At 68.0% G+C, this 48,106-nt stretch carries 47 protein-coding genes; 32 read left to right on the top strand and 15 right to left on the bottom strand.

Annotation, left to right across the window (positions count from 1 at the left end; all coding sequences use genetic code 11):
* The 4 genes from AX692_RS19960 to AX692_RS02870 all read left to right on the top strand — a co-directional run.
* The coding region (locus AX692_RS19960; protein ID WP_230961027.1) for a hypothetical protein at positions 1 to 719 on the top strand (719 nt) is incomplete at its 5' end.
* Positions 720 to 733: 14 nt separating this feature from the next.
* A complete protein-coding gene (locus AX692_RS02880; RefSeq protein ID WP_073974914.1) occupies positions 734 to 1,384 on the top strand; it encodes a CoA transferase subunit B in 651 nt (216 codons plus the stop codon).
* Entirely contained in the window at positions 1,384 to 2,268 is an 885-nt protein-coding gene (locus AX692_RS02875) for an alpha/beta hydrolase (RefSeq protein ID WP_073974913.1), read from the top strand. Before AX692_RS02880 ends, AX692_RS02875 begins: the two co-directional genes overlap by 1 nt.
* Positions 2,269 to 2,271: 3 nt before the next feature.
* Positions 2,272 to 3,435 carry a CaiB/BaiF CoA transferase family protein gene (locus tag AX692_RS02870; RefSeq protein ID WP_073974912.1) on the top strand — a complete coding sequence of 388 codons (1,164 nt, stop codon included), beginning with the start codon at positions 2,272 to 2,274 and terminating at the stop codon, positions 3,433 to 3,435.
* Between the two features lie 10 nt (positions 3,436 to 3,445).
* Here the strand turns inward: AX692_RS02870 and AX692_RS02865 are convergent, their stop codons facing one another.
* From AX692_RS02865 to hisS, 7 genes are all read right to left on the bottom strand, one after another.
* On the bottom strand, positions 3,446 to 4,642 hold the full coding sequence (locus AX692_RS02865) for a DUF418 domain-containing protein (protein ID WP_081095092.1): 1,197 nt from the start codon (positions 4,640 to 4,642) through the stop codon (positions 3,446 to 3,448).
* A 22-nt stretch (positions 4,643 to 4,664) separates the two neighbouring features.
* On the bottom strand, positions 4,665 to 5,876 hold the full coding sequence (gene metK, locus AX692_RS02860) for a methionine adenosyltransferase (RefSeq protein WP_073974911.1): 1,212 nt from the start codon (positions 5,874 to 5,876) through the stop codon (positions 4,665 to 4,667).
* Positions 5,877 to 5,973: 97 nt separating this feature from the next.
* Positions 5,974 to 7,602, bottom strand: a complete 1,629-nt coding sequence (gene lnt, locus AX692_RS02855) for an apolipoprotein N-acyltransferase (RefSeq protein WP_073974910.1) — start codon at positions 7,600 to 7,602, stop codon at positions 5,974 to 5,976.
* A gap of 5 nt (positions 7,603 to 7,607) precedes the next feature.
* Positions 7,608 to 8,396 carry a DUF4167 domain-containing protein gene (locus tag AX692_RS02850; protein ID WP_073974909.1) on the bottom strand — a complete coding sequence of 263 codons (789 nt, stop codon included), beginning with the start codon at positions 8,394 to 8,396 and terminating at the stop codon, positions 7,608 to 7,610.
* 275 nt (positions 8,397 to 8,671) lie between these two features.
* Positions 8,672 to 9,508 carry a peptide chain release factor N(5)-glutamine methyltransferase gene (gene prmC, locus AX692_RS02845; RefSeq protein WP_073974908.1) on the bottom strand — a complete coding sequence of 279 codons (837 nt, stop codon included), beginning with the start codon at positions 9,506 to 9,508 and terminating at the stop codon, positions 8,672 to 8,674.
* Positions 9,505 to 10,572 (bottom strand): peptide chain release factor 1, encoded by a 1,068-nt coding sequence (prfA, locus tag AX692_RS02840; RefSeq protein ID WP_073974907.1) that lies wholly within the window; start codon positions 10,570 to 10,572, stop codon positions 9,505 to 9,507. The genes prmC and prfA overlap by 4 nt, the downstream gene beginning before the upstream one ends.
* Positions 10,573 to 10,687: 115 nt before the next feature.
* Positions 10,688 to 11,935 carry a histidine--tRNA ligase gene (gene hisS, locus AX692_RS02835; RefSeq protein WP_073974906.1) on the bottom strand — a complete coding sequence of 416 codons (1,248 nt, stop codon included), beginning with the start codon at positions 11,933 to 11,935 and terminating at the stop codon, positions 10,688 to 10,690.
* Between the two features lie 102 nt (positions 11,936 to 12,037).
* On the opposite strand from hisS, the gene ppa reads away from it, so the two are divergent.
* A complete protein-coding gene (ppa, locus tag AX692_RS02830) occupies positions 12,038 to 12,568 on the top strand; it encodes an inorganic diphosphatase (RefSeq protein WP_073974905.1) in 531 nt (176 codons plus the stop codon).
* Positions 12,569 to 12,837: 269 nt separating this feature from the next.
* Here ppa and AX692_RS02825 read toward each other — a convergent pair whose 3' ends face one another.
* Entirely contained in the window at positions 12,838 to 13,209 is a 372-nt protein-coding gene (locus tag AX692_RS02825; protein WP_073974904.1) for a hypothetical protein, read from the bottom strand.
* Positions 13,210 to 13,462: 253 nt separating this feature from the next.
* Here AX692_RS02825 and lptB point away from each other — a divergent pair, with 253 nt between their 5' ends.
* The 6 genes from lptB (at position 13,463) to AX692_RS02795 (ending at position 19,256) form a co-directional block, all read left to right on the top strand.
* Positions 13,463 to 14,242 (top strand): LPS export ABC transporter ATP-binding protein, encoded by a 780-nt coding sequence (lptB, locus tag AX692_RS02820; RefSeq protein ID WP_073974903.1) that lies wholly within the window; start codon positions 13,463 to 13,465, stop codon positions 14,240 to 14,242.
* A gap of 11 nt (positions 14,243 to 14,253) precedes the next feature.
* A complete protein-coding gene (gene rpoN, locus AX692_RS02815) occupies positions 14,254 to 15,750 on the top strand; it encodes an RNA polymerase factor sigma-54 (protein WP_073974902.1) in 1,497 nt (498 codons plus the stop codon).
* A 203-nt stretch (positions 15,751 to 15,953) separates the two neighbouring features.
* On the top strand, positions 15,954 to 16,649 hold the full coding sequence (ctrA, locus tag AX692_RS02810) for a response regulator transcription factor CtrA (RefSeq protein ID WP_017665026.1): 696 nt from the start codon (positions 15,954 to 15,956) through the stop codon (positions 16,647 to 16,649).
* Between the two features lie 176 nt (positions 16,650 to 16,825).
* Positions 16,826 to 17,527, top strand: a complete 702-nt coding sequence (trmB, locus tag AX692_RS02805) for a tRNA (guanine(46)-N(7))-methyltransferase TrmB (protein ID WP_073974901.1) — start codon at positions 16,826 to 16,828, stop codon at positions 17,525 to 17,527.
* A gap of 85 nt (positions 17,528 to 17,612) precedes the next feature.
* Positions 17,613 to 18,626, top strand: coding sequence for a glycoside hydrolase family 43 protein (locus AX692_RS02800; protein ID WP_073974900.1), 1,014 nt, complete (start codon positions 17,613 to 17,615; stop codon positions 18,624 to 18,626).
* A gap of 129 nt (positions 18,627 to 18,755) precedes the next feature.
* Positions 18,756 to 19,256: a ferritin-like domain-containing protein gene (locus AX692_RS02795; protein ID WP_073974899.1), complete on the top strand. Its 501-nt coding sequence runs from the start codon at positions 18,756 to 18,758 to the stop codon at positions 19,254 to 19,256.
* Positions 19,257 to 19,271: 15 nt separating this feature from the next.
* Here AX692_RS02795 and AX692_RS02790 read toward each other — a convergent pair whose 3' ends face one another.
* Together AX692_RS02790 and AX692_RS02785 are read right to left on the bottom strand one after the other, a co-directional pair.
* Positions 19,272 to 20,396: an aminotransferase class V-fold PLP-dependent enzyme gene (locus AX692_RS02790; RefSeq protein ID WP_073974898.1), complete on the bottom strand. Its 1,125-nt coding sequence runs from the start codon at positions 20,394 to 20,396 to the stop codon at positions 19,272 to 19,274.
* 4 nt (positions 20,397 to 20,400) lie between these two features.
* Positions 20,401 to 22,674 carry an NADP-dependent malic enzyme gene (locus AX692_RS02785; RefSeq protein ID WP_073974897.1) on the bottom strand — a complete coding sequence of 758 codons (2,274 nt, stop codon included), beginning with the start codon at positions 22,672 to 22,674 and terminating at the stop codon, positions 20,401 to 20,403.
* A 150-nt stretch (positions 22,675 to 22,824) separates the two neighbouring features.
* Here AX692_RS02785 and mutS point away from each other — a divergent pair, with 150 nt between their 5' ends.
* Positions 22,825 to 25,461, top strand: a complete 2,637-nt coding sequence (gene mutS / locus AX692_RS02780; protein WP_081095091.1) for a DNA mismatch repair protein MutS — start codon at positions 22,825 to 22,827, stop codon at positions 25,459 to 25,461.
* A 61-nt stretch (positions 25,462 to 25,522) separates the two neighbouring features.
* Positions 25,523 to 25,897: a hypothetical protein gene (locus AX692_RS02775; protein ID WP_155644821.1), complete on the top strand. Its 375-nt coding sequence runs from the start codon at positions 25,523 to 25,525 to the stop codon at positions 25,895 to 25,897.
* A 22-nt stretch (positions 25,898 to 25,919) separates the two neighbouring features.
* Here the strand turns inward: AX692_RS02775 and AX692_RS19955 are convergent, their stop codons facing one another.
* The 5 genes from AX692_RS19955 to gluQRS form a co-directional block, all read right to left on the bottom strand.
* Complete coding sequence (locus AX692_RS19955) at positions 25,920 to 26,387, bottom strand: hypothetical protein (RefSeq protein WP_196489967.1); 468 nt, start codon at positions 26,385 to 26,387, stop codon at positions 25,920 to 25,922.
* A gap of 86 nt (positions 26,388 to 26,473) precedes the next feature.
* A complete protein-coding gene (locus tag AX692_RS02765) occupies positions 26,474 to 27,343 on the bottom strand; it encodes a 3-hydroxyacyl-CoA dehydrogenase NAD-binding domain-containing protein (RefSeq protein ID WP_073974439.1) in 870 nt (289 codons plus the stop codon).
* A gap of 75 nt (positions 27,344 to 27,418) precedes the next feature.
* Positions 27,419 to 27,994, bottom strand: a complete 576-nt coding sequence (locus AX692_RS02760; RefSeq protein WP_073974438.1) for a cob(I)yrinic acid a,c-diamide adenosyltransferase — start codon at positions 27,992 to 27,994, stop codon at positions 27,419 to 27,421.
* Between the two features lie 12 nt (positions 27,995 to 28,006).
* Positions 28,007 to 28,237 carry an HIG1 domain-containing protein gene (locus AX692_RS02755; RefSeq protein ID WP_073974437.1) on the bottom strand — a complete coding sequence of 77 codons (231 nt, stop codon included), beginning with the start codon at positions 28,235 to 28,237 and terminating at the stop codon, positions 28,007 to 28,009.
* A gap of 24 nt (positions 28,238 to 28,261) precedes the next feature.
* Positions 28,262 to 29,092: a tRNA glutamyl-Q(34) synthetase GluQRS gene (gene gluQRS, locus AX692_RS02750; protein ID WP_073977179.1), complete on the bottom strand. Its 831-nt coding sequence runs from the start codon at positions 29,090 to 29,092 to the stop codon at positions 28,262 to 28,264.
* A gap of 143 nt (positions 29,093 to 29,235) precedes the next feature.
* Here gluQRS and AX692_RS02745 point away from each other — a divergent pair, with 143 nt between their 5' ends.
* The 19 genes from AX692_RS02745 (at position 29,236) to AX692_RS02655 (ending at position 48,052) form a co-directional block, all read left to right on the top strand.
* Positions 29,236 to 29,844, top strand: a complete 609-nt coding sequence (locus AX692_RS02745; protein ID WP_073974329.1) for an HNH endonuclease — start codon at positions 29,236 to 29,238, stop codon at positions 29,842 to 29,844.
* Between the two features lie 362 nt (positions 29,845 to 30,206).
* Positions 30,207 to 31,541: a glycoside hydrolase family 16 protein gene (locus AX692_RS02740; RefSeq protein WP_073974328.1), complete on the top strand. Its 1,335-nt coding sequence runs from the start codon at positions 30,207 to 30,209 to the stop codon at positions 31,539 to 31,541.
* A 163-nt stretch (positions 31,542 to 31,704) separates the two neighbouring features.
* On the top strand, positions 31,705 to 32,640 hold the full coding sequence (locus AX692_RS02735; protein ID WP_073974327.1) for a ribose-phosphate pyrophosphokinase: 936 nt from the start codon (positions 31,705 to 31,707) through the stop codon (positions 32,638 to 32,640).
* Positions 32,640 to 32,993, top strand: coding sequence for a ribose-phosphate pyrophosphokinase (locus tag AX692_RS02730; RefSeq protein ID WP_073974326.1), 354 nt, complete (start codon positions 32,640 to 32,642; stop codon positions 32,991 to 32,993). Before AX692_RS02735 ends, AX692_RS02730 begins: the two co-directional genes overlap by 1 nt.
* A complete protein-coding gene (gene hisN, locus AX692_RS02725; protein WP_073974325.1) occupies positions 32,983 to 33,753 on the top strand; it encodes a histidinol-phosphatase in 771 nt (256 codons plus the stop codon). Before AX692_RS02730 ends, hisN begins: the two co-directional genes overlap by 11 nt.
* Positions 33,754 to 33,815: 62 nt before the next feature.
* Positions 33,816 to 34,268 carry a hypothetical protein gene (locus AX692_RS02720; RefSeq protein ID WP_155647031.1) on the top strand — a complete coding sequence of 151 codons (453 nt, stop codon included), beginning with the start codon at positions 33,816 to 33,818 and terminating at the stop codon, positions 34,266 to 34,268.
* A 128-nt stretch (positions 34,269 to 34,396) separates the two neighbouring features.
* Positions 34,397 to 35,782, top strand: coding sequence for a 50S ribosomal protein L11 methyltransferase (locus AX692_RS02715; protein ID WP_073974323.1), 1,386 nt, complete (start codon positions 34,397 to 34,399; stop codon positions 35,780 to 35,782).
* 157 nt (positions 35,783 to 35,939) lie between these two features.
* Positions 35,940 to 36,143 (top strand): 50S ribosomal protein L35, encoded by a 204-nt coding sequence (gene rpmI, locus AX692_RS02710; protein WP_026092007.1) that lies wholly within the window; start codon positions 35,940 to 35,942, stop codon positions 36,141 to 36,143.
* Positions 36,144 to 36,193: 50 nt separating this feature from the next.
* Positions 36,194 to 36,553 carry a 50S ribosomal protein L20 gene (gene rplT, locus AX692_RS02705; protein ID WP_066531814.1) on the top strand — a complete coding sequence of 120 codons (360 nt, stop codon included), beginning with the start codon at positions 36,194 to 36,196 and terminating at the stop codon, positions 36,551 to 36,553.
* 133 nt (positions 36,554 to 36,686) lie between these two features.
* The gene (locus AX692_RS02700) at positions 36,687 to 37,661 is read left to right on the top strand and encodes a helix-turn-helix domain-containing protein (RefSeq protein WP_073980854.1); all 975 of its coding nucleotides are present in this window, start codon (positions 36,687 to 36,689) and stop codon (positions 37,659 to 37,661) included.
* Between the two features lie 243 nt (positions 37,662 to 37,904).
* Positions 37,905 to 38,726: a helix-turn-helix domain-containing protein gene (locus AX692_RS02695; RefSeq protein WP_073974330.1), complete on the top strand. Its 822-nt coding sequence runs from the start codon at positions 37,905 to 37,907 to the stop codon at positions 38,724 to 38,726.
* Between the two features lie 92 nt (positions 38,727 to 38,818).
* Positions 38,819 to 39,937, top strand: coding sequence for a phenylalanine--tRNA ligase subunit alpha (gene pheS / locus AX692_RS02690; RefSeq protein WP_073974321.1), 1,119 nt, complete (start codon positions 38,819 to 38,821; stop codon positions 39,935 to 39,937).
* Complete coding sequence (pheT, locus tag AX692_RS02685; RefSeq protein ID WP_073974320.1) at positions 39,934 to 42,342, top strand: phenylalanine--tRNA ligase subunit beta; 2,409 nt, start codon at positions 39,934 to 39,936, stop codon at positions 42,340 to 42,342. Before pheS ends, pheT begins: the two co-directional genes overlap by 4 nt.
* Positions 42,339 to 43,091: an SDR family NAD(P)-dependent oxidoreductase gene (locus AX692_RS02680; protein WP_073974319.1), complete on the top strand. Its 753-nt coding sequence runs from the start codon at positions 42,339 to 42,341 to the stop codon at positions 43,089 to 43,091. Before pheT ends, AX692_RS02680 begins: the two co-directional genes overlap by 4 nt.
* On the top strand, positions 43,088 to 44,608 hold the full coding sequence (locus tag AX692_RS02675; RefSeq protein ID WP_073974318.1) for a peptide chain release factor 3: 1,521 nt from the start codon (positions 43,088 to 43,090) through the stop codon (positions 44,606 to 44,608). The genes AX692_RS02680 and AX692_RS02675 overlap by 4 nt, the downstream gene beginning before the upstream one ends.
* A gap of 38 nt (positions 44,609 to 44,646) precedes the next feature.
* Positions 44,647 to 45,516 (top strand): alpha/beta fold hydrolase, encoded by an 870-nt coding sequence (locus tag AX692_RS02670; RefSeq protein ID WP_073977178.1) that lies wholly within the window; start codon positions 44,647 to 44,649, stop codon positions 45,514 to 45,516.
* A gap of 26 nt (positions 45,517 to 45,542) precedes the next feature.
* Positions 45,543 to 46,100, top strand: a complete 558-nt coding sequence (locus tag AX692_RS02665) for a pyridoxamine 5'-phosphate oxidase family protein (protein ID WP_073973885.1) — start codon at positions 45,543 to 45,545, stop codon at positions 46,098 to 46,100.
* 181 nt (positions 46,101 to 46,281) lie between these two features.
* Positions 46,282 to 46,620: a P-II family nitrogen regulator gene (locus AX692_RS02660; protein WP_073973884.1), complete on the top strand. Its 339-nt coding sequence runs from the start codon at positions 46,282 to 46,284 to the stop codon at positions 46,618 to 46,620.
* Positions 46,621 to 46,633: 13 nt separating this feature from the next.
* Complete coding sequence (locus AX692_RS02655; RefSeq protein ID WP_073973883.1) at positions 46,634 to 48,052, top strand: ammonium transporter; 1,419 nt, start codon at positions 46,634 to 46,636, stop codon at positions 48,050 to 48,052.
* Positions 48,053 to 48,106 lie beyond the last annotated feature (54 nt).

Below are 48,106 nucleotides of genomic sequence, written 5' to 3'. Positions count from 1 at the left end.
CGCCTGTGCCCACGCCGACCCCGACCCCGGCCCCGTCGCTCGTGGCCGTGGCGCCCGCGCCTGCGCCGACACCTGCGGCAACCCCCGCCCCCGCGCCCGTCGCGGCTGCGCTCGGGCCACTGGCCGACTATCCCGATCCCGCTCGCCCGATCCCGGCCGGGCAGGCGAACTTCGCGCGTTTCGTGCGCTACAGCCAAGCCTCGGCACGTCAGGCCGCGCAAGGCGCCGAACTGCCCTCGGCAGTGCTCAGCGATCCGGTCGCCCTCGACGGCAAGCGCCGTCGCTGTGCGGCCGGCGAGCAGCTTGTCGCGGTGATCGATCTCGATCCGGCGGGGGGCATCTTCGCGCCGCCCGCCACGCCCGCCAAGCAGCCCGGCCTCGCGCTCGGCCTGGCGGTGCTGCGCGAGGCGGGGGTGGAGATCGCCTGGCTCTCCGACCTCGCGACCGTACAGTCGGGCGCGCTGCGCACGGCGCTCGAGCAATCGGGGCTCGACCCGCGCGGGCAGGACATCATCTCGCTGCGGCGCGAAGAGGGCGATGCCAAGGACCAGCGCCGCGCCAATCTTGCCGGGATCGCCTGCATCATCGCCATCGCGGGCGACGAGCGCACCGATTTCGACACCCGCTTCAAATATCTGCGCAGCCCCGAGGCGGGCGCAGGGATCGAGCCGCTGATCGGCGACGGCTGGTTCCTGATCGAGCCGCTGCTGGGCCAGTAAGGACACCTCTTTCCATGACGACGCTTCCCACAGGCTGGACCCGCGACCAGATGGCCGCCCGCGCCGCGCGCGAACTCAAGGACGGCTACTACGTCAACCTCGGCATCGGCATCCCCACGCTGGTGGCCAACCACATCCCCGAAGGCATGCTGGTGACGCTCCAGAGCGAGAACGGGATGCTCGGCATCGGGCCCTTCCCCTATGATGACGAGGTCGATCCCGACCTGATCAACGCCGGCAAGCAGACGATCTCCGAACTGCCGCACTCGGCCTATTTCGATTCCGCGACCAGCTTCGCGATGATCCGCGGCGGGCATATCGACCTCACCGTCCTGGGCGCGATGGAGGTGGCCGAGAACGGCGACATTGCCAACTGGATGATCCCGGGCAAGATGATCAAGGGCATGGGCGGGGCGATGGACCTTGTCGCAGGCGTCAAGAAGATCATCGTGGTGATGGACCACACCGCCAAGGACGGCTCGCCGAAGTTCATCCCCGCCTGCACCCTGCCGCTGACCGGCGCGGGGGTGGTCGACATGATCATCACCAACCTCGCGGTGTTCCAGCGCCCCGCCAAGGGCGAGCCCTTCCGCCTGATCGAGATGGCACCGGGCGTCACCGAGGCCGACATCGCGGCGAGCACCACCGCGCATTACGTCCTCTGATGCGGCGCAAGCTCGCGCTTGGCGGCCTTGCGCTGGCCGCGGCGGTCGGCGGGGTGCTGGCCTTCACCTCGCCGCCGCGCCTGCTGTCCTGGTATGACCGCGTCACCGGCGGCGCGGGCGGCGCGCGGTTGGTGGCCGAAGGCGTCGCTTTCGGCACCAACGGCCAAAGCCTCGACATCTGGAAGCCCGACGGCGAGGCCGGAACGCCGCTCCCTGTCGTCATCTTCTGGTACGGCGGCGGCTGGGCCAAGGGCGACCGCACCTCCTATGCCTTTGCCGGACGGGCACTGGCGCGCGAGGGCTTCCTCGTGGTCATCCCCGATTACCGCAAGGTGCCCGAGATCCGCTTTCCCGCCTTCCTCGACGATGCTGCCGAGGCGGCGGCGTGGACCCAGAACAACATTGCGCAGCACGGCGGCGACCCCACGCGGATCGCCTTCATGGGTCACTCGGCCGGCGCCTATCAGGCGGTGATGCTGGCGCTCGACGCCAAGCGGCTGACTGCGGCGGGGGCAGACCCGGCGGGCGTCAAGGCCGCCGTCGGCCTCTCCGGCCCCTACGACTTCTACCCCTTCGACAAGCCGCGCTCGATCGCCGCCTTCAGCCAGTGGCCGCGCCCCGAGGAGACGCAGCCGATCACCTTCGCCCGCGCCGACGCCCCCGCGATGCTGCTCGTCACCTCGGACGGCGACGAGACCGTGCGTCCGAAGAACGCGAACAACCTCGGCGCGAAGCTCCAGAGGCTGGGCGCGCGGGCCGAGGTCGTAAACTACGGCCCGCTCACCCACGAGGAGGTGGTGATGGCGCTCTCGGTCCCGTTCCGCGCCAAGGGCCCGGTGCTCGCCGACTCCGTCCGCTTCCTCAAGGCCGAGCTGGGGCGCTAGGCGATGTGGCTCGATCAGCCCCGCAACCCCGCCGCCCCGCTCGCCGGGCTCAAGGTTCTCGAGCTCGCCCGCGTGCTCGCCGGCCCTTTCTGCGGCCAGATCCTCGCCGACTTGGGCGCCGACGTGATCAAGGTCGAGAGCCCCGAGGGTGACGGCACCCGCCTGTGGGGCCCGCCCTGGGTGGAGCGCACCGACGCCGAGGGCCGTATCCACCGCGAGGCGGCCTATTACCACGCCTGCAACCGCGGCAAGCGCGGGGTCGTCGCAGACTTCGCCGACCCTGGCGATCTCGCCCGCGTGAAAGCCTTGGCCGCCGGGGCCGATGTCCTCATCGAAAACTTCAAGACCGGCAGCCTCGCCAAGTTCGGCCTCGACTACCCCTCCCTTGCCGCCGCCAACCCCGGCCTCGTCTATTGCTCGATCACCGGCTTCGGCCAGACCGGCCCGCGCGCGCACGAGGCGGGATACGACTTCGTCGCGCAAGGGATGAGCGGGCTGATGTCCCTGACCGGCGAGCCCGCGGGCCATCCGGTCAAGATGGGCATTTCGATCAGCGATCTTGCCACCGGCGTGTGGGCGGCGAACGGCGTGCAGGCGGCGCTGCTGATGCGCGCGCGGGCGGGCCCAATGCAGGGGAGGGGCCAGCAGGTCGACATGAGCCTGCTCGATTGCTCGGTGGGCCTGCTCGCCAACCAGGCGACCTACCTCTTCACCACCGGCCACAACCCGCCGCGGATGGGCAATGCCCACGCGCAGGTCGCCCCATACGGGGTCTTCGCCGTGAGCGACGGCCACGTGATCCTCGCGCCCGCCAATGACGGGCTATTCCACAAGCTGATGGCGGTGCTTGGGCTCGAGCACCTCGGCGCCGACCCGCGCTTTGCCGCCAACGGCGACCGTACCGCCAACGCCGCCGCTCTGGACGCCGAGATCGCGGCTGCCACCGCCCGGTGGAGCAAGCAGGGCCTGCTCGATGCCTGCCACGAAGCGGGCGTTCCGGCCGGGCCGATCAACCGCCTCGACGAGGTCTTTGCCGATCCGCAGGTGGTCGCCCGCGGGATGCGGATCGAGCTTGGCGGGATGGCGGGGGTGCGCAGCCCCTTCACCTTCTCCGATGCCGAACTGGCGCTCGACCGCCCTTCGCCGATGCACGGCCAGGACGGTTAGGCGGGCACGCCTAGGACAGGGTTCGCGCCGCCCTTCGCCATAGCCGCTCGAACGGCCCCTGTCCCCGCTTCGCCAGCCATGGAGGCGACCATGCCAGCATCCCGGCGACCGGCACCAGTCCGAGCGCGAAGGCCTGCCAGCGGCTGACCTCGCCGAACAGGCCGAGGCCCCACGAGGCAAAGACGCCCGCGAGGATCACGCTGGTCATCAGGTAGTTGGTGAGCGACAGTCGGCCGACACTCGCCAGCCGCGCCGTCACCGCTCCGGGCGCGCCGAGGAAGGCCATGGCGAGCGCGGCGTAGCTCAGCGCCAGTGCCATGTCGAAAGGGGCCGAGAGCAGCAGCGCCGCCGGCCCGACCAGCGCGGCGGGAAAGCCGGTCATCACCAGCACCCCCGCCAGCCCCAGCAGGCCGGGCAGGGCGACCAGCGCGGCGAGCCCGGCGACGCGCTGGAGCCGGAAGGTGCGCCACGCGCCCTTCAGCATCCCGCCGCGCCACAGCCCCATCCCGAGCGCGATCGCCGAGAGGTTCAAGGGCAGCGCCGCCACCAGCGCGGTCATCTGCGCCGGGATGCCGAGCGTGCGGCGCACCACACGCTCGGAGAATGCTTCGCGCCCCTGCTCGAGCAGCGCGGCAATCGCGGCCGGGTCGCGCCCGAACTGGCGCTCGGCCCACAGCAGCAGCTCGGAGCCCTCTCGGCCTGTCGCCCACGCCGCCGCCGCCGGGCCGAGCAGCGCCAGGCCGAGGAACAGGTGGACGCCGAGCAGCCCCAGCGAGACCGTCACCAGCGCGCGGGCGGAAAGCCCCGCGAGCAGCGGCAGGGCAAGCCCGGCGAGGGCATAGGCGCGCAGCACATCGTTGCTGGCCAGCAGCGTCGCATGGACGAGGCCGATCGCGAACAGCACGATCATGCGGGCATAATGCGCGCGCCACGGGTGCGGACCTGCGCGCTCGATCAGGATCAGGCACCCCGCGCCGAACAGCATGGCGAAGAGCGTGCGGAACTTGTCCTCGATGAAGACGAAGCTCGCCAGCCACACCCAGTAATCGGCCGGGCCGACCCCGCCGAAGCTCAAGGGGTTGTAATAGGCCGGCCCCGGCATCGCGAAGGCCAGCACGTTCATCCCGACGATGCCGATCACGGCAATGCCGCGCAGCGCGTCGAGCGCGAGGATGCGTTCAGAAGGGGGAGGGGTGGGTGCCGTCACGGACAGCACCCATACCCGAAAATCAGGCGAGCGCAGCCTTCAGATCGTCGACCAGATCGAGGCGCTCCCACGGGAAGAAGTCGCCTTCCGCGGTGCGGCCGAAGTGGCCGTAGGCGGCGGTCGGCTGGTAGATCGGCTTGTTGAGGCCGAGATGCGTGCGGATCGCGCGCGGGGTCAGGCCGCCGAGCTTGGCGATGCCGAGGATTGCCTGCTCGATCTTGTCGTCGCCGACGGTGCCGGTTTCGTGGGTGTCGACATAGAGGCTGAGCGGCTTCGACACGCCGATCGCATAGGCGATCTGGATGGTGCAGCGCGTGGCGAGGCCAGCGGCGACCACGTTCTTGGCGAGGTAGCGGGTGATGTAGGCGGCCGAGCGGTCGACCTTGGTCGGGTCCTTGCCGCTGAACGCGCCGCCGCCATGCGGGGCCGCGCCGCCATAGGTGTCGACGATGATCTTGCGGCCGGTGAGGCCGGCGTCGCCATCGGGGCCGCCGATCTCGAAGCTGCCGGTGGGATTGATGAAATATTCGGTCTCGCGCAGCAGCACCGGCGGGATCACGTCGGCGATCACCTTCTTGACGTAGGCCTCGAGCTCGGCCTGCTTGGCCGGATCGTTCTCGTCATAGCCCTTCTTGTGCTGGGTCGAGACCACCACCGCGGTCGCGGCGACCGGCAGCGAGCCTTCGTAGCGCAGGGTCACCTGGCTCTTGGCGTCGGGCTCGAGGAAGGGCGCGGCGCCCGAGTGGCGGTCGGCGGCCATGCGCTCGAGGATCTTGTGGCTGTAGTAGAGCGTCGCGGGCATCAGGCCCGGGGTCTCGTCGGTGGCGTAGCCGAACATGATGCCCTGGTCGCCCGCGCCTTCATCCTTGTTCTCGCCCGCGTCCACCCCTTGCGCGATGTGCGCCGACTGGCCGTGCAGGCGGTTGATGAATTCGAGCTTCTCCCAGTGGAAGCCGTCCTGTTCGTAACCGATGCGCTTGACCGTGTTGCGGACGGTCGCCTCGATTTCTTCCTTGGCGCCCGGGGCCCATTCGCCGTTCTCGTAGACGCCCTTGCAGCGGATCTCGCCCGCCAGCACGACCAGCTGGGTGGTGGTGAGGGTTTCGCAGGCGATGCGCGCTTCGGGGTCCTTGGACAGGAACAGATCGACGATCGCGTCCGAGATCTGGTCGGCGACCTTGTCGGGGTGACCTTCGGAGACGCTTTCGGAGGTGAACAGGTAGTTGGTGCGCATTGATGTCCCCCGGGGGCTGGAATGGCGTGGTCCGGCGGGGGCGGCACCTTATAGAGATATAAGGAAACCTTTATGTCCCGCTTTCTTGCGCAACGCCCTAGCCGCGCGCGCGGACAAGCGCAAGCACTCTCGGAATTGCGAGGCCGAGCGCGAGGAACGCCGCCGCCCATGCGAGGGTGAGGATGTGGCCGAGGCGTGCGAACAGCGTCGGCGGGTTGGCCTCGGGCACGAAGCCTTCCAGCTTGTCGGCCTTGCCCATGCCGATGTGCTCGCGCACCACGCCGTTGGCATCGATCACCGCGCTGATCCCGGTGGTGGTCGAGCGCAGAACGGGAAGCCCCTCTTCGATCGCCCGCATCCGCGCCTGCGCGAGGTGCTGCGGCGGGCCCCAACTGCCGAACCAGCCGTCGTTGGAGGGATTGAAGATGTAGTCGGGGCGATTCGCCTTGTCGACGACGTGGCCGGAGAAGACGATCTCGTAGCAGATCATCACCCCCGCCTTGCCGTGCACGCCCAGATCGAGCGTGCGCGGGCCGGGGCCGGGCAAGTAGTCGATGCTCCCTGCCACCAGCCGCGACAGTCCGAGCGGTTCGAGGATCGGGCGCATCGGCAGATATTCGCCATAAGGCACCAGATGCGCCTTGTCGTAGCCGCCGCGGATCCGGCCCGAACCGTCCAGCGCCATCACCGAATTGCGCGCGCTCACCGCGCCGCGCCGCCCGCTCGGCATGGTGCCGATGTTGAGGTTGACCACGCCCGTCAGCAGCGTCGATTGCGGCCCGATCACCGTGCCGATCCGCCGCCGCGCCAACCGCGGATCGCCGCCCGCGGTCATCTCGAAATAGTAGCGCTCCGGGTAGCCCTCCTCGAGATAGTCGGGGATCGCGCTTTCCGGCCACAGCACGATCCGCGACGCCTCGCGCCCGGGCGCGGTGAGGCGCGCGATGCGGGTGAACTGCGCGTCGAACCTGGAGCGGTCGTTGATCTCGGATTGCGGGATGTAGGGCTGGACGAGGGTATACTGGACCGCGCCGGCGGGCCGCGTCAATTCTATGGCAAGGCTCGGGAGCAGCATCATGGCCGCCAAGACCAGCGCGCCGCCCGCTGCCGGCAGCCAGCGCCGCGCGGTGACGGCGGCCAGCAGCAGCGCGGCGATCAGCACCGCGACGCCGGACAGCGCATAGGTGCCCAGCCACGGCAACACCCGCGCCAGACCCGGGGTGTCCCACGTCCCCAGCAGCATCAGCCCCAGGGGCGGCCACGGATAGCCGGTGAACACCCAGCCGCGCAGCCACTCGGCGGTGATCCACGCGCCCGCGAGCACCAGCCCGAAGGCCCACAGCGGGCGCTTCTTCGCCAACAGGTGCGCCGCCAACGCCGCCAGCATCGGGTAGACCGCGAGGTAGACGCACAGCAGCGGCACCGCGGCCCACCCGAGCACCTCGGGCATCTTGGCCTGATGGGTGAAGGCGGTGGCGATCCAGTTGTTGGCGAGCGTCAGATGCGCCCAGCCGAACAGCCAGCCGCGCGCCGCAGCCTGCTTCCAGTTGTCGGCGGAATGGATCAGCCACACGAACCCCGCCAGCGCGGCGAGGCCCAGCGGCCAAAGGTGGAGCGGCGGGTAGGCGCAGGCAGCGATCAGCCCCAGCGCAATGGCCGTCAGCGCCGGAAAGCGCTGCGCCAGTTCAGGCACCTTGGCCGCGGCGGCCGCCAGCCGCTCCCGCATGGCGCTTACTCGACGGTTTCGAGCGTGCCGCTGTCCCCGCCTGCGTCGTCACCGCGGATCGAGGGCGGGAGGATCGAGCTGTCGATGCCGCCCTGACCACCCGAGCGCTCGCCGTCATCGACGCTCTTGCGGGGCTTGCGGGTGCGGGCGGGCTTTTCCGCACGCTGTTCGGCAGCCGGACGCTCGGCCCGCTCGCCGCGTTCGGGACGCTCGGCCCGCTTCTCGCCGCGGTCCTGCCGGTTGCCGTCGCGCTCGCCGCTGCGCGGTTTGCGCTGCTGCTGCTGGCGACGCTGGCCGCGGGGCCGGTCATCACCGCGATCATCGCCGCGATCGTCGTTACGGTCCTCGCCCTGGCGATCATCGGCAAGGAAGCTCTCGCCCTCCTGCCCCGGCTCGCCCTCGTTCACATCGGTGTTGCCGATATTCTCGGGCTGTTCGTAGGGCGAGCGGGTCGGCGTGTCGCTGCGACGGCCGAAGTCGAAATCGTCCTCGAAATCGTCGCCCGCATCGCGCTCGTCCTGACGCCGGCCTGCGCCATTGCCGCCGCGCTGCTCGTCCTGGCGCGCCTTGTTGTCGGCGATCACGCGGAAATAGTGGTCCGCGAACTGGAGGTAGTACTCCATCTGCACGCGGTCGCCATTGTGCTGGGCGTCCTGCGCGAGCTTCTTGTACTTGTCGAGCATCTGCGGGGCATTGCCGCGCGCCCGGCTGTCGATGCGGTTCAGTTGAGCGCCGCCTCCGCCCTGGTTGCGGTTGCCGCGCCCGCGACGCCGGTTATTGCGATTGTTATTCAAGGAAAACGTTCCTTAACAGCGACCTGGCGCGAGATAACAATGTTCGCGCGGTCAACAGACCCCTTGCCCTTGCGTCACGTCTGGCCCTGACTTTGGGCCGTGCCAAAAGCGTGCCGCGTGCTCCGCGCTTGATGCTGCCGGGGGCGAGCCCTCACGGCGGTATCAGCTGAGTTCAGGAGCTTGGCCCAGCGGTTTGCGCCCTTCGCAATCCATCCGGCCTTGCCAAGACGTAGCGATGCCGAACGGGTTTGCCAAGCCCCGCCCGCGTAATTCTGTCACGTGAGCAGCAAGGCCCGGGCGCGGCCCGCAAGGTCGCGGCGTAGCGCCGTGGCGAATCCCGCAGCCTGCGCGAGGGCTCCCACGGCCTCGGCCTGATTCGCCCCGATCTCGAGCACCGCGAGCGCGGCCTCGTTCATCAGCGCGCGCAAATGCGGAATCAGCACGCGGTAATCGTCGAGCCCCTCGGGCCCGGCGAACAGCGCGCTGGCGGGCTCGAACGCGGCCACCTGCCGGTCGAGCACGGCGTCCGCCTCGACATAGGGCGGATTGCAGAGGATCAGGTCGAAGGTGCCGAGCCCCTCGGCCCATCCCGCCGCGTGCCAGTCGCCCTCGCGGAACTCCGCCTGCGGGCTCAGGCCCAGGGCTTCGGCATTGCGCGCCGCCACCGCGACGGCTTGCGGAGCGCGGTCGATCCCCACCCCTTGCGCCTGCCGCAGATAGGCCAGCACCGCGAGCAGCAGCGCCCCCGATCCGGTGCCGAGATCGAGCACCCGCGCCGCATCGGGCTTCGCCTCGAGCGCTGCGGCGACCAGCGTCTCGCTGTCGCCGCGCGGGATCAGGGTGGCGGGGGTGACATGCAAGGGCAGGCCGTAGAACTCCTGAGACCCGGTGATATAGGCGACCGGCTCGTGCCCCGCGCGCCGCTTGACCAGCGCGGCGAAACCGGGCGGCGCGGGGTCGCGCATGTGGCGCAGCAGCAGCTCGGAACGGGTGACGCCGAAGAGGTGCGCCATCAGCAGCTCGGCATCGAGCCGCGCGGTGTCGCTGACGGGCGCGAGGCGTTCGGCGGCGGCGCGGATGGCTTCGCCGACGGTATTGCCGCCCCCGGTCACTCGGCGAGCGCCGCGAGCCGCTTGCCCTCGTCCTCGGCGATCAGCGCGTCGACCAGCTCGGCGAGGCCCGGCCCGGCGAGGACTTCCTCGAGCTTGTGCAGGGTGAGGCCGATGCGGTGATCGGTGACGCGCCCTTGCGGGAAATTATAGGTGCGGATGCGCTCGGACCGGTCGCCGCTGCCGACCATCGCCTTCCTCGCCTCGGCCTCGGCGCCTTGCGTGGCCTCGCGCTGAGCATCGTAGAGCCGCGTGCGCAGCACCTGCATCGCCTTTTCCTTGTTCTTGTGCTGGCTGCGTCCGTCCTGGCAGGTGACGACCGTGCCGGTCGGCAGGTGGGTGATGCGCACCGCCGAGTCGGTGGTGTTGACGTGCTGGCCCCCGGCCCCGCTCGCGCGGTAGACGTCGATCTTGAGGTCCTTGTCCTCGATCTGGATGTCGACCTCGTCGGGCTCCGCCAGCACCGCGACCGTCGCCGCCGAGGTGTGGATGCGCCCGCCGCTTTCAGTCACGGGCACGCGCTGGACGCGGTGGACGCCGCTTTCGAACTTGAGCTTGGCGAAGACGCCCGTGCCGGTGACGTTGGCGATCACTTCCTTGTAGCCGCCGATATCGCTGGCGGCGATGCTGACGGGTTCGACGCGCCAGCCCTGCTCGGCGGCGTATTTCTCGTACATGCGGTAGAGATCGGCGGCGAAGAGCGCGGCCTCGTCGCCCCCGGTGCCGGCGCGGATTTCGAGCATCGCGGGCTTGGAGTCGGCAGAGTCGCGCGGCAGCAGCGCGATGGCGAGGCGGCGCTCGAGATCGGGGAGGGTGGATTTGAGGCTGGCGAGTTCCTCCTCGGCCATCGCCTTCATCTCGGGATCGGCGAGCATGTCGGTCAGCCCCGCCATTTCCTCGCGCGCGGCCTTCACCTCGGCGGCGATCCTGGCGACGGGTTCGAGCTCGGCATAGTCGCGGCTGGCGCGGACGAAGGCCTCGCCCTCGAGCGTTCCGCTCGCCATGCGCGCTTCGAGCTCCGCAAAGCGGTGCGCGATCTGGTCAAGGCGTTCGGGGGGGATTTGCATGTCTGGCTTCTCTTACTCGTCATGCTGAACTCGTTTCAGCATCCATTCTTCCGGTTCGGGCCGCGGTGCGAGCGGCGCGATGGACCCTGAAACAAGTTCAGGGTGACGAGGGGGGCTAATAGTACGGGCGGAGTGTGCCCAAAACTTCCGCTTCGGGGTGGCCGCCCGTAACGCTGTGCGCCATTTCGGGCTTCAATGAGAGGATCACCTTTGGTGCCCGCTTGACCGCTTTGTCGTAGCGCTTTCTCAATGATCCGGAGGCGACCAGCTCGGCAGTAAAGCCTGCCCGGCGGACGTCGCCAATGAGGCCGATCGCCTCGCCAACGCGTGCATCATCCTCAACCACGATGATGAGGTCGGCAGGCTCCTCCTCCCGCGCCCCCACCAGCATCGCCAGCCGCTCGATCCCCGCGGCCCACCCCACCGCCGGGGTCGGCGCGCCGCCGAGCGATTCCATCAGCCCGTCATAACGCCCGCCGCCGAGCACAGTGCTCTGCGAACCCAGTGCAGCCGCCGAAGCGCTGCCCTCGTCAGGGATGAACTCGAACGCCGTGTGGCGGTAGTAGTCGAGGCCCCGGACGAGGCTCTGAGCCCGCACCCACTTCACCCCCGCCGCATCGAGCCCGCTGGTCACCGCCGCGAAGAAGGCCGAAGCCTCCTCCGACAGAAAGGCGTCGATCTTCGGCGCATCCGCCAGGAACGGCTTGTCGCGCGGGTCCTTCGAATCGAGGATCCGCAGCGGGTTCTTCTCCAGCCGCTCCTGCGATTCCTCGGACAGCTGGTCCTTCACCGCCCGGAAGTAGCCAATCAAAGCCGCCCGCCACGCCTCGCGGCTCGCGCCGTCGCCCAAAGTGTTGAGGTGCAGGGTGACGTCGTTGATGCCCAGCTCCTTGAGCAACTGGTCCGCCATCGCCAGCAGCTCGACATCGGCCTGCGGCTCGCCCGCGCCGATCACTTCGGCGTCGATCTGGTGGAACTGGCGGTAGCGGCCCTTCTGCGGGCGCTCGTAGCGGAACAGCGGCCCGTGGGTCGCCACCTTCAGCGGCGCATACTGCTGCCAGCCATTGGTGAGAAACGCGCGCGCGATCCCGGCGGTGAATTCGGGGCGCAGGGTGAGGCTCTCGCCGCCGCGGTCGTCGAAGGAATACATCTCCTTCGACACCACGTCGGTTGTCTCGCCAAGCGAGCGCGCGAACACCTCGGTCTTCTCGAACACCGGCATTTCCACCCGGCGGAAGCGGTAGAGGCGGCGGACGCGCTCGAAGGTTTCGACCACGAAGGCGAAGGCCTCGGCATCGGCGCCGAAGATGTCCTGGGTGCCGCGGATGGCGCCGGGAGTTTTGGCGGGTGTCTTCTTGCTCATAAGCCCGCGCGATTAGGCTCACACAGCCTCTTTCGCAATCCTGCGGCACCGATTAAGGGCGCCCGCGTTACCTCTCACACGCACATCATAAAGAGACCAGCCATGCGCATCGACAAGATCCCCACCGGCGTGAATCCGCCCGACGATCTCAACGTGATCATCGAGGTGCCCACCGGCGGCGAGCCGGTGAAGTACGAATTCGACAAGGAAAGCGGCGCGCTGTTCGTCGACCGCATCCTCCACACGCCGATGCGCTATCCGGCCAATTACGGCTTCGTGCCGCACACCCTCTCGCCCGATGGCGATCCGCTGGATGCGCTGGTGATCTCGCGCTCGCCCTTCATCCCGGGCTGCGTGGTGCGCGCGCGGCCGATCGGCGTGCTCAACCTCGAGGACGAGCAGGGCGGCGATGAAAAGCTGATCTGCGTGCCGGTGAACGAGACGTTCCCCTATTACGCGGACGTGATCGAGACCAGCGATCTGCCGAACATCATCTTCCAGCAGATCGAGCACTTCTTCACCCACTACAAGGATCTCGAAGCCGAGAAGTGGGTGCGCGTGGGCAAGTGGGGCAACGCCGCCGAGGCGCGGCAGATCACCATCGAGGCGATCGAAAGGTATCAAGGGGCATAGTTAGCGCAGCCGCCTCCGCGGCTGCGTCCTCGGCGCCGTTCCTGCGCTGCGCTCCGGGCACCTGCGGGCGGCCGCTCGGCCTCGCGGCCCGTCCGTTGGTGGGCCGAGTCAGTGTGAACATCAACGGGATGCGCTGGGATCGGTCGCTTTAGCGACCGCAAGCCCGACCGGGCGCCCGCAGCGATGGGGCCGCCAGGCCCGTGAGCGAGGATTTCGCAGCCCGGAGGGGCTGCGGCACACAAAGACTCCCGCGGAGGCGGCTGCGAAACCTAAAACACGCTCAACAGCATCTTGAAGATCAGCGCGAGGCCGAAGGGCAGGCCGATCGCCATCGCCCACAGCGCGGTCACGTCGCGGCGGAACTCGCCCGCGAGCGACGGGTCGGCGGCCTCGGCGTCGGAGAGCACCGCCCAGCGCTTCTCGAACCAGCGGCACACCGGGATGATCCCCGCGACGAGCACGATCAGCGCGAGATAGGGAAGCGCGGTGGAGGAGCCCTCGGACAGCGCCTTCACCGTCACGAAGATCTGGAGCGCGGTGTAGGCCAGGAGGCCGTAGGCGACATGGTCGCTCATCGCCTTGCGCCAGTCGCGCTTGCGAGCGACCGGAAGGGTTGCAGCCTGCTTGTCCGATTTCACCATTCGCGCCGCTCCCCAGTGGCCGTCTGTTAAGGTCGCAGTATCGCAAAGCTGTCGCGGAGTTGCAATAAGCCGCGCGCAGACGCAGCATTGTTGCGTGCGCCGCAAGAGACGCGGGGCAAGCCGCTCTAATCGCGCGTGGTTCTGCCGCCTGACACCCGATTGCAACGCGATTGTCTCACCACTAAGCAAAAATCCTGCCAAACCCACTGCGCCACTTTCCTCAACCCGTCATGGTGCTAAAGACTCGGGCGCTATGAGCACGACGACCCTCTCCGACGCCTCGCGCGAGGCCGAACCCGTCCAGCCGCTCGGGAGCGGGCTCGAGGTCATCTCGATCGCCAAGAGCTATGACAAGCGCAGCGTTCTCACCGATATCTCGCTCAGCGTCGCCAAGGGTGAGGTCCTCGGGCTGCTGGGCCCCAACGGGGCGGGCAAGACCACCTGCTTCTATTCGATCATGGGGCTGGTGAAGCCGGATTCGGGCCGCATCCTGATGGACGGCGAGGATGTCACCAATCTGCCGATGTACCGCCGCGCGATCCTCGGCCTCGGCTACCTGCCGCAGGAAACCAGCATTTTCCGCGGCATGACCGTGGAGCAGAACATCGCCTGCGTGCTCGAACTGGTCGAGCCCGACAAGGCGACGCGGGCGAGCGAACTGGAACGCCTGCTCGAAGAATTCGGCCTCACGCGGCTGCGCGAGTCGCCCGCCATGGCGCTCTCCGGCGGTGAACGCCGCCGCTGCGAGATCGCCCGCGCGCTTGCCGCCAAGCCCTCGATCATGCTGCTCGACGAGCCCTTCGCAGGGATCGACCCGCTCTCGATCAGCGACATCCGCGATCTGGTGAAGGACCTGAAGCAGCGCGGCATCGGGGTGCTGATCACCGATCACAACGTGCGCGAGACGCTCGACATCGTCGACCGCGCCTGCATCATCTATGGCGGGCAGGTGCTGTTCGCCGGATCCCCGCAGGAACTGGTCGCCGACGAGAACGTGCGGCGGCTCTATCTCGGCGAGAGCTTCACGCTGTAGCGGAACAAGGCATGGCATTGGGCCCCCGCCTCGATATCCGGCAGACGCAATCGCTGGTGATGACGCCGCAATTGCAGCAGGCGATCAAGCTGCTGGCGGCCTCCAACCTCGAGATCGAGACCTTCATCGCCGAGGCGCTCGAGGCCAATCCGCTGCTCGACACCGGCGGGCCTTCCGATCCCGGCGAACCCGAAAGGATCGAGATCGCCGCGCCCGCGGGTGAGGAGGCGACCGCCGATCAGCTGATGCTCGCGGGCGGGGGCGAGGGCGATGCCCCGCTCGATCTGGGCGCGGTCGACCGCGATTTCGACACCGGGGACGGCGCGGGGCCGAGCATGCGCGACGCGGAGTGGGGCGCGGCTAGCGGCTCCGGGGGCGACTTCGACGACATGCCCGACTGGGAGCAGCTGCGCGCCGCAGAGGTGACGCTGGCCGAGCATCTCGAAGGCCAGATCGGCGCGCTTGCGAGCGACCCGCAGACGGCCTTCATCGCGCGCCACATCATCGGCCTCCTCGACGAGGCTGGCTATCTCACCGTGCCGCTCGAGGAAGTCGCCGACGATCTCGGGGTCGACATCTTCGAGGCCAAGGCGGGGTTGCGGCTGGTGCAGTCGCTCGACCCCTCGGGCGTCGGCGCGCGCAACCTCGCCGAATGCATCGCGATCCAGGCGCGCGAGGCTGACCGTTACGACCCCTGCATGAAGGCGCTGATCGACAATCTCGACCTCGTGGCGCGCGGCGAGGTCGAAAGATTGAAGCGCCTGTGCCGCGTCGACGACGAGGATTTCGCCGACATGCTGCGCGAGCTGCGCAGCTACAACCCGCGCCCCGGCCTCGCCTTCGCGCCCGCCGAGACCGGCACCGTGGTCCCCGACATCCTCCTCACCGCCAATGCGGCCGGCGGCTGGGACATCGCGATCAACGAGGAGACGCTGCCCAAGCTGATCGTCAACCGCAGCTATTATCTGGAACTCAACCGGGGGGCGACCAACAAGGAATCGCAAGGCTGGCTCAAGGAGAAGCTGGCCGACGCGCACTGGCTGATCCGCGCATTGGACCAGCGCCAGAAGACGATCCTCAAGACCGCCGCCGAGATTGTCAAGCAGCAGGACGGCTTCTTCCGCCGCGGCGTATCCGAACTGCGCCCGCTCACCTTGCGCGAGGTGGCCGAGCAGATCGGCATGCACGAGAGCACGGTGTCCCGGGTGACCTCCAACAAATACCTGTGGTGCGAGCGGGGAACCTTCGAGCTCAAATACTTCTTCACCAGCGGCGTCGGTTCGGCGGATGGCGAGGGCGCATCCTCTGCCGCGATCAAGGCCAGGATCAAGGCACTGATCGACGCCGAGACCGCGAAGAACATCCTCTCCGACCAGCAATTGGCCGAAATGCTCCAGAAGGAAGGCTTCGACCTAGCGCGGCGCACCGTGGCCAAATACCGCGAGGCGATCGGTCTCGGCTCCAGCGCGGAACGGCGGCGTGCGAAGAAGCTGGCAGGGGCCTCTTAGGACTTTCCCTCAGGCGACGCGCCATTCCTAAACCCCTAGCCTCTCTTGGATTTCCACCCATCCGGGGTGTGACTCGAAAGACTCACTCCAAAAAGTTAACGCTCTAAACTTCTTATTAACCTTTTTTGGTGAGAAGTGGCGTGGTTAACAGGCGACAACCTCTCCTAAGCGGGGGTTACCAGGGGTAAGACAGGGGTACAGCAATGCGCGTTCTGCTCATCGAAGACGAACCGACCACCGCCAAGGCGATCGAGCTGATGCTCACGACCGAAGGCTTCAATGTCTATTCGACCGACCTCGGCGAAGAGGGTTTGGACCTCGGCAAGCTGTATGATTACGACATCATCCTGCTCGACCTGAACCTCCCCGACATGCATGGCTACGACGTGCTCAAGAAGCTGCGCGTCGCCAAGGTGCAGACCCCGGTGCTGATTCTGTCCGGCATCAGCGAGATGGATTCGAAGATCCGCAGCTTCGGCTTCGGGGCCGACGATTACGTCACCAAGCCGTTCCACCGCGAGGAACTGGTCGCCCGCATCTATGCCGTGGTGCGCCGGAGCAAGGGCCACTCGCAGTCGGTGATCCGTACCGGCAAGCTCGCCGTGAATCTCGACGCCAAGACGGTCGAGGTCGATGGTGCCCGCGTGCACCTCACCGGCAAGGAATATGCGATGCTCGAGCTGCTCTCGCTCCGCAAGGGCACCACGCTGACCAAGGAAATGTTCCTCAACCACCTCTATGGCGGGATGGACGAGCCCGAGCTCAAGATCATCGACGTGTTCATCTGCAAGCTGCGCAAGAAGCTCTCGCTGGCCTGCGGCGGTGACAACTACATCGAGACCGTCTGGGGCCGCGGCTACGTGCTTCGCGACAGCGAGACCGAGGTCGAAGCGGCGTAATTGGCTTTTCGAGGGCGCCTCCGCGCCCTCGTCCTCGGCGCGGTTTCGATCCCTGTGGGATCGAGCGCCTGCGGCTCGCGCCGTGCGCTCGCGGCCCTTTGGGCCGGGTCGCCGCACTGAAGTGAAAGTGGACGCTCGGGGTGGTCATGCCCCGGGCGTTTTTCTATGGGCGCCCCATGACGGCATTCAAGGAAGGCGATCCGACCACCATAGCGCGGCTCTATGGCCGTTCGGTCGGCAAGAAGCTGCGCACCTATCAGCAGGGCTTGGTCGACAACCTCCTGCCGCAGATCGCCGTGCCTGCCGAGGGGCCGGTGACCAGCGAGGGGCTGTTCGGCGATGCGCGCCCGCTGCATTTCGAGATCGGCTTCGGCGGCGGCGAGCATCTCGCCTATCGTGCTGACCTGCTCCCCGATCACGGCTTCATCGGCGCCGAGCCCTTCGTCAACGGCGTCGCGCAGGCGCTGACCCATGTGGCCGATCAGCGCCTCGCAAATATCCGCCTGCATCATGGCGATGCATTGGAGGTGCTCCAGCGCGTGCCCGATGGCGCGCTGACGATGCTCTACCTGCTCCACCCCGATCCCTGGCCCAAGGCGCGCCACGCCAAGCGCCGGATGATGAACGACGGCCCGGTGCGATTGTTCGCCGAGAAGCTCAAGCCCGGCGGAGAGTTCCGCTTCGGCACCGACCACGCGGTCTACCTGCGCCACGCGCTGATGGTCATGCAGCGTCACACCGACCTGTTCGAGTGGGTGGTGGAGAAGCCGCAAGACTGGCAGGTCCGCCCCTCCGGCTGGCCCGAGACCCGCTACGAACACAAGGCGCGCACGGTGTACGGGCACGAGGTGTGGTATTTCCGGTTCCGGCGGCGGTGAGGCGGTTTGGCGCGGGCTCCTTGCCAGCGTGATTAAATCATATAAATGAAGTCTGACAGCGCCGCTATGTGCGCGGAGGCCCGTCATGATCCGGTTCCAGCTCACCCTTGCTCCCTTGGTGCTGGCAGGATGCGCGAGCGTGACGCCCGCAAGCGCGCCGAGCGGCCCCCACATTGCCATCGACGCCGACTTCCCCGATCCCGCCGTGCTGCGTGCCGATGACGGCACCTTCTATGCCTATGCCACGCAAGCCTCGGCCCAAGGCCGGCAGGTCAACATCCAGATCGCCCGCTCGCCCGATCTGCGCGCATGGCAGCACCTCGGCAATGCGCTCCCCGTGAAGCCCGTCTGGGCGAGCCGGACGCAGGACTTCTGGGCACCGCATGTCGCGAAGGTCGAGGGGCGCTACCTGCTCTACTATTCGGCCAAGCCCGACGCGGCGCTCGATGACCCGGCGCGGGGCCTGTGCCTCGCGGTCGCCACCTCTGACAGCCCCGAAGGGCCTTTCACCGACACCGGCCAGCCGCTGCTGTGCGGCCCAGGTTTCGTCAACATCGATCCGATGCTGTTCGAGGACCCGGCGACGGGCAAGCGCCTTCTCTACTGGGGCTCGGGCTTCGGGCCGGTCAAGGTGCAGGAGATGACGCCCGACGGTCTCGCCTTCGCCCCCGGCAGCGCGGCAATCGACCTCGTCGCGCCCGTGCCGACCGACGATCCCGCCAACTACCGCCGCCTCATCGAAGGGGCGTGGGTCACCTATCGCGAGGGCTGGTACTACCTGTTCTTCTCGGGCGACAATTGTTGCGGGCCCAAGGCGCATTACGCGGTGATGGTGGCCCGCTCGCGCTCGGCGATGGGACCGTTCGAGGTCCATCCGGCAAACGGCGGCGTGATCCTCGCAGCCTCGCCCGGGTGGATCGCGCCAGGGCACAACGCGGTGATCGAGACGGACGCGGGCGAGACCTTGATCCTCTACCACGCGGTCGATGCGGCCCGCCCGCGCACCCGCCCCGAGGACGAGGTCAACACCCGCCGCATCATGCTCACCGCGCCGCTGGTGTGGCGCGATGGCTGGCCGGTGTTCGCCCCGCGCGATTAGCCTCGCCTCGCCGCAAGGGCCCCGCGCCTCGTCGGATCCGGCGCCGCGGTGCTCACCCATGACAGGGTCGGGCAGTGCCCGGGCGGACAGGGTGTGCGCCACGCAACCTGTCAAAGGAAGGCCAGACCCATGACCATCAGCACCCTGAAGGACCTCTATGTCGACCAGCTTCAGGACCTCTACAGCGCCAACCGGCAGGCATTGAAGGCGACCCAGGAACTGCGCGAGGCAGCGCATTCGGCCCACTTGCGCAGCGCGCTCGGCGCGGGTGCGGAGGGCATCGAGCAGGGCTTGGAGCAGATCAAGCGCCTGATCGAGGGGCACGACGCCAACCCGCGCGGTGAGCATTGCCGGGGCATGGAAGGCCTCGTCGCCGAGGCCCGCGCGCACGGCGTGGAGGCGGACTTCTCGGACGAGGACGTGCGCGATGCCTCGATCATCGCGCAGTACCAGCGCATGACCCATTACGGCATCTCGGGCTACGGCACGCTGGCGGCCTTCGCCCGCAAGCTCGGGCTGGAGGAGGACGCGGGCGTGCTCGCGCAGTGCCTCGAGGACACCCGGGGCGGCGACCGGAAGATGACCGCGATTGCCTCGGGCGAGGTGAACCCCGCGGCGGCCGAGGCCTGAGGCTCAGGGCGCGGCTCAGCCGAGCGCGGCGATCAGGGCCTCGGCGTCGGCCTCGTCGTTGTAGAGGTGCGGGGTGACGCGCAGCGATGCCCCGCGCAGCGAGACGTGGACGTTGCGCTGCGCCAGGCGCTCGGTAAGGCCCCCGGGCACGCCGCTGCCGAAGCCGAGCGACAGGAAATGGGCTGCGCGCACGCCGACCGGCGCGGCCTCCATGCCCAGCGCTGCCGCCCTTGCCGCGATGGCTTCGCTCTTGGCGGCGAGGGCCCCGGCAATCGCCTCGACGCCGAATTCGAGCAGGAAATCGAGCCCCGCGCTCGCGCCCATCAGCAGCGGGGGGTTGGACTTCTCGCCCATGTCGAAGCGCCGCGCGCCGGGCTGGAAATCCTCGCGGTAATCGACCAGCCGGGCGAAATCCTCCGAGCCCGCGCGGTTGATCCAGTTGTGCTCGATCGGTCGCCCTTCGTGGTGGCGCGGGGCGACGTAGAGCATCCCGGTGCCATAGGGCCCCATCAGCCACTTGTAGCAGGCCGCGACCGCGAAGTCGGGATCGACCGCGGCGAAATCGAGCGGCATCGCGCCCAGCGACTGCGTCAGGTCGAGCACCAGCGCTGCGCCGAAGCGGCGCGCCTTTTCGCCGACCGCGACCAGATCGACCACCCGCCCGTCGGCCCAGTGGCAGTGCGGCACGGCGACGATCCCGGTGTCGGGGCCGATGGCATCGAGCACGGCCTCGCTCCAGCAGCTCTGCGAGGGCCGCTCGACCGCGCGCACCCGTCCGCCCACGCGCGCGGCGAGGTCCTGCCAGACATAGACGTTGGAGGGGAACTGGTCCGCCAGCGTCACCACCTCCTGCCCGCGCGCAAGCGGCACGTTGGCGGCGGCAACCGCGAGGCCATAGCTCGCCGAGGGCACGATCGCGATGCAGTCGGCAGGAACCCCCGCCAGCCGCGCCGCGCGCTCGCGGAAGTGCTCGGCGACCGTGAAGAAATCGGCCGGGCGGTAGCGCCACGGGCTCGCCTTGGCGCGCGCGCCTTCGTCCATTGCCGCGATCACGGCGTGGCTGAGCGGTGCCATATAGGCGCAGTTGAGGTAGTGAACCTCGGGCGGGATCGCGAAACGGTCGCGCTGGCAGGGGATCACGGCGTCAGCCCACGACCCCCGCGCCCGCCAGCACCGCCAGCGTCAGCACATCGGGCACGCTCGCGGTCATCGGCACGATCTGTACCGGCTTTTCCATGCCGATCATCATCGGGCCGATGGTGGCATTGCTCCCCAGTTCGCGCAGCAGCTTGGCCGAGAGGTTCGCCGATTGCAGCCCCGGCATGATCAGCACATTGGCCGGGCCGGAGAGGCGGCTGAACGGGTAGAGCGCCATCACCCTGGGGTTCAATGCCGCGTCGGGCGCCATCTCGCCCTCGTATTCGAAGCCCGGGTCTTCCCGGTCGAGGATCGCCACCGCGGCGCGGATATTGTCGAGCCACTGGCCCGAGGGGTTGCCGAAGGTCGAATAGGACAGGAACGCCACCCGCGGCTCGTGCCCCATGCGCCGGGCGACCGCGGCGGTCTCCTTGGCGATGTGGGCGAGCGCGGCGGCATCGGGCCGCTCGTTGATGGTGGTGTCGGCGAGGAAGGTCGTGTGGTTCTTGCCGATCATCATGTGGATGCCGAAGGGCAGGCAGCCCACCTTGGGATCGAGCACCAGGTTCACCTCGCGCACGGTCTGCGCGAAGGTGCGGGTCATGCCGGTGATCATCCCGTCGCCATGCCCGAGCGCCACCAGCAGCGAGGCGAAGATGTTGCGGTCCTGGTTGACCATGCGCCGCACGTCGCGCTCGGTATAGCCGCGCCGCTGGAGCCGCTTGTAGAGGAAGGAGACCATCTGCGGCACGTGTTCGCTGTCGGCCGAGTTCTGGATCTCGAAGCTGCCCGGATCGCCGACCGAGAGCTGGTGGAGCTTGTCGAGCACCGCCTTGGTGCGGCCGACGAGGATCGGCGTGCCGTATCCGAAATCGCGGAATTGGATCGCGGCGCGCAGCACCACTTCCTCTTCCGCCTCGGCGAAGACCATGCGCTTGGGATTGGCGCGCGCCACCTCGTAGACGCCCGAAAGCACCGAGGTGGTCGGGTTGAGGCGGCTGCGCAGCTGCATGCGGTAGGCCTCGAAATCCTCGACCCGCGCCCGCGCCACGCCCGAATCCATCGCCGCCTTGGCGACCGCCGAGGATACGACCTCGATCAGCCGCGGGTCGAAGGGGGCGGGGATGATGTAGTCGGTGCCGAACTTGTGGTTCTTGCCATAGGCGGACGCGACTTCCTCGGGCACCTGCTGGCGCGCGAGCTCGGCGATGGCCTGCGCGGCGGCGACCTTCATCTCCTCGTTGATCGTGGTCGCCTGCACGTCGAGCGCGCCGCGGAAGATGAAGGGGAAGCCCAGCACGTTGTTGACCTGGTTCGGGAAGTCCGAACGGCCGGTGGCGATGATCGCGTCGGGGCGCACGGCCTTGGCCTCGTCGGGCATGATCTCGGGCACGGGGTTGGCCATGGCGAAGATGATCGGCCTGTCGGCCATCTTCTTGACCCAATCGGGCTTCAATGCGCCCGCCGCCGAGAGGCCGAGGAAGATGTCGGCGCCCGCAAGCGCTTCCTCGAGGCTGGTGGCGGTGGTGGCGACGGCGTGGGCGCTCTTCCACTGATCCATGCCCTCGCGACCCGGTGTGATCGGGCCGGAGCGGTCGCACATGATGACGTTCTCGTGGCGCACGCCCATCGCCTTGATCAGCGCGGTGCAGGCGATGGCAGCGGCGCCCGCGCCGTTGACGACGACCTTGACGTCCTTGAAATCGCGCCCGGTGATGTGACAGGCGTTGAGCAGGCCTGCCGCGGTGATGATCGCGGTGCCGTGCTGGTCGTCATGCATCACCGGGATCTTCATGCGCTCGCGCAGCGCCGCCTCGATGATGAAGCACTCGGGCGCCTTGATGTCCTCGAGGTTGATGCCCCCGAAGGTCGGCTCCATCAGCGCGACGGCGTTGATGAAGGCTTCGGGGTCTTCGGTGGCGAGCTCGATGTCGATCGAATCGACGTCGGCGAAGCGCTTGAACAGCACCGCCTTGCCTTCCATCACCGGCTTGGAGGCGAGCGCGCCCAGGTTGCCCAGCCCGAGGATCGCGGTGCCGTTCGAGATCACCGCGACCAGATTCGCCTTGGCGGTGTAGCGCGCGGCGAGCGCGGGGTCGGCAGCGATGGCCTCGACCGGCACGGCGACGCCGGGCGAATAGGCAAGGCTGAGGTCGCGCTGCGAGGTCATCGGCTTGGTGGCGACGATCTCGAGTTTCCCCGGGCGGATGGTCTCGTGGTAGAACAGCGCTTCGCGCGCGGTGAAGCCGCCCTTGTTCTGGGTGCCGCTGTCTTCGGCCATGATGCCCGATCCCCTATCCGTCCGTAACGTCAAACGTGCCCCGCTTAGCCCGAGCGACGTCGATGCGATAGGTCGTTTATCGCACCAGGTTCGGGGAAAGCTGCCAGGGCCGACATTCCCGAATCGGGCCGCTGCGCGCTAGGCGATGACATGGCCGCGCGCGAAGATCCGAGACCGACCCCGATGATGGCGCAATATCTGCGCCTGCGGGAGGAAGCGGGCGATGCGCTGCTGTTCTACCGCATGGGCGATTTCTTCGAGCTGTTCTTCGAGGATGCGAAACGCGCGGCGGCGATTCTCGACATCGCGCTCACCACCAGGGGTGAGCATGGCGGCGCGCCGATCCCGATGTGCGGGGTGCCGGTGCATTCGGCCGAGAGCTATCTCGCCCGGCTGATCAAGGCCGGCTGCCGCGTGGCGATCGCCGAGCAGATCGAGACGCCCGACGAGGCCAAGGCGCGGGCCAAGCGCGAGGGCACGCCGTCCTCCAAGGTGCTGGTGGGCCGCGCGATCGTGCGGCTGGTGACGGCAGGCACGCTGACCGAGGAAGCGCTGCTCGAACCGCGCCGCGCCAATGTGCTGGTGTCGCTGGCCGAGCTGCGGGGGACGGTCGGGATCGCGGCGGTCGATGTGTCCACCGGCGCGATGGTGCTCGAGGAATGCGCCGCCGACGGGCTCGGCGCGGCGCTGGCGCGGCTTTCGCCCAGCGAGGTGGTGGTGCCCGAGGACTGGCAGCACGGCCCTGACGAAGCCATCTACCGCCCCCGCACCACCTTCGCGAGCGATGCCGGGGGCGAGCGGCTGAAGGCGGTGCACGGCGTCGCGACGCTCGATGCCTTCGGCACCTTCACCCGCGCGATGCTGGCAGCGGCGGGGGGGCTCGTCGCCTATCTCGACCATGTCGGGCGCGGGAGCCTGCCGCTGCTGCTGCCCCCGGTGGTGCGCGAGACCGCCAGCACGATGGCGATGGATGCGGCGACGCGAGGGAGCCTCGAAATTCTCGAAGCAGCGCAAGGCGGGCGCGCCGGGAGCCTGATCGGCGCGGTCGACCGCTGCGTGACGGGGGCGGGCTCGCGGCTCTTGGCCGAAGACCTGTCCGCGCCGCTGCTGGACAGCGCCGCAATCGAGGCGCGCCTCGCGCTGGTGCAGTTCTGGCGCGACCGGCCGATCGAGCGCGCGCAGCTGCGCGAGGCGCTGCGGGCGATCCCCGATCTCGGGCGCGCACTCGGCCGGGTGGTGGCGGGCCGCGGTTCCCCGCGCGATCTCGGCCAGCTGCGCGACGGCCTCACCGAGGCGGCGCGGCTGCATCACTGGCTGGCGAGCGCCCCGGATAAGCCGGCGCTCCTCGCCGAGGTTACCGCGCGCCTCGCCGGCCACGGCGCGCTGACCGACTTGCTGAGCCGCGCGCTCGTCCCCTCGCCGCCGACCGAGCGTTCTTCGGGCGGATTCATCGCTGACGGCTATGACGCCGCGCTCGACGAATTGCGCGCCACCGCCGGAGACGCGCGCCGCGCGATTGCCGCGATGGAGGCGCGCTACCGCGAGGAAACCGGCATCGCGAGCCTCAAGATCCGCCACAACGGCGTGCTCGGCTATTTCATCGAGGTCTCCGCGCGCCATGCCGACGCGCTGATGGCACCCGACAGCGGCTTCACCCACCGCCAGACGATGGCGGGCGCGGTGCGGTTCAACTCGCTCAAATTGCACGAGGAAGCCGCCCGCATCGCCGAGGCCGGAGGCCATGCGCTCGCCTGCGAGGAAGCGCATTTCGAAGCCCTTGTGGCCGACGTCGTCGCCGCGCGCGAAGGCATTGCCGCCACCGCCGCGGCGCTCGCGCGGCTCGATGTCGGCGCGGGCAATGCCGAGCGCGCAGGCGAAGGCGACTGGTGCCGCCCGGAGATTGCCGAGGACGCAGGGCTCGCGATCACGGGCGGCCGCCATCCGGTGGTCGAGGCGGCGCTGGCCAAGTCCGGCGAGCGCTTTGTCGCCAACGACTGCCACCTCGCCGAAACCAACCGGTTGTGGCTGATCGGCGGGCCGAACATGGGCGGCAAGTCGACCTTCCTCAGGCAGAACGCGCTGATCGTGCTGCTGGCGCAGGCCGGGTGCTTCGTCCCCGCGGGCGCGGCGCGGATCGGGCTGGTCGATCGCTTGTTCAGCCGCGTCGGTGCGGCCGACAATCTCGCGCGCGGTCGCTCCACCTTCATGGTCGAGATGGTCGAGACCGCCGCGATCCTCGCGCAGGCGACCAATCGCAGCTTCGTGATCCTCGACGAGGTCGGGCGCGGCACTTCGACCTATGACGGCCTCGCGCTGGCCTGGGCGGTGGCCGAGGCGGTGCATTCGCAGATCGCCTGCCGTTGCCTCTTCGCAACCCACTACCACGAGCTCGCGCGGCTGGCGGAGACCTGCGAGGCGCTGAGCCTCCACCATGTCCGCGCGCGCGAATGGCAAGGTGATCTGGTTCTGCTCCACGAACTCGCCGATGGCCCCGCCGACCGCTCCTACGGCCTCGCCGTCGCGCGCCTCGCCGGGGTGCCCGCGAATGTCGTCGCCCGCGCCAAGGCGGTGCTGACCAAGCTCGAGGCGACGCGCGAGGCGACCGGCGGGATTGCGGCGGGGCTCGGCGATCTGCCGCTCTTCGCCAACCTCAAGCCCGCCGAGCCCGAGCCCGCCAGCCCCGAACAGCAGCTCGCCGCAGCGCTCAGGGCCGCCGATCTCGACGCGCTCACCCCGCGCGAGGCGCTTGATCTGCTCTACGAATGGAAACGCGGCCTGCCGCGCTGAGCCCCGCGCGACGGGGCGATTTCAACCAAGACTTAACCACGTGCCTGTTATGCGCGAGGGCATGATGAGGCTTCTGTTCCAGAACAGTCGTTTGGCGCTTGCCTTCGTGGTGCTGACCGTGCTCGGCGCGGTGGCGATGATCGGCCCCCAAGGCAATGGCGGGCTGGTGACGCGCGCGGTGAGCCTGTCCGAATCGCAGCGCGGGCTGCTGTCCGGCGACGCGCGGGACACCGCCGGATCGCAGGGAGAGGCCAAGGCGCCGCCTTCGGTGTTCGGCGACTACAACCCGGACACCGCTGCAAGCGCAGCACCCGCCGGGCCTGTGGCCGATACCGGCAATCCGATGACCGCGCCGTTGTCCCCGACCGCCACGATCGCTCCGCCGGGAGCGGCATCGGCCGATCCGATCATCCCCGAAAACGAAGCCGAGCAATAGGCAGGCGCAGTCCGGAGGGGCGTCACTCCTCCTCCTCTCCGGCGGCGTCATCCTCGTCGGCGCCGAGCGCGGGGTCGAGATCCTCGATCCCTTCGGCGTCGAGCAGGGTGTCGACATCCTCCTCGCTCAGTTCTTCGCCGTCGGCGGTGAGCCATTCGCTGTCGTCGTCGTCGGTGGTCTCGCCGCCGTAGGTCTCGGGCTCGTCATCGTGGTTGGGCTCGCCCGCGAAGGCCGACATGTCGATCCGGCCCTCGCCCTCCATGCGGCGCATCTCGTCGATCAGGTCGCCGGTCGAATCGGGAGCAGGGTCGATGTCGTTCGCGGGCCGCTTGGTGCTCTCGAGCGGGCTTGCGGTCTGGCTGTCCTCGCGCCGCGCTGCATCGGCGACGTCCTGCGCCTGTTCGCCGTGTCCGTCCTGCTCGTCATTATGCACTTCGGGCGGCAGGCCTGCGGGGTGGCCTGGGATCGCGGTGTCTTCGGGCTTGGGCATGGGGGCTCTCCTTCACCGGGCGTAACCCGGAAGGAGCGGCGATTGTTGCCATGCCCTGCGACAGGCCGCGCGGGCCTTGCGCCCGATCAGCGGGTCGGGACCGGGGCCTCGCCGGTATAATCGTAGAACCCGCGCCCGGTCTTGCGGCCGAGCCAGCCGGCCTCGACATATTTCACCAGCAGCGGGGCGGGGCGATACTTGCTGTCGCGGGTGGTCTTGTAGAGCACCTTGATGATGTCGAGACAGGTATCGAGCCCGACGAAATCGGCCAGTTGCAGCGGCCCCATCGGGTGGTTGAGGCCGAGTCGGCAACCCTTGTCGATGTCCTCGATCCCGGCGGTGGATTGCCCGAGCACGAACACCGCCTCGTTGATCATCGGCAGCAGGATGCGGTTGACGACGAAACCGGGCTCGTCCTGGCTCAGCACCACTTCCTTGCCCAAGCCCCGCGCGAAGGCGGTGACGGCATCGGTGGTGTCCTTGGAGGTGGCAAGGCCGGGGATGACCTCGATCAGGCCCATGACCGGCACCGGGTTGAAGAAGTGCAGCCCGATGAAGCGCGCCGGATCGGGCGAGTGGTTGGCCATGCGGGTGATCGGGATCGACGAGGTGTTCGACGCCATGATCGCCTGCGGGGCGAGCACCTCGCCCGCCTTGGCGAAGATCGCGTTCTTGATCTCCTCCCGCTCGGTCGCGGCCTCGATGATGAGATCGGCCTCGGCGAAGGGGGCGTAGTCGGCGACGGGGGTGATGCGCGCGAGCAGCCTTTCGGCCTCGTCCGCCTCGATCTTGCCGCGACCCATCAGCTTGGCGAGCGCCTTTTCGATGGCGAGCTTGCCAGCCTCGGCGCGGGGCAGGTCGACGTCGGTCAGCATGACACGCATGCCCTGGGCGGCGCAGGTCTGGGCGATGCCGGTGCCCATCTGACCGGCGCCGATGACGGCGATGTTGCGCATGGGATTGTTCCTTCGCAGGTGCAGCAAGGCTGCCGCCCTAGCGAGGAACACGGGACTTGCCTAGCGGTTAGCGCGCTACCTGTTCTGGCCGGGCACCCACTTCACATCCGCGCGGCCATCCTCGTTCGCCACCCGGGCGAGGACGAAGAGCAGGTCGGAGAGGCGGTTGATATAGGCGAGCGCGGCCGGGTTGACCGCGTCCTCGGCGGCGAGCGCGACCATGGCGCGTTCGGCCGCGCGGGTGGTGGCACGGGCGACATGGACCCGCGCGGCCGCCTCGCTCCCGCCGGGGAGGACAAAGCTGGTGAGAGGTTCGAGGCGTTCGTTCAGCGCATCGATCTGCGTCTCGATCCATTCCGGCTGCGAGGGGACGATGCGCAGCACCATCTCGGACGGGGTGAAATCGCCATCGGCGCTGGGGGTCGCGAGATCCGCGCCAAGATCGAACAGGTCGTTCTGCACGCGGGTCAGGAGCGCCCGCTCCGCCTCGCCCTGAAGCGCGCAGACGGCGAGGCCGATGGCGCTGTTCGCCTCGTCGACCAGGCCCATCGCCGCGATCCGCGCCGAATGCTTGGGGCAGCGCGAACCGTCGACGAGGCCCGTCGTCCCGTCATCACCCGTACGAGTGTAGATCCGGTTCAGCTTGACCATCGCGTGAGAGGCTTAGCGCGACACCGCCAGCAGGATCGCGACCACCGCGATCGCCAGCCCCTGATACTTGATGCGCGCGAACATCGCCTTGTTCTGGGCGAGCTGCATGTCGGTCGCCGTCTGCCCCTCGCCGGTCTCGAGGTCGATCTTGGTCGTCTGCAGAAAGGCGATGATGCCCTTGACCAGCGAATAGGCGGTGAGGCCCATGAGGATCAGGAGCGCGGGGATGAGGACATAGGTCATGGGCCTTAAATGGACGCTCGGGCCTCAGGTTCCAAGTGACAAAAGTTGCATCCTGAGTTGCTGCGCAAGCATCCGCCCGTCCTCGCCACCCGCGCGCCTTTCGGCGAGCGCGGGAGAGCCGCGGCGCTTGGCGAGCTTCTCGCCGTCCGGCCCGAGCAGCAGCGGGTGGTGGTGCCAGCGCGGGACGGGCAGGTCGAGCAGGGCTTGCAGGGTGCGGTGGACATGGCTGGCAGCGAACAGATCCGCGCCGCGGGTGACCAGCGTCACGCCATCCGCCGCATCGTCGAGCGTGACGGCGAGGTGGTAGCTGGCGGGCAGGTCTTTCCTGACCAGCACAACATCGCCTAGGCCCGACAGGTCGACCTGCTGCGGCCCGGCGCGCGCGTCCTCCCAGACAAGCGGCCCGGTCTGCGCCAGAGCCATCTGCGCATCGAGCCGCCAGGCCGCCGGGCGCGCGGGATCGGGCGCGCGGTGCTTGCAGGTGCCGGGGTAGATCAGGCCCTCGAGGCCGGGGCGAGCCCCTGCCGCCTCGATCTCGGAGCGGGTGCAGGTGCAGGGGTAGATGAGCCCGCGCTCCCGCAAGGTCTCCGCCGCCGCGGCGTAGCTGGCGAGGCGGGTCGATTGCGCGGACACCTCCTCCCATTCCAGCCCGAGCCATGCGAGATCGCTGCGGAACGCGTCCGCCAGTTCGGGGCGCGAGCGGGGCCCGTCGATATCCTCGATCCTCAGCAGGAACCGCCCGCCGTCCGCGCGCGCCAGATCATGCGCGACGATCGCCGAGAGCGCATGGCCGAGATGCAGGTGCCCGTTGGGGCTCGGCGCGAAACGGGTCACGGGCGGGGCGGGGCGATCCATCGCAAACGCCCATGCCACAGGACATTTTGCTGCGCTATCCACAGCCTGTCCACAGCGCGTCCCTGTGGATATGCGCCCTGTCACGGGTTTGACTCTTTGCCCTGCCACGGCATGTTCCGTTCAATCAGGGAGGAACGCGCGTCGTGTTCAATGCCGAACTGATCGAGAAAGTGGCCAAGTTCCGCGGGGTCGACGAAGATCCGACGCGCAATCTCTCGGCCTGCCCGGCGCTGGTGCTCAACGCCGATTACACTCCCCTATCCTACTACCCGCTCTCGCTGTGGCCTTGGCAGACCGCGATCAAGGCGGTGTTCCTCGACCGGGTGGACATCGTCGCGAGCTACGAGCGCGAGGTGCACTCGCCCAGCTTCGAGATGAAGATCCCGAGCGTCATCGCGCTCCGGCAGTATGTGAAGGCGAGCGAGTTTCCCGCCTTCACCCGCTTCAACGTGTTCCTGCGCGACCGCTTCCAGTGCCAGTATTGCGGCAGCCATGAGCACCTGACCTTCGACCACGTGACCCCGCGCCGGTTGGGCGGGCGCACCACGTGGGAGAACATCATCACCGCCTGCGCACCGTGCAACATGAAGAAGGGCGGGCGCACGCCCAAGCAGGCCGGGATGCCGGTGCGCCAGGCCCCGATCCGCCCGACCAGCTGGCAGCTGCAGCAGCACGGCAAGCAGTTCCCGCCCAACTACCTCCACGAAACCTGGCGCGACTGGCTCTATTGGGACGTCGAACTGGAGGCGTGACGCTGCGCGACAGCGCACCGGTCATGCCCCCCTGCCCGGCCTCGCCGCGCAGCCGCTGACGGCTGTCCCGGCCCGGACGGCCCGGATTTCTCCCGATTCGCTGCGAGGGTGATTCGCGCGCAGCCAATCCAGCAATACATCAAAAGACATGTTTCCGGCTTTACTTGCCGATACATGCAAGAAGCCGTTTATCAAATGATGATTAACAAAACTATTCTCTTATCATAAAGCAAATCAGGATTCGGTTCGTCGCATTCTAATGTAGATTATATTGACCCGTTAGGAATCCCAACGCCATCATCATGGGGCAACAGGAGGAATGCCCCATGAAGCGCCTTGTATCTTTTGCCGTAATTGCATCCATGCTCAATGCCTGTGGCGGGGACGAGGCTGCCCCACCCCCTTCGGAACTGGCCGGCGCCGCGCAGCCGGTCGCTTCGGTCCAGCCAAGCGGGGACAAGGTGGCGTCGCTCGCGGGAAGCCTGCCCCAGGGCGCGACCACCACCACCAATCCCTTTGCGACCTTCGATTTCAAGGGCGGAACGGTCTACCCGGCCAAGGCCGCGGTCAGCATCGGCACGGTCAGCGTCCCGGTGGGCGCGAGCGAGGCCTTCGTGCCGATCCGCATCAACCGCCAGACCCCCAACACGGTGATCGTGCGGGTGATGACCCGCAACGGCTCGGGCACGCTGGCAGGCGTGGAGGGCAAGCATTTCCAGCGGACGGTGACCACGGTGTTCTTCCGCCCGGGCGACGCGCTCGAGCAGACGGTGCGCATCCCGCTCGTCAACATGGACGCCGGGCGCACTTTCGACATCATCCTGCCCGAAGGCGTGGTCGGCGGGGGCGTCATCAATTCCTCGGCCAAGATCACCGCCGTCGTCGGCGCGAAGGCTGGGGTGGCGAAGACCGCGGGCTTCCGCAAGGCCCGGATCTTCGCGCCGAGCGGCGCGCTCGCCTACCAGCTCGATCCGGCCACGGTGACCTGGAGCGATGCGGGCTCTGCCGAGGCATGGCGCACCCGCCTGCCCCACGGCCGCACCCAGCCGGGCAATGCCGAGACCGGGCTCTATCTCGATGCCGGTCTGCACCCGACCGCCATGGCGCCCTTCGCGATCGAGAACGGCGAGGTGGTGATCCGCAGCCAGCAGCTCGTAAGCCCGATCCTTCACGACAACCAGTACTGGTATCATGGTGCAGCGATGCTCACCGGGCAGCGGATGCCGGCCACCCAGCTGCAATACGGCCAGTACGAATGGACCGCGATGATGCCCAACCGCCGCGGCGGCTGGCCCGCGCTGTGGCTGCTGCCCACCACCGGTTGGCCGCCCGAGATCGATGTCTATGAAGGCTTCGGCTATGGCGGCGGCTGGAACTTCTCGAAGAACATCTCCGGCAACATCCACGGCGGCGCGAATGGCAAGCGCACCTTCACCGCGCTGATGCAGGTCAATGCCGCCAACGCCTACGGCCTCTCCGGCTTCGACACCGGCTACCACCGCTTCGCCGTCGACATCGCGCCCGACTTCATCACCTGGTTCGTCGACGGCAAGGAGACCTATCAGACAGTCAACCCGTTCAAGGGCACGACCTGGTTTCCGCTGATGAACGTCGCGGTCAAGCACCAGGGCGACTATGTCGGGGGCACGGCCGAGATGCGGGTTAGGGGCTTCCAAGTGTGGAAGGTGCCGGGCTGAGGCACAAGCGCCCGACGCCTTCCATCGGGGGCGAGCGCGGCGGCGGGTCGTCTCCTTGCCCGCCGCCGCGTCTTGCCTGACGAGAACCCTTCGCCTGCGCGTTGCATTTCCATGACGCATCGCTAGGCGGGCTGTGTCAGCGCCAACGGGGATTCGCGTTTCCATGAAAATCATGTCCGGCAATTCGAACCTGCCGCTCGCCCGCGCGATCGCGGCCTATCTGGAGATTCCGTTGACCGATGCCAGCGTGCGGCGTTTTTCGGACGAGGAGGTGTTCGTCGAGATTCATGAGAACGTGCGCGGGGAGGACGTGTTCGTCGTCCAGCCGACCAACTTCCCGGCGAACGACAACCTGATGGAGCTGCTGATCTGCATCGACGCGCTGCGCCGCGCCTCGGCCAAGCGGATCACGGCGGTGGTGCCCTATTTCGGCTACGCCCGGCAGGACCGCAAGCCCGGCCCGCGCACGCCGATCTCGGCCAAGCTGGTCGCGAACCTCATCACCGAGGCCGGCGCCGACCGGGTGCTGGCGGTGGACCTCCACGCCGGGCAGATCCAGGGCTTCTTCGACATCCCGACCGACAATCTCTACGCCGCCCCCGTCATGGCTGCCGATATCCAGGCCCGCTATGGCGATCAGCAGCTGATGGTGGTCTCCCCCGACGTCGGCGGCGTGGTGCGCGCGCGGGCACTGGCAAAGCGGCTCGACAATGCGCCGCTCGCGATCGTCGACAAGCGCCGCGACAGGCCGGGCGAGAGCGAGGTCATGAACATCATCGGCGACGTTGCGGGCCGCCACTGCATCCTGATCGACGACATCGTCGATTCGGGCGGCACGCTGTGCAACGCAGCCGAGGCGCTGCTGGAAGGCGGGGCCCGGTCGGTCGCGGCCTACATCACCCACGGCGTGCTGTCGGGCGGCGCGGTGGCGCGCATCAACGGCTCCAGCCTCAAGGAGTTGGTGATCACCGATTCGATCCGCCCGACCGAGGCCGCCGAAGCCTCCGACCGCATCCGCATCCTGCCGATCGCGCCCTTGGTGGGCGAGGCAATCCGGCGGATCGCGGATGAAAGTTCGGTCAGCTCGCTGTTTGATTGATGTTTGATCCCGGCGAAGTTCGGGACATTCTGATCAGCGCCGCCCGGCAGCGCACGGCGCTGACCTATTCCGATATGCTCAGCGTGCTCGGACACGTCTTCACCCGCCCGCTGATGCGCCAGCTGTGCAAGGTGCTCGACCGGATCGACGAGGACGGGCGCGTGGCGGGCGAGCCGGGGCTGGCGGTGCTGGTCGTGCGCCAGTCGGACGGGCTGCCGGGGCAGGGCTGGTTCGTCAGCCGCACCGGCGTCTACGACAACCTGCCGCTGGAATGGGAGGGGCCGGAGGCGCGGCGCTATACCGAGGCTCGACAGCGCGAAGCCTTCGATTATTGGGGGGCGCATGACCGATAACGACCTCGCCCTTGCCCTGCGCCTCGCCGATGCCGCCGGGGCCGCTATCCGCCCGCTGTTCCGGGGCCAGTGGAGCGAGGAGCGGAAAGCCGACCGCTCCTATGTCACCGAGGCCGACCGCGCCGCCGAGGCGGCGATGCGCAAGCTGATCGAGGCCGAGTTCCCGCGCGACGGGATCATCGGCGAGGAATATGGCACCCGCAACGAAGGCGCCGGGCGGCAATGGGTGCTCGATCCGATCGACGGCACCACCAGCTTCATCGCCGGCCGCCCGATCTTCGGCACGCTGATCGCCCTGCTGCAAGATGGCTGGCCGGTGCTCGGGATCATCGACCAGGCCGTGAGTGGCGAGCGCTGGGTCGGCCGCATCGGCCAGCCGACGCTCTTCAACGGCAAGCCTGCGCACACCCGCCCCCTAAAGGAGCTGTCCGAAGCCGTGCTCGGCACCACCAGCCCCCACGCCTTCACCAACGAGGAAGCCGACGCCTTCATGTCGGTCGCCAAGAGCGTGGCGGAGCGCAAGATCGTCTACGGCGGGGACTGCTACAATTACGGCCTCGTTGCATCCGGCCATATCGACATCGTGATCGAGGCGGGGCTGAAGCTCCACGACTACGCCGCGCTGGTGCCGGTGGTCGAGGGCGCCGGCGGGATGATGGCCGACTGGCAGGGCAACCCGCTCGACGCAGGCTCGGACGGCACGGTGATCGCGCTTGGCGATCCCGCGCGGCTCGAGGACGTGCTCGAGGCGATGGGGTAGGGCGCGCGGTGCGCGGGGCGTCACGCTTTTCCGGGGGATGCCTGCGGATATTTGTCGTGGGCGTGCTGCTATCGCTCGGAACCTGCCAGGCGATCCGCTACTCCGAGCAATCCGCAATCCGCGCACGCCTTCCCGCCGAGCTCGGCAATACCAGCTTCGTGGCCTTCGACGTCTGCGACCGGCTGTTCGGAGGCTACAGCTACATCATCGCGATCCCGCCCGAAGTCTCGCTACGCGTGCAGGCACAAGGCCCGGAGTTCCTCGAATACACCCACCACGCTCCTTCGCATGGGAAGGCGAAGTGGGAGCCGACGGAGCGCTATGCGTGGCGCCGCGATGGGAGCGACAGCGGATTGCCGGGGTTGCTCTGCCTGAACAGGAGGCCACGCTACAACGGCGAGCGTCTGATCGACCATATCTTTCGCAAGGGGAGCTACATCGCGCATGGGGGGCGCGAGTCTGTGATCATCATCCCCTCCCTGAACATCGTCATCGGGGGTTTCGACCCGCGCTGACCCTGCCTTGCGGGACGCCGGCCACCCGCCCTTCGGGAAACACCCCTAGCCGCGCGCGGCGGACTCTTAAGTGACTTGGTTAATAACCCGGACCAGCGGCCCCCTCGTCGGGTGGTCCGGGAGACATCATGACCAAGCAGCTCAAAGCCATCGCCGGTGCCCGCACCATCCTTGAAGACGCCCTGCGCGCGCATGAAGCCGGCGAGCTTGCCGCTGCCGAAGCAGGCTATGCCATGGTTATCGAGGCCGGTTACCGCCTCGCCGATGTTCTGCCGATCCTCGCCGGGATGCTCGGCCGTCGCGGCGCGGACGAAGAGGCGCTGGCGCTGTGGGAGCGGCTGCTGGAAATCGACCCGGCGCATGACGTTGCGCTCCACGAAACCGGCCTGCTCCACGCCCGCGCAGGTCGCCGCGATCTCGCCATTGCCGCATTGGAAGCGAGCTGCGCGGCCAATCCCGCCAACGCCGTCAGCGCCAACAATCTCGCGGTGTTCCTCGCCGATGCGGGGCGCAAGAACGAGGCGCTGGCCAAATTCCGCGAGGCGCTCGCGCTCCAGCCGGACAACATCCATATCCAGCACCAGATCCGTCGGTTGTGCGCCGAACTGGTGCCCTTCTGGCATATCCCGATGCTCAACGACACGCGCCGCAACGATGCCTTCGAGGCGGCGATCATCGCCGCGATCGCCGCGTGCGGGCCGGAGGCGCGGGTGCTCGACATCGGCACCGGCAGCGGGCTCCTGTCGATGATGGCCGCGCGCGCCGGAGCGCAATCGGTCACCGCCTGCGAGATGGTGCCCGCGATCGCCGACACCGCCCGCGCGATCATCGCGGGCAACGGCTATGCCGACCGGATCACCGTCCACACCGCCCCCTCGGGCGCGCTGGAAGTGGGCGAGCATCTTGACGAACGCGCCGACATCCTCGTCTCGGAAATCCTCTCGAGCGACCTCCTGACCGAGAAGGTGATCGACACCTTCGAGGATGCCCATGCGCGGCTGCTCAAGCCCGATGCCATCATCATCCCGCGCGCGGCGGCGGCGGTCGGCTGCCTGGTCGAGAGCCCGGTGCTCGAGGACTATGTCTTCGTCGGCGAGGTCTCGGGCTTCGATGTCTCGGCCTTCGGGGCGCTGGCGGCGCAGAAGCTGCCGATCCACGGCACGATGACCCAGTGGAAGCGCCTGTCGCGCGATGTCGAGCTGCTGCGGATCGACCTTACCCGCACCGCCCATCCTTCCGATCTGCAACTGCTCAGCGTGCCTGTGCAGGCCGACGGGATGGCAGCGGGGATCGTGCAGTGGATGCAGGTCGATCTGGCCGAGGGCATCACCTTCGACAATCACCCGGACGGCTATACCGACGGCGGCTGGCTGCAGGTGCTCCACGCCTTCCCCCAGCCGATCGCGGTGCGCGCGGGCGATGTGCTGCATCTGGCCGCCGGGCACGACCGGGTGACGCTGATCCTGCGGCCGCTCGGGCTGGCCGCGGCCGAGGCGCGGGCCAACGCGGCCTGACCGGGGCGGGGCGGGGGGAGCGCGCGAGCGTCTACCCCCTTGCCTTTCGCGCGTCCCACGCCTAAGCGCGCGCACTTCACCGACACGAATCAATCAGCCAGCCTGGCGACAAGGGCTGCCATGGCCGGTTCCGACGTGTCTCTTACAGGAGATGAAAATGCCCAAGCTCAAGACCAAGAGCGGTGTGAAGAAGCGCTTCAAGATCACCGCCACCGGCAAGGTCAAGCACGGCGTCGCCGGCAAGCGTCACCGCCTGATCAGCCACAATGCCAAGTATATCCGCACCAACCGCGGCACCTCGGTCCTCTCGGCGAACGATACGCCGACGATCAAGAAGTGGGCGCCCTACGGGCTGGATTGATGCGAGCGGGGCCACGGCCCTCACGCACTTAGAAACAAGGATATACTGATATGGCACGCGTCAAACGGGGTGTTACCACCCGCGCCAAGCACAAGCGGATTCTGGACCAGGCCAAGGGCTATCGCGGTCGCCGCAAGAACACCATCCGCATCGCCCGCCAGGCGGTCGAGAAGGCCGGGCAATACGCCTACCGCGACCGCAAGGTGAAGAAGCGGACTTTCCGCGCTCTGTGGATCCAGCGCATCAACGCCGCAGTCCGCATGGAGGGCCTCACCTACTCGCAGTTCATGCACGGCATCAAGCTCGCCGGGATCGAGCTCGACCGCAAGGCGATGGCCGATCTCGCCATGAACGAAGGCGGCGCCTTCAAGGCCGTGATCGCTCAGGCGAAGGCTGCGCTTCCGGCGTAAACTGTCCGCGGCTCCGGCCAGGCACCAGTCGAGGGACAGGCTCCTTTTGGGGAACCTGTCCCTTTTTGACGTGCCTTTGTAAGAACGCGCCAAAACTCTTGTAGAACCGCGCCACTTGCGCTTTATTGCGCACATGGGGGATACAGCTCTCACGCGCGCCGTCGGGCGCTCCACGCCCTTGCCGCCCGAGCGGATGGTGGCCGAATTCCGCGAACCGCCGCCGGAATTCGCGGGATGCTTCACGAGTCTCTACCACCTGACGCTCGATCTGCCCGAAGGCGCCGAGCGGGTGACCGATTACCTCCAGCCCGAATGGGCCAACATCCGCTTCTTCTGCGGCACCACGCCTGACGCCGCGATCGCCGACACCAGCTTGAGCGGTGCGCGCTTCGTCGCCACCGGGCCGAGTTCGGTGGCGTGCCGCTTCTCGCTCGGACGGGTGCGGATGTGGGGCGTGGGCTTTCTCCCGCTCGGTTGGGCGCGATTCTTCGACGCCGATGCGAGCAAGGTCACGAACCTCATCTGCGACGGCGCCGCGCACCCGGCCTTTGCCCATTTCGCGCCGCTCACCGATGTGCTGTGCGACCCCGAATCAGACATCGAGACCCAGTACGAGGCGCTGGTCGCGGCCCTTGCCAAGGCGATGCGCCCGAGCCGCGACGAGCCGCGCATCGCCCGGGTTCACGCCGCGCTGGTCAACGGCGATCACGCCTCGGTCCACGAGCTTGCCAGCGCCTGCGCGATGAGCATCCGCACGCTCGAGCGGGTGTGCACCCGCCATTTCGGCTTCTCGCCCAAGCTGCTGATGCGCCGCCAGCGCTTCATGCGCAGCCTTGCGACTTTCATGCTCCAGCGCGGCGGTCGCCCGTGGACCGAGGCGATGGACGCGCATTACCACGACCAGGCGCAGTTCACCCGCGAGTTCCGCGACTTCATGACCATGAACCCGAGCGAGTATGCCGCGCTCGATCACCCGATCCTGACGTCGTTCATGGAGGCCCGCGCCAAGGCATGGGGGAGCGCGGCACAGACGCTCGACCCGCCGCCGCCGACCCCACCTTCGTCTTCGGCCCCACTTTCGCCTGCGGCCTTGCCCTTGCGGCGGTGATTCTCCCCGCACTGCACGCCGGCGGCGGGCACCGCGTCGCCCCTGCCGCAGGCACGGCTACCGCTGTCTTCCCGATCATGCTATCCGCTCCGGCTCAAGACCCCGGAGAGGGTCGCTGATCGGTCGCATTCGAGACGCGCTGCCAGAACGCGATGCGCCGGGGAATGGGGACAGATGCACGGGCTTTCGGGAGATTCGGTTCACTTGCGCTTTGCCCTGCCGGCAGAGCCGCTGCGCCGTTATGTGACGACCTATTATCGCACCGATGTGGTGTGCTCGGTGAGGCGGCCCTGCCTCGAGGACTGGCTGCATCCCGAATGGGCCAACATCCGCTTCCTCGGCGCGGTCACGGCGCAATCGGTGATCGGACCGGGGTCGCTCGTGCCGTGTCCTGCCTTCACCGTCACCGGGCCGACCAGCCGTGCGGTGCGCTTCCGGCTCGGCTCCGGGCATAGCTGGGGCATCGGCCTCTTGCCGCTCGGCTGGGCGCGGCTGGTCGCTGCCCGGGCGAGCGACTACGCCGACCGCTTTGTCGACGGGGCCGCCGATCCGGTGTTCGCCGGCTTCGCACCGCTCGCCGAGGCACTTGCGGCCAGCGGGGGTGATCATGCGCACGAGCTGGCGCTGATCGAGGCGCACATGGCCCGGCTGCTCGACGGGCCTGCCCATCCTGCGGAGGCCACGATCCTCGCGCTCCACACCGCGCTGGTCGATCCCGAGACGCTGACCGTCGCCGATATTGCCGAGCGTGTGGGGATGCAGGTGCGCAGCCTCGAGCGCCTCTCGCGCCGCGCCTTCGGCTTTCCCCCCAAGCTGCTGCTGCGCCGCCAGCGCTTCCTGCGCAGCCTCGCGCAGTTCATGATCGATCCCTCGCGCAAGTGGCTCGGGACGCTCGACGGCGCCTATCATGATCAATCGCATTTCGTGCGCGATTTCCGGCGCTTCATGGGGATGAGCCCGTCCGAATATGCGCGCGCGCCCAAGCCCCTGCTGGCCGCTGCGGCGCATGCGCGGCTGGCGGCGGCGGGGCAGGCGGTGCAGGGGCTCCACGCGCCGACACCCTGAACCCGGCCGGGCCTGCAACGTCCTTTGCAATCCGGCCGAATTGGCGCTAGCGCGCCTCGGCGAAAATCCCGCTGTCAGAGCACCTGAAATCCATGACCGACATCACTTCCAAGGCCGAGGCCGCGCTGGCCGCGATCGGCGCGGCGACCAGCCTCGATGCGCTCGAGGCCGAGCGGCTCGAAACCCTCGGCAAGAAGGGCTGGGTGAGCCTTGCCCTCAAGACCCTCGGCGGCATGAGCCCCGAGGAGCGCACCGCCGCCGCGCCCGCGATCCAGTCGGCGCGCGCGGCCATTGCCGAGGCGCTCGATGCCAAGAAGGCCGCGCTCGAAGCCGCAGCGCTCGAAGAGCAGCTCGCGCGCGAGACGGTCGACCTGACGCTCCCCGCGCTCGCGGCACCCAAGGGTTCGGTCCACCCCGTCTCGCAGGTCATGGACGAACTCGCCGAAATCTTCGCCGATCTGGGCTTCGCCGTGGCGACCGGCCCCGAGATCGAGGACGACTGGCACAATTTCACCGCGCTCAACATGGACGAAACCCACCCCGCGCGGGCGATGCATGATACGTTCTATTTTCCGGATCGCACGCCAGAAGGTCGCGAAATCCTCCTGCGCACCCATACCTCGCCGGTGCAGGTGCGCACCATGCTGGCGGCGGCGCAGACCAGCCCCGGCGGTGCGCCGGTGCGCATCATCGCCCCGGGCCGCGTCTACCGCAGCGACAGCGACGCGACCCACACCCCGATGTTCCACCAGATCGAGGGTCTGGTGATCGACCGCGACATTCACCTCGGCCACCTCAAGTGGACGCTCGAGACCTTCCTCAAGGCCTTCTTCGAGCGCGACGACATCGTCCTGCGCCTGCGCCCCTCCTACTTCCCCTTCACCGAGCCTTCGGTCGAGGTCGATGTCGGCTATGCCAGCGAGAACGGCCGCCGGGTTGTCGGCGGGTCGGGGGACGCGCCGGGGCATGCCTGGATGGAGCTGCTCGGCAGCGGCATGGTCAATGCCCGCGTGCTGCAAATGGGCGGGTTCGATCCCGGCCAATGGCAGGGCTTTGCCTTCGGCGTCGGGGTCGACCGGCTGGCGATGCTCAAATACGGGATGAACGACCTGCGCGCCTTCTTCGACGGCGACGGCCGCTGGCTGACGCATTACGGCTTCTCGCCCTTCGACCAGCCGACCCTGTCTGCCGGTGTGGGAGCACGCGCATGAAGTTCTCGCTGACCTGGCTCAAGGATTACCTTGAGACGACCGCTTCGGTGGCGGAAATCTGCGACGCGCTCAACGCCATCGGGCTTGAGGTCGAGGGCGTGGAAGACCCTTCCGAGAAGCTCGCCGGATTCCGCATCGCCCACGTCCTGACCGCCGCGCGCCACCCCGATGCCGACAAGCTGCAGGTGCTCACCGTCGACACGGGCGACGGCCAGCCGCTGCAAGTTGTCTGCGGCGCGCCCAATGCGCGCGCGGGGATGAAGGGCGTGCTCGGGCTTCCGGGCGCGGTCGTGCCCGCCAACGGCATGGTGCTGAAGAAGAGCGCGATCCGGGGTGTCGAGAGCAACGGCATGATGTGCTCGACCCGCGAACTGGAGCTGGGCGACGACCATGACGGCATCATCGAATTGCCCGAGGACGCGCCGGTCGGCACCGATTTCGCGGCCTATCACGGCAGCGATCCGGTGATCGAGGTCGCGGTGACCCCCAACCGCCCCGACTGCATGGGCGTCTATGGCGTCGCCCGCGACCTGGCGGCCAAGGGGCTTGGGACGCTGAAGCCGATCGCCATGCCCGCTTTCACGGCAGTGGGCGCGTGCCCGGTCGAAATCCGCACCGACGATCCCGAGGGCTGCCCGGCCTTCTATGGCCGCGTGGTCAAGGGCGTCACCAACGGCGCTTCGCCCGACTGGCTTCAGGCACGGCTGAAGAGCGCGGGCCAGCGGCCGATCTCGTTGATCGTCGACCTCACCAACTACCTGATGCTCGGCTTCGGGCGTCCGGCGCATGCCTATGACCTCGCCAAGCTCTCGGGCGCGGTGGTGGCGCGGCGCGCGAAGGACGGCGAAGAGGTGCTGGCGCTCAACGAGAAGACCTACACGCTCGATGCCGAGATGACGGTGATCGCCGATGATGCAGGCGTGCACGACATCGCCGGGATCATGGGCGGCGAGCATTCGGGCGTCTCGGAGAGCACCACCGACGTCCTGCTCGAAATCGCCTATTTCGATCCGGCGCGCATCGGCGCGACCGGGCGCAAGCTGGGGCTGTCGAGCGATGCGCGCACGCGGTTCGAGCGGGGGGTTGATCCGGAGTTTTTGGACGCGGGCCTCGATCTGCTGACCGGCCTGATCGTGGAACTCGCAGGTGGCACTCCGAGCGAAGTGATCCGCGCTGGTTCGCCGCCGCCCGGAGGAACCAAAATCCTCGACGTCAACTTGCGCGAAATCACGCGTCGTCTGGCTGGTGTCGACATCGACGACATGGAGCAGGTGCGTATCCTCGAAAGCCTCGGCTTCATGGCTCGCACGTTCGACAGCCGTGATGTCTGGGAGGTTCACGTTCCGGCCCGCCGCCACGATATCGAAGGTCCGGCCGATCTGGTCGAGGAAGTCGTGCGCATCCACGGCCTCGACAAGGTCGCCAGCGTCGCGCTCCCCCGCGCCGAGGGCGTCGCGCGCCCCACCGCGACCCCGCAGCAGAAGCTCGAACGCGCCTTGCGCCGCGCCGCTGCTGCGAGCGGGCTCAACGAGGCAGTGACGTGGAGCTTCCTCCCCGAATGGGCGGCGGAACACTTTGCCGCCGAAGGTCAGGCCCTCTGGGTCCTCGCCAACCCGATCAGCGAAGACCTGAAGGCGATGCGCCCCGCGCTGCTGCCCGGCCTGCTGATGGCGGCCAAGCGCAATGCCGATCGTGGCGCGGCCGCCTCGCGCCTGTTCGAGATCGGGCGGCGCTATTTCCGGGGGCAGAACGGCCTCAGCGACGAGAAGCCCACCCTCGGCATCGTCCTCGCGGGCGAGAAGACCCCGCGCGGCTGGCAGAGCGGCAAGGCCAGGCCCTTCGACGCCTATGACGCCAAGGCGCTCGCGGTCCAGCTGCTCGAAGCGGCAGGCGCTCCGGTGGCGAACCTGATGGTGATGGGCGAGGCGGGCGCGCAGTTCCACCCCGGCCAGTCGGCGACCCTGCGGCTCGGGCCCAAGGTGGTGCTGGCGCGCTTCGGGATGGTGCATCCGGCGACGCTCAAGGCCTTCGATGTCGACGGGCCGATTGCGGCGGTCGAGTTGTTCCTGGACGCGATCCCTGCGAAGAAGGGTGCGGCCTTCGCGCGTCCCGGCTTCACGCCCCCGGCGCTGCAGGCCGTGACCCGCGACTTCGCCTTCCTCGTCCCCGCGAGCCTCGCGGCAGGCGATCTGGTGAGGGCCGTGCAGGGCGCCGACAAGGCAGCAATTACCGGCGTGCGCGTGTTCGACGTCTTCGCGGGGCAGGGCGTGCCCGAGGGGCGCAAGTCCGTCGCGGTCGAAGTCACGCTCCAGCCGGGCGAGGCGAGCTTCAAGGACGCCGACCTCAAGGCCATTTCGGAAAAGGTCGTGGCGGCGGCGGCCAAACTGGGCGGGGAGCTGCGCTGATGAAGACCGCATTCGTCACCGGCGCCACCGCCGGGATCGGCCTTGCCACCGTCCGCCGCCTTGTGAAGGACGGCTGGCGCTGCGTCGCCACCGGGCGGCGGCAGGAGCGGCTCGACGCGCTGGTCGCCGAGCTGGGCGCGGACAAGGTTCTGCCGCTGTGCTTCGATGTGCGCGACACCGCCGCGATGGACACCGCGCTGGCTGGCCTGCCCGAAGGCTTTCGCGACATCGATCTGCTGGTCAACAACGCTGGCCTCGCGCAGGGGCTGTCGGCGGCGCAGAATGCCAATCTTGATGACTGGCAGACGATGATCGACACCAACATCACGGCCATGGTGGTGCTGACCCGCAAGCTCTTGCCGCAGCTGATTGAACGCAAGGGTGCGATCATCGCTATCGGCTCGGTCGCGGGGAGCTACATCTATCCGGGCGGCAACGTCTATGCGGGCACGAAGGCCTTCGCGAACCACTTCACCCTCGCCCTGCGCGCCGATCTCCACGGCACCGGCGTGCGCGTCACGAGCATCGAGCCGGGGATGGTCGAGACCGAATTCACCCTCGTGCGCACCGGCAGCCAGGAAGCCTCGGACAAGCTCTACGCCGGGGTGAACCCGATGACGGGCGAGGACATCGCCGACACCATCGGCTGGATCGCCAGCCTGCCGCCGCATCTCAACATCAACCGGATCGAGCTGATGCCGGTCAACCAGGACTTCGCGGGCTTCCGCGTCGCACGCGACAACCAGTGACCTCCAACCGCCGCACCTTCGCGATCATCTCGCACCCTGACGCAGGCAAGACCACGCTGACCGAAAAGCTGCTGCTGCAGGGCGGCGCGATCCACCTGGCCGGCGAGGTCAAGGCGCGCGGCGCGGCGCGGCGGGCGCGGTCGGACTGGATGAAGATCGAGCAGCAGCGCGGGATCTCGGTCACCTCCTCGGTGATGACCTTCCAGAAGGACGGGATCGTCTTCAACCTGCTCGACACCCCGGGTCACGAGGACTTTTCCGAGGACACGTACCGCACGCTCACCGCGGTGGATTCAGCGGTGATGGTGATCGACGCCGCCAAGGGCATCGAGCCGCAGACCCGCAAACTTTTCGAGGTTTGCCGCCTGCGCAGCGTGCCGATCCTCACCTTCGTCAACAAGGTCGACCGCGAGGGCCGCGATCCCTTCGAGACCCTGGACGAGGTCGCCGACATGCTGGCGCTCGACGTCTCCCCCCAGATGTGGCCGATCGGCATGGGCGGGGAGTTCGAGGGGCTGCTCGACTTCGCCACCGAAACCGTCAGCCGCCCCGAAGGCCCGAGCCGCGAGTTCCTCGGCACCCGCGACACTGCGGTCATCCCCGAGCGCTTCGCCGACGAGATCGAGCTGGCGCGCGGGGGCTACCCGGAATTCGACCTCGAAGCCTTCCGCCACGGCGACCTCACCCCGGTCTATTTCGGATCGGCGCTGAAAAACTTCGGCGTCACCGAGCTGATCGACGCCATCGCCCGCTTCGCCCCGCCGCCGCGGCCGCAGCCCGCGGGCGAGGAGCAGATCAGCCCGGAGCGCGACGAGGTGACCGGCTTCATCTTCAAGGTGCAGGCCAACATGGACCCCAACCACCGCGACCGCATTGCCTTCATGCGGCAGGTCTCGGGCACCTTCAAACGCGGCATGAAGCTGACGCCGAGCGGCCTCGGCAAGCCGATCGCCGTGCACTCGCCGATCCTGTTCTTCGCGCAGGACCGCGAACTGGCCGACACGGCGGAAGCGGGCGACATCATCGGCATCCCCAACCACGGCACCTTGCGGGTGGGCGACACGCTGAGCGAGCGCAATCAGGTGCGCTTCACCGGCCTCCCCAACTTCGCGCCGGAAATCCTGCGCCGGGTGCAGCTGAAGGACCCGACCAAGACCAAGCAGCTGCGCAAGGCTTTGGACGACCTCTCCGAAGAGGGCGTGATCCAGGTGTTCTATCCCGAGATCGGCTCGGCTCACATCGTCGGCGTCGTCGGGCAGCTTCAGCTCGAAGTGCTGATCAGCCGGCTCGAGGCCGAATACAAGGTCGAGGCCGTGCTCGAACCCTCCCCCTTCGCCACCGCGCGCTGGATCAAGGGGGACGACAAGACCCTCGACGAATTCGCCAGCTTCAATCGCGCCAATCTCGCCAAGGACCGTGACGGCGATCTCGTGTTCATGGCCAAGAGCCCGTGGGACGTGACCTATCAGGTCGAGAAGAACCCGGGGTTGACCTTCTCGTCGACGAAGGAAAGGTAGGCTTGCGGGGAGCCGGGCTTCGCGGCATGGCGAGGGCCATGGATACGACCGGCCCGACCTCGCAAAGCTTCATCTCGCAGCGGCTCAAGCTCAACTATCTCGATTGGGGCGGTCGCGGGAAACCGCCGCTGGTGCTGGTGCATGGCGGGCGCGATCATGCGCGGTCGTGGGACTGGACTGCCGAGGCATTGCGCGAGGATTACCACGTCATTGCCATGGATCACCGCGGGCATGGGGATTCCGATTGGGTCTCGGACGGGGTCTATTCGGCGGGCGACATGGTCTATGATCTGGCGCAGCTGATCCATCAGCTCGGCGTCGGGCCGGTCAGGATGGTGGCCCATTCGATGGGCGGCAATGTCGCGCTGCGCTATGCGGGCGCCTTCCCGGACATGGTGACCAAGCTCGTCGCGATCGAGGGCCTCGGCCCCTCGCCCGAATGGCGCGCCAAGCAGCGCAGCCAGCCCTATCCCGAGCGCCTCGCCGAATGGATCGAAAAGAAGCGCAAGGCGGCGGGCCGCACCCCGCGCAAGTACGAGAGCATTGAAGCCGCCTTCGCCCGGATGATCGAGGAGAACGCCTACCTCACCGAGGAACAGGCGCGCCACCTCACTGTCCACGGGGTCAACCGCAATGAGGACGGCACCTATAGCTGGAAGTTCGATCCGCATCTCAACGTCTGGCCGGTCGAGGACATCGGCGACGAGTTCATCGAGCAGCTGTGGGGCGCGATCACCTGTCCGACGCTGCTGCTCTACGGGGCGGATTCGTGGGCCTCGAACCCGGAGAAGGACGGGCGCATTGCCCACTTCAAGACCGCGCGCGTGATCGAGTTCGAAAAGGCGGGGCACTGGCTGCACCACGACCAGTTCGACCGTTTCATCGCCACCTTGCGCGATTTCCTGTAAGGCGGAGCACAAGAGGGAGGAAAGGGATGGCGGATTTCTTCGAGGCGCTCACCGAGCAGCACATCGCGATGATCGCCGCCCAGCCGGTGTTCTTCGTGGCGACGGCCGCCGAGGAGGGCCGCATCAACCTCAGCCCCAAGGGCTATGACGCCTTCCGGGTGCTTTCGCCCACCCGGGTCGCCTATCTCGACCTCGGCGGATCGGGCAACGAGACCCACGCGCATCTGGCTGCCGACGGGCGGATCACGGTGATGTTCTGCAACTTCCAGCAGCCCGCGCTGATCCTGCGCCTTTACGGGCGCGGGCGTGCGGTGCTGCCGCAGGACGCCGACTGGGAGGCGCTCGCGGCGCACTTCACCCTGATGCCCGGCACTCGCCAGATCTTCGACATCACGGTCGAGAGCGTGCAGTCCTCCTGCGGCTGGGGCGTGCCCTTCATGGCACTCCAGAGCGAGCGCGAGACGCTGAAGAAGGCGCACCGCCAGTCCGACCCCGCGCAGTGGGAGGCCAAGATGGCTGCTCGCACCCGCAGCATCGACGGCTTGCCGACCCGCGCCACGGATCGCTACATAGCGGGCGAATAGGCACAGCCTGCCGCAAAACTTGCCTAAGTCTTAATCAGATGATTACTTTTTAGGCAGGTATTTTTCCGCAGTTGCGAAAAATCGCGCTGATTCCGCTGCGTCAGCCGCGTTACACAAATATGGCACGCTTGTTGCTGTGACACCGGTGGCCGGAAAAAATCCGGTGCAACAGGGGCCACAGATGAAATTCATCATCGCCATCATCAAACCGTTCAAGCTCGACACCGTGCGCGAGGCGCTGAGCGGCATCGGCATTGCCGGGATGACCGTGACCGAAGTCAAGGGCTTCGGACGCCAGAAGGGTCAGACCGAAATCTACCGCGGCGCCGAATACTCCACCAACATGCTTCCCAAGGTGAAGCTCGAGATCGCTGCCAGCGACGAGATCGCGGCGCAAGTGGTCGAAACCATCCAGGCGACCGCCAACACGGGCGCGATCGGCGACGGCAAGATCTTCGTGCTCGATCTCGCCTCGGCCACCCGCATCCGCACCGGCGAGTCCGGCGAAACCGCGCTGTAAGGGGACATAATCGATGAAGCGCATTCTCTCCAATCTTGCGGTAATGGCGACCGGGGCGGCGCTGCTCGCCGCGCCGGCCATGGCCGCGCCTGTGGCGGCGCCCACGCCGTTCGTGCCCACCGCCGACATGGTCAACAAGGGCGATGTCGCCTGGATGATGGTCTCGACCGCGCTCGTGCTGATGATGAGCGTGCCCGCACTCGCGCTGTTCTACGGCGGCCTGGTGCGCGCCAAGAACATGCTTTCGGTGCTGATGCAGGTCCTCACCATCGTCTGCGTCGCTGCGCTGGTGTGGTTCGGCTGGGGCTACTCGATGGCCTTCACTTCGACCGGCACGCCCTTCCCGGCGCTGTTCGGCGGGCTCGACAAGGCCTTCCTCAAGGGGGTCAATCCGGGAACCTTCGCCGCGACCTTCTCGAACGGGGTGTACCTGCCCGAGCTGGTCTTCGTGATGTTCCAGATGACCTTCGCCTGCATCACCCCCGCCCTCATCGTCGGCGCCTTTGCCGAGCGCGTGAAGTTCACCCCGCTGATCATCTTCGTGGTCGCGTGGATGACGCTCGCCTATTTCCCGATCGCGCACATGGTGTGGTACTGGGCCGGCCCGGACTTCCTCCACGCCGCGCCGACCGATACCGGCCTGCTGTGGGGCTGGGGCGCGCTCGACTTCGCCGGCGGCACCGTGGTGCACATCAATGCGGGGATCGCCGGCCTGATCGGCTGCCTCGTGATCGGCCCGCGCATCGGCTACAAGAAGGAGCCGATGCCCCCGCACAGCCTGGTGATGACCATGATCGGCGCCAGCCTGCTGTGGATCGGCTGGTTCGGGTTCAACGCCGGCTCGGCGCTCGAATCCAACGCCTTCGCCGCGCTCGCCTTCATCAACACCTTCGTGGCGACGGCCGCGGCGGGTGCGACCTGGGCGATCATCGAACAGATCACCCACAAGAAGCCCTCGCTGCTCGGCGGTGTCTCGGGTGTGGTGGCCGGCCTGGTCGCGATCACGCCTGCGGCGGGCTTTGCCCACCCCGGCACCGCGATCATCCTCGGCGCTGTGGCTTCGGTGATCTGCTACGTCTTCGTCACCACGGTGAAGAACAAGCTGAACTACGACGACAGCCTCGATGTCTTCGGCATCCACGCTGTCGGCGGGATCGTCGGCGCGGTCGGGACCGGCATCGTCGCCGACCCGGCGCTCGGCGGCCAGGGCTGGATCGACTACACCGCGCCCGTCGCCGTGGCGGGCGGGTTTGACCTCGTCGGCCAGGTGACGACCCAGATCTACGCGGTTGGCGTGACCGTCGCCTGGACCGGGATCGTCTCGGCGGTGCTGTTCCTCGCTCTCAAGTACACCATCGGGCTCCGCCCGGACGCCGAAGCCGAGACCAACGGCCTCGACATCACCGAACACGGGGAGCGCGCCTACAACTAGGCGTCCACATGGGGTAATCGCGGGAAGCGAGTCGCCCCCTTCAGCAGGACATGG

The organism is Erythrobacter donghaensis (assembly GCF_001557325.1).
Taxonomy (GTDB): Bacteria; Pseudomonadota; Alphaproteobacteria; order Sphingomonadales; family Sphingomonadaceae; genus Erythrobacter; species Erythrobacter donghaensis_B.
Note: the sequence above shows the minus strand (reverse complement) of the source record. Positions and strands in the feature narration are given on the sequence as shown.

Bases quoted from the DNA above. Each gene is read 5' to 3' on its own strand.
- pheS (WP_073974321.1), top strand. From the start codon at position 38,819: ATGACCGACATCACTTCCAAGGCCGAGGCCGCGCTGGCCGCGATCGGC.
- rpmI (WP_026092007.1), top strand. From the start codon at position 35,940: ATGCCCAAGCTCAAGACCAAGAGCGGTGTGAAGAAGCGCTTCAAGATC.
- AX692_RS02880 (WP_073974914.1), top strand. From the start codon at position 734: ATGACGACGCTTCCCACAGGCTGGACCCGCGACCAGATGGCCGCCCGC.
- AX692_RS19955 (WP_196489967.1), bottom strand. From the start codon at position 26,387: ATGCCCAAGCCCGAAGACACCGCGATCCCAGGCCACCCCGCAGGCCTG.
- AX692_RS02700 (WP_073980854.1), top strand. From the start codon at position 36,687: ATGGGGGATACAGCTCTCACGCGCGCCGTCGGGCGCTCCACGCCCTTG.
- AX692_RS02755 (WP_073974437.1), bottom strand. From the start codon at position 28,237: ATGACCTATGTCCTCATCCCCGCGCTCCTGATCCTCATGGGCCTCACC.
- trmB (WP_073974901.1), top strand. From the start codon at position 16,826: ATGACGGCATTCAAGGAAGGCGATCCGACCACCATAGCGCGGCTCTAT.
- gluQRS (WP_073977179.1), bottom strand. From the start codon at position 29,092: ATGGATCGCCCCGCCCCGCCCGTGACCCGTTTCGCGCCGAGCCCCAAC.
- ctrA (WP_017665026.1), top strand. From the start codon at position 15,954: ATGCGCGTTCTGCTCATCGAAGACGAACCGACCACCGCCAAGGCGATC.
- AX692_RS02800 (WP_073974900.1), top strand. From the start codon at position 17,613: ATGATCCGGTTCCAGCTCACCCTTGCTCCCTTGGTGCTGGCAGGATGC.
- lnt (WP_073974910.1), bottom strand. From the start codon at position 7,602: ATGCGGGAGCGGCTGGCGGCCGCCGCGGCCAAGGTGCCTGAACTGGCG.
- ppa (WP_073974905.1), top strand. From the start codon at position 12,038: ATGCGCATCGACAAGATCCCCACCGGCGTGAATCCGCCCGACGATCTC.
- AX692_RS02825 (WP_073974904.1), bottom strand. From the start codon at position 13,209: ATGGTGAAATCGGACAAGCAGGCTGCAACCCTTCCGGTCGCTCGCAAG.
- AX692_RS02785 (WP_073974897.1), bottom strand. From the start codon at position 22,674: ATGGCCGAAGACAGCGGCACCCAGAACAAGGGCGGCTTCACCGCGCGC.
- AX692_RS02760 (WP_073974438.1), bottom strand. From the start codon at position 27,994: ATGGTCAAGCTGAACCGGATCTACACTCGTACGGGTGATGACGGGACG.
- AX692_RS02660 (WP_073973884.1), top strand. From the start codon at position 46,282: ATGAAATTCATCATCGCCATCATCAAACCGTTCAAGCTCGACACCGTG.
- AX692_RS02765 (WP_073974439.1), bottom strand. From the start codon at position 27,343: ATGCGCAACATCGCCGTCATCGGCGCCGGTCAGATGGGCACCGGCATC.
- AX692_RS02775 (WP_155644821.1), top strand. From the start codon at position 25,523: ATGATGAGGCTTCTGTTCCAGAACAGTCGTTTGGCGCTTGCCTTCGTG.
- pheT (WP_073974320.1), top strand. From the start codon at position 39,934: ATGAAGTTCTCGCTGACCTGGCTCAAGGATTACCTTGAGACGACCGCT.
- AX692_RS02730 (WP_073974326.1), top strand. From the start codon at position 32,640: ATGTTTGATCCCGGCGAAGTTCGGGACATTCTGATCAGCGCCGCCCGG.
- hisN (WP_073974325.1), top strand. From the start codon at position 32,983: ATGACCGATAACGACCTCGCCCTTGCCCTGCGCCTCGCCGATGCCGCC.
- AX692_RS02870 (WP_073974912.1), top strand. From the start codon at position 2,272: ATGTGGCTCGATCAGCCCCGCAACCCCGCCGCCCCGCTCGCCGGGCTC.
- AX692_RS02670 (WP_073977178.1), top strand. From the start codon at position 44,647: ATGGATACGACCGGCCCGACCTCGCAAAGCTTCATCTCGCAGCGGCTC.
- AX692_RS02655 (WP_073973883.1), top strand. From the start codon at position 46,634: ATGAAGCGCATTCTCTCCAATCTTGCGGTAATGGCGACCGGGGCGGCG.
- rpoN (WP_073974902.1), top strand. From the start codon at position 14,254: ATGGCATTGGGCCCCCGCCTCGATATCCGGCAGACGCAATCGCTGGTG.
- prfA (WP_073974907.1), bottom strand. From the start codon at position 10,572: ATGCAAATCCCCCCCGAACGCCTTGACCAGATCGCGCACCGCTTTGCG.
- AX692_RS02740 (WP_073974328.1), top strand. From the start codon at position 30,207: ATGCTCAATGCCTGTGGCGGGGACGAGGCTGCCCCACCCCCTTCGGAA.
- lptB (WP_073974903.1), top strand. From the start codon at position 13,463: ATGAGCACGACGACCCTCTCCGACGCCTCGCGCGAGGCCGAACCCGTC.
- AX692_RS02795 (WP_073974899.1), top strand. From the start codon at position 18,756: ATGACCATCAGCACCCTGAAGGACCTCTATGTCGACCAGCTTCAGGAC.
- AX692_RS02875 (WP_073974913.1), top strand. From the start codon at position 1,384: ATGCGGCGCAAGCTCGCGCTTGGCGGCCTTGCGCTGGCCGCGGCGGTC.
- AX692_RS02735 (WP_073974327.1), top strand. From the start codon at position 31,705: ATGAAAATCATGTCCGGCAATTCGAACCTGCCGCTCGCCCGCGCGATC.
- mutS (WP_081095091.1), top strand. From the start codon at position 22,825: ATGGCCGCGCGCGAAGATCCGAGACCGACCCCGATGATGGCGCAATAT.
- AX692_RS02715 (WP_073974323.1), top strand. From the start codon at position 34,397: ATGACCAAGCAGCTCAAAGCCATCGCCGGTGCCCGCACCATCCTTGAA.
- AX692_RS02665 (WP_073973885.1), top strand. From the start codon at position 45,543: ATGGCGGATTTCTTCGAGGCGCTCACCGAGCAGCACATCGCGATGATC.
- rplT (WP_066531814.1), top strand. From the start codon at position 36,194: ATGGCACGCGTCAAACGGGGTGTTACCACCCGCGCCAAGCACAAGCGG.
- metK (WP_073974911.1), bottom strand. From the start codon at position 5,876: ATGCGCACCAACTACCTGTTCACCTCCGAAAGCGTCTCCGAAGGTCAC.
- hisS (WP_073974906.1), bottom strand. From the start codon at position 11,935: ATGAGCAAGAAGACACCCGCCAAAACTCCCGGCGCCATCCGCGGCACC.